The sequence below is a fragment of the Hymenobacter montanus genome, assembly GCF_014699115.1.
Taxonomy (GTDB): domain Bacteria; phylum Bacteroidota; class Bacteroidia; order Cytophagales; family Hymenobacteraceae; genus Hymenobacter; species Hymenobacter montanus.
Genome location: NZ_JACXAD010000029.1, coordinates 1 through 57671, shown reverse-complemented (window position 1 = coordinate 57671; position 57671 = coordinate 1). Strand labels below are relative to the sequence as shown.

Annotated in this window: 42 protein-coding genes (1 of these 42 running past the window's edge); 18 read left to right on the top strand and 24 right to left on the bottom strand. The window is 60.6% G+C overall.

The window, feature by feature from the left end; all coding sequences use genetic code 11:
- Positions 1-2126: the 5' portion of a PKD domain-containing protein gene (locus tag IC235_RS19900; protein ID WP_191006963.1), read on the bottom strand. It extends 433 nt beyond the left edge of the window; only the first 2126 of its 2559 coding nucleotides appear in the window; the start codon lies at positions 2124-2126; the stop codon falls past the left edge of the window.
- A gap of 379 nt (positions 2127-2505) precedes the next feature.
- On the opposite strand from IC235_RS19900, the gene IC235_RS19895 reads away from it, so the two are divergent.
- Together IC235_RS19895 and IC235_RS19890 are read left to right on the top strand one after the other, a co-directional pair.
- Entirely contained in the window at positions 2506-2769 is a 264-nt protein-coding gene (locus IC235_RS19895; protein ID WP_191006962.1) for a hypothetical protein, read from the top strand.
- 114 nt (positions 2770-2883) lie between these two features.
- Positions 2884-3489, top strand: a complete 606-nt coding sequence (locus IC235_RS19890; protein ID WP_191006961.1) for a pentapeptide repeat-containing protein — start codon at positions 2884-2886, stop codon at positions 3487-3489.
- A gap of 266 nt (positions 3490-3755) precedes the next feature.
- On the opposite strand, the gene IC235_RS19885 is transcribed toward IC235_RS19890, so the two are convergent.
- The 6 genes from IC235_RS19885 to IC235_RS19860 all read right to left on the bottom strand — a co-directional run bounded on the left by IC235_RS19885 (position 3756) and on the right by IC235_RS19860 (position 10431).
- Positions 3756-4673 carry a hypothetical protein gene (locus IC235_RS19885; protein ID WP_191006960.1) on the bottom strand — a complete coding sequence of 306 codons (918 nt, stop codon included), beginning with the start codon at positions 4671-4673 and terminating at the stop codon, positions 3756-3758.
- Between the two features lie 43 nt (positions 4674-4716).
- Complete coding sequence (locus IC235_RS19880; protein ID WP_191006959.1) at positions 4717-6000, bottom strand: patatin-like phospholipase family protein; 1284 nt, start codon at positions 5998-6000, stop codon at positions 4717-4719.
- A 278-nt stretch (positions 6001-6278) separates the two neighbouring features.
- Positions 6279-6839 carry a GNAT family N-acetyltransferase gene (locus IC235_RS19875; RefSeq protein ID WP_191006958.1) on the bottom strand — a complete coding sequence of 187 codons (561 nt, stop codon included), beginning with the start codon at positions 6837-6839 and terminating at the stop codon, positions 6279-6281.
- Between the two features lie 175 nt (positions 6840-7014).
- On the bottom strand, positions 7015-7461 hold the full coding sequence (locus IC235_RS19870) for a hypothetical protein (protein WP_223847438.1): 447 nt from the start codon (positions 7459-7461) through the stop codon (positions 7015-7017).
- Positions 7462-8268: 807 nt separating this feature from the next.
- Positions 8269-9573: a TPM domain-containing protein gene (locus tag IC235_RS19865; protein ID WP_191006956.1), complete on the bottom strand. Its 1305-nt coding sequence runs from the start codon at positions 9571-9573 to the stop codon at positions 8269-8271.
- 309 nt (positions 9574-9882) lie between these two features.
- On the bottom strand, positions 9883-10431 hold the full coding sequence (locus tag IC235_RS19860) for a GNAT family N-acetyltransferase (RefSeq protein WP_191006955.1): 549 nt from the start codon (positions 10429-10431) through the stop codon (positions 9883-9885).
- A 610-nt stretch (positions 10432-11041) separates the two neighbouring features.
- On the opposite strand from IC235_RS19860, the gene IC235_RS19855 reads away from it, so the two are divergent.
- Complete coding sequence (locus IC235_RS19855; protein ID WP_191006954.1) at positions 11042-12499, top strand: phytoene desaturase family protein; 1458 nt, start codon at positions 11042-11044, stop codon at positions 12497-12499.
- A 344-nt stretch (positions 12500-12843) separates the two neighbouring features.
- Here IC235_RS19855 and IC235_RS19850 read toward each other — a convergent pair whose 3' ends face one another.
- Together IC235_RS19850 and IC235_RS19845 are read right to left on the bottom strand one after the other, a co-directional pair.
- On the bottom strand, positions 12844-15927 hold the full coding sequence (locus IC235_RS19850; RefSeq protein ID WP_191006953.1) for a T9SS type A sorting domain-containing protein: 3084 nt from the start codon (positions 15925-15927) through the stop codon (positions 12844-12846).
- A gap of 485 nt (positions 15928-16412) precedes the next feature.
- Positions 16413-18962, bottom strand: coding sequence for an excinuclease ABC subunit UvrA (locus tag IC235_RS19845; RefSeq protein ID WP_223847437.1), 2550 nt, complete (start codon positions 18960-18962; stop codon positions 16413-16415).
- Positions 18963-19327: 365 nt separating this feature from the next.
- On the opposite strand from IC235_RS19845, the gene IC235_RS19840 reads away from it, so the two are divergent.
- Complete coding sequence (locus IC235_RS19840) at positions 19328-20737, top strand: hypothetical protein (protein ID WP_191006952.1); 1410 nt, start codon at positions 19328-19330, stop codon at positions 20735-20737.
- A 284-nt stretch (positions 20738-21021) separates the two neighbouring features.
- On the opposite strand, the gene msrB is transcribed toward IC235_RS19840, so the two are convergent.
- The 6 genes from msrB to IC235_RS19810 form a co-directional block, all read right to left on the bottom strand.
- On the bottom strand, positions 21022-21486 hold the full coding sequence (msrB, locus tag IC235_RS19835; RefSeq protein ID WP_191006951.1) for a peptide-methionine (R)-S-oxide reductase MsrB: 465 nt from the start codon (positions 21484-21486) through the stop codon (positions 21022-21024).
- Positions 21487-21515: 29 nt separating this feature from the next.
- Positions 21516-21875: a hypothetical protein gene (locus IC235_RS19830; protein WP_191006950.1), complete on the bottom strand. Its 360-nt coding sequence runs from the start codon at positions 21873-21875 to the stop codon at positions 21516-21518.
- A gap of 8 nt (positions 21876-21883) precedes the next feature.
- On the bottom strand, positions 21884-23422 hold the full coding sequence (locus IC235_RS19825; RefSeq protein ID WP_191006949.1) for an NCS1 family nucleobase:cation symporter-1: 1539 nt from the start codon (positions 23420-23422) through the stop codon (positions 21884-21886).
- Positions 23423-23692: 270 nt separating this feature from the next.
- The gene (locus IC235_RS19820) at positions 23693-24226 is read right to left on the bottom strand and encodes a GNAT family N-acetyltransferase (protein ID WP_191006948.1); all 534 of its coding nucleotides are present in this window, start codon (positions 24224-24226) and stop codon (positions 23693-23695) included.
- A gap of 101 nt (positions 24227-24327) precedes the next feature.
- On the bottom strand, positions 24328-25899 hold the full coding sequence (locus IC235_RS19815; RefSeq protein WP_223847436.1) for an ABC transporter permease/substrate-binding protein: 1572 nt from the start codon (positions 25897-25899) through the stop codon (positions 24328-24330).
- Positions 25887-26891 carry an ABC transporter ATP-binding protein gene (locus IC235_RS19810; protein WP_191006946.1) on the bottom strand — a complete coding sequence of 335 codons (1005 nt, stop codon included), beginning with the start codon at positions 26889-26891 and terminating at the stop codon, positions 25887-25889. Before IC235_RS19810 ends, IC235_RS19815 begins: the two co-directional genes overlap by 13 nt.
- A 506-nt stretch (positions 26892-27397) precedes the next feature.
- On the opposite strand from IC235_RS19810, the gene IC235_RS19805 reads away from it, so the two are divergent.
- Both IC235_RS19805 and IC235_RS19800 read left to right on the top strand, forming a co-directional pair.
- Positions 27398-27820 (top strand): BrxA/BrxB family bacilliredoxin, encoded by a 423-nt coding sequence (locus IC235_RS19805; protein ID WP_191006945.1) that lies wholly within the window; start codon positions 27398-27400, stop codon positions 27818-27820.
- Between the two features lie 280 nt (positions 27821-28100).
- Complete coding sequence (locus IC235_RS19800) at positions 28101-28529, top strand: PepSY-associated TM helix domain-containing protein (RefSeq protein ID WP_191006944.1); 429 nt, start codon at positions 28101-28103, stop codon at positions 28527-28529.
- Between the two features lie 85 nt (positions 28530-28614).
- Here IC235_RS19800 and recQ read toward each other — a convergent pair whose 3' ends face one another.
- Positions 28615-30819, bottom strand: a complete 2205-nt coding sequence (recQ, locus tag IC235_RS19795; protein ID WP_191006943.1) for a DNA helicase RecQ — start codon at positions 30817-30819, stop codon at positions 28615-28617.
- Positions 30820-31122: 303 nt separating this feature from the next.
- Here recQ and IC235_RS19790 point away from each other — a divergent pair, with 303 nt between their 5' ends.
- Both IC235_RS19790 and IC235_RS19785 read left to right on the top strand, forming a co-directional pair.
- Positions 31123-32136: a KpsF/GutQ family sugar-phosphate isomerase gene (locus IC235_RS19790; RefSeq protein WP_191006942.1), complete on the top strand. Its 1014-nt coding sequence runs from the start codon at positions 31123-31125 to the stop codon at positions 32134-32136.
- 177 nt (positions 32137-32313) lie between these two features.
- The gene (locus IC235_RS19785) at positions 32314-33396 is read left to right on the top strand and encodes a mannose-1-phosphate guanylyltransferase (protein ID WP_223847435.1); all 1083 of its coding nucleotides are present in this window, start codon (positions 32314-32316) and stop codon (positions 33394-33396) included.
- Positions 33397-33579: 183 nt separating this feature from the next.
- Here the strand turns inward: IC235_RS19785 and rlmB are convergent, their stop codons facing one another.
- Both rlmB and IC235_RS19775 read right to left on the bottom strand, forming a co-directional pair.
- Positions 33580-34653 carry a 23S rRNA (guanosine(2251)-2'-O)-methyltransferase RlmB gene (rlmB, locus tag IC235_RS19780; RefSeq protein ID WP_317173615.1) on the bottom strand — a complete coding sequence of 358 codons (1074 nt, stop codon included), beginning with the start codon at positions 34651-34653 and terminating at the stop codon, positions 33580-33582.
- Positions 34590-35882, bottom strand: a complete 1293-nt coding sequence (locus IC235_RS19775) for a GWxTD domain-containing protein (protein ID WP_191006941.1) — start codon at positions 35880-35882, stop codon at positions 34590-34592. Before IC235_RS19775 ends, rlmB begins: the two co-directional genes overlap by 64 nt.
- Before the next feature lie 182 nt (positions 35883-36064).
- On the opposite strand from IC235_RS19775, the gene IC235_RS19770 reads away from it, so the two are divergent.
- Positions 36065-36280: a hypothetical protein gene (locus tag IC235_RS19770; RefSeq protein WP_191006940.1), complete on the top strand. Its 216-nt coding sequence runs from the start codon at positions 36065-36067 to the stop codon at positions 36278-36280.
- Between the two features lie 278 nt (positions 36281-36558).
- Entirely contained in the window at positions 36559-36735 is a 177-nt protein-coding gene (locus IC235_RS22290; RefSeq protein ID WP_223847434.1) for a hypothetical protein, read from the top strand.
- Positions 36736-36793: 58 nt separating this feature from the next.
- Here IC235_RS22290 and IC235_RS19760 read toward each other — a convergent pair whose 3' ends face one another.
- The 3 genes from IC235_RS19760 to IC235_RS19750 form a co-directional block, all read right to left on the bottom strand.
- Positions 36794-39802 (bottom strand): glycosyltransferase family 117 protein, encoded by a 3009-nt coding sequence (locus tag IC235_RS19760; RefSeq protein WP_191006939.1) that lies wholly within the window; start codon positions 39800-39802, stop codon positions 36794-36796.
- Positions 39803-40079: 277 nt separating this feature from the next.
- On the bottom strand, positions 40080-40367 hold the full coding sequence (locus IC235_RS19755) for a T9SS type A sorting domain-containing protein (RefSeq protein WP_191006938.1): 288 nt from the start codon (positions 40365-40367) through the stop codon (positions 40080-40082).
- A 621-nt stretch (positions 40368-40988) separates the two neighbouring features.
- Positions 40989-41792: a biotin--[acetyl-CoA-carboxylase] ligase gene (locus tag IC235_RS19750; RefSeq protein ID WP_223847432.1), complete on the bottom strand. Its 804-nt coding sequence runs from the start codon at positions 41790-41792 to the stop codon at positions 40989-40991.
- Between the two features lie 22 nt (positions 41793-41814).
- Here IC235_RS19750 and rsfS point away from each other — a divergent pair, with 22 nt between their 5' ends.
- From rsfS to IC235_RS19720, 6 genes are all read left to right on the top strand, one after another.
- Positions 41815-42195 carry a ribosome silencing factor gene (gene rsfS, locus IC235_RS19745; RefSeq protein WP_191006937.1) on the top strand — a complete coding sequence of 127 codons (381 nt, stop codon included), beginning with the start codon at positions 41815-41817 and terminating at the stop codon, positions 42193-42195.
- Between the two features lie 107 nt (positions 42196-42302).
- Positions 42303-44435 (top strand): ATP-dependent zinc metalloprotease FtsH, encoded by a 2133-nt coding sequence (ftsH, locus tag IC235_RS19740; protein WP_191006936.1) that lies wholly within the window; start codon positions 42303-42305, stop codon positions 44433-44435.
- A 423-nt stretch (positions 44436-44858) separates the two neighbouring features.
- Positions 44859-45503 (top strand): LutC/YkgG family protein, encoded by a 645-nt coding sequence (locus IC235_RS19735; protein ID WP_191006935.1) that lies wholly within the window; start codon positions 44859-44861, stop codon positions 45501-45503.
- A 232-nt stretch (positions 45504-45735) separates the two neighbouring features.
- Positions 45736-46518, top strand: coding sequence for a UDP-2,3-diacylglucosamine diphosphatase (locus tag IC235_RS19730; protein WP_191006934.1), 783 nt, complete (start codon positions 45736-45738; stop codon positions 46516-46518).
- Positions 46519-46594: 76 nt separating this feature from the next.
- Positions 46595-47452, top strand: coding sequence for a hypothetical protein (locus tag IC235_RS19725; protein WP_191006933.1), 858 nt, complete (start codon positions 46595-46597; stop codon positions 47450-47452).
- A gap of 105 nt (positions 47453-47557) precedes the next feature.
- On the top strand, positions 47558-48718 hold the full coding sequence (locus IC235_RS19720) for a zinc-dependent alcohol dehydrogenase (RefSeq protein ID WP_191006932.1): 1161 nt from the start codon (positions 47558-47560) through the stop codon (positions 48716-48718).
- A 204-nt stretch (positions 48719-48922) separates the two neighbouring features.
- Here IC235_RS19720 and IC235_RS19715 read toward each other — a convergent pair whose 3' ends face one another.
- A complete protein-coding gene (locus IC235_RS19715) occupies positions 48923-50140 on the bottom strand; it encodes an extracellular catalytic domain type 1 short-chain-length polyhydroxyalkanoate depolymerase (RefSeq protein ID WP_191006931.1) in 1218 nt (405 codons plus the stop codon).
- Between the two features lie 573 nt (positions 50141-50713).
- Between IC235_RS19715 and IC235_RS19710 the strand changes: the two genes are divergently transcribed.
- The gene (locus tag IC235_RS19710) at positions 50714-53389 is read left to right on the top strand and encodes a S8 family serine peptidase (protein WP_191006930.1); all 2676 of its coding nucleotides are present in this window, start codon (positions 50714-50716) and stop codon (positions 53387-53389) included.
- A gap of 357 nt (positions 53390-53746) precedes the next feature.
- On the opposite strand, the gene IC235_RS19705 is transcribed toward IC235_RS19710, so the two are convergent.
- Both IC235_RS19705 and IC235_RS19700 read right to left on the bottom strand, forming a co-directional pair.
- Complete coding sequence (locus IC235_RS19705; protein ID WP_191006929.1) at positions 53747-54565, bottom strand: M57 family metalloprotease; 819 nt, start codon at positions 54563-54565, stop codon at positions 53747-53749.
- Positions 54566-54870: 305 nt separating this feature from the next.
- A complete protein-coding gene (locus tag IC235_RS19700) occupies positions 54871-55689 on the bottom strand; it encodes a M57 family metalloprotease (RefSeq protein WP_191006928.1) in 819 nt (272 codons plus the stop codon).
- A gap of 368 nt (positions 55690-56057) precedes the next feature.
- On the opposite strand from IC235_RS19700, the gene ricT reads away from it, so the two are divergent.
- On the top strand, positions 56058-57671 hold a 1614-nt coding region (ricT, locus tag IC235_RS19695; protein WP_191006927.1), incomplete at its 3' end, for a PSP1 domain-containing protein.

Here is a 57671-nt window from a genome sequence, read left to right as displayed (position 1 = left end):
CTGTAGGTGTAGGTATAACTCTGTCCTGAACTTACCAGGCTGCCATTCACATACCAGTTGTAGGTCGGATTCGGGAAGCATCTAGGGTCTTGTTCCGGGCCGTACAGGAAAAGGTCACAACGACGGCCAGAGGAGTAATCGAAGTTGGCATTCAGCGCATCGCAGTTACAGCCCCCCTGCCCCTCACATTCTCTAACGACCACCTCCCGGCAGATCTGTTTCCGGCAGCTCTGTCCGTTGGCCGTAAACGATACTACCAGGCAAACAGTATACGTTCCGTTGGCGCCGAAGGTGTGAACGTAGTTCTGGCCGGAGCCGACCAGGCTCCCGTTCACATACCAATCGTAGGTCAGGTTCTGGTTAGGGCATGCACGGGTTTCTTCGAACCCGTACAGGGAAAGTCGGCACCGCTCCAGGGATTGTTCGAAGTTAATTTGGAGGGCGTCGCAGTTACAACCTCCCTGACACTCCCGAACGACCACCTCCCGGCAGATATCTTTCTGGCAGACCCTTCCGTTGGGCATGACCGCGGATATTTTCAGGCAAACGGTATACGTCCCGTTAGAGCTGAAGGTATACACGTAATTCAGGCCCGTGCCGACCAGGTTTCCGTTCACATACCACTCGTATCTCGGATCGGGGAAGCAGTTAGGGTTTTGCTCCGGGGCAGCCAGTGTAAGGGTACAACGGTTGAGCGAGTAATCGAAGCTGACTTTGAGGTCGTCGCAGTTGCAACCATCACATTCTCTTACGACTACCTCCCGGCAAATCTCTTTCCGGCAGACCGTCCCATCGGTCGCGACAGCCGACACTCGCAGGCAAACGGTATACGTCCCGTTAGCGCCGAAGGAATGCACGTAGTTCGCGCCCGAGCCTACCAGGGTTCCATTCACGTACCACTCGTAAGTCAGGTTCTGGAAGCAGGCCGGGCCTTGCGCGAAACCGGCCAGGGTAAGCCGGCACCGGTCAAGAGATTGCTCGAAGTTGATGTTCAGGGCCTCGCAGTTACAGCCCTGGCAATTTGTAACGGCAACCTCCTTACAAACCTCCTTCTGGCAGACTGTTCCGTCGGGCATGATTGAGACAACTTTCAGGCAGACAGTATATGTCCCGTTAGCGCTGAAGGTGTGGACGTAATTCTGGCCCGATCCTACCGGAACGCCGTTCACATACCAGTTGTAGGTCAGATTCCCGAGACAACCCGGGCCCTGTGCCGAGCCAGCCAGGGTAAGCCGGCACCGGTCAAGGGAGTATTCGAAGTTGGTTCTAAGGGCGTCGCAATTACAGCCCTCACAGTCGGTAATGGTGACTTCCCGACAGATTTCTTTCCGACAGATTGTGCCGTCGGCCATGACCGCGGATACTCGCAGGCAGACAGTATACGTTCCGTTAGCGCTGAAAGTGTAGTTGTAGTTTTGGCCCGAGCCTACCAGGGTTCCATTCACGTACCAGTCGTAGGTCAGGTTCTGGAAGCAGGCAGCGCCTTGTACCGATCCAAACAGGGCTACTTTACATTTTTTTACGCAGTAATCGAAGTTAGCGGTCAGATCGCGGCAGGATGCTCCGTTGTGGTTGATGTATCCGGAAAGGATAAAGGCCCCAAGCTCGTCAGCAAGGAGGTTGACGGCCCTTATTTTCCACACGCCCGGGGTGGGCGAGGGGACGGTCACGACCACGGGGGCGCTGAGCTGGTAGTTCGGCGCCGGCGGGATACCAAGCGAAATAGGGCTTCCCACCGGCGGAACGAGCTCGAGTGAGGTCAGCGCATCGTCATAAGCAACCGAAAAGTTGGTTACAAAGCTGCAGGTCCCGGGGGCAACCACGAAGGAACGTTCCAGGGTGTACAGGCCGGGTGGGGTGAAAAATTGCCCGTTGCGGTTAATCCAGCCGGCATTAGTACCCGGAACCGGCGTTGGGTTCCAGGAAGCACCAGAAATACTATAAGATCCGACGCGGGAACTAGTCCCCGTACTGGGGCCGGCAGTAATTACCCAGTTAGGATCGACGTTCCCGATGCCGACGGAGTTGCCCGAATTGTCGATTCCGGTACTCACATTCTGCGCGAGCAGCCTATTTCCGGAAAGTAAAGCAACCAGCAAGAAAAGAATTTTGAATAAGTGTTTCATAGACTGATTTTTAGGAAAAGTGTGGTGGTTTGCTAAGGGGGCGACATCCTTTAAGATGTATCGCAGACAGGTGCTGGCATGGCAATCATTTTTAATTAACCCAAGCTGTAGAGCACGGGGGCCTAAAAAGTCTGCTCGGCAGCGCCGCCGCGGGGGTAAAGCCACTAACCTTCTCAAGCCTGCTGCGCTGCTAAAGCTATGGCAATATAATACTTTTTGAATTATTATGTATACTACTTATGGATTATTTACTACTGCCCGCTGCAGAATGGCCGGCTGACCCGCGATCATGCTTATCGCGTGCTGAAGTATTGACGACAGGCCTGGGTGACGGCCCGCTAGTTGGGCAGCCGGGTCCTGGGCTACCATTACCATTAGTATGGAGCGGTATTGGGGCACCAAACGACGGGAAAAGAGCGGATTGACGCGCTACCAGTACCGCTGGTCTGGTCCCCGGCCGGGCCGGTTTGCTCCCTTCAGCCAGGCCCTCAACGCCCGGCACACCGAGGCCCGGGATGTCATCGTTTCCTTCCCGTGGCCGTTTACCGCAACCTCCGTTGCCGCTTCCGCTGGCTGGGTCCCAGCACCCACCCCGGCCCGGGCGTCAGCAAGCCCACCTGGTTTCACGGCGGCCGGGGGCTAGTCGTGGCGGGGCCTGATCCTCAGTCGGTAATTGAAATCAACTTTCCCAAACGAGTGATGCCACCCTCCGTGAGCCCGGCTTCGATCTTATTGATGGCCGTTGTTACTTGCCAACATGAAGCCACGCCGTAAGCCCCTCGCCCCCCGCCAGCCTACCCGATTTCCGGCCGCCAACGTGGTCGAACACTGGGATGCCCGGCACCTGGCGGGCCACACTGAGTTCGATGAGTACCATTTCATCAACTGCGATTTTAGTGAGGCCCACTTGAGCGGCCTGCGCTTCGCCGACTGCCGGTTTGAGCGCTGCAATTTGTCGTCGGCCCGCTTGGTGGGCACGGCCCTGCAGAACGTGGCTTTTGCCGAGTGTAAGCTGCTGGGCCTGCAATTCACCGCCTGCCGCGACATGCTGTTCGGCGTGCACTTCGACCAGTGCCAGTTGCGTTACGCCTCCTTCGCGGCTCGCAAGATGCCGGGAACTCACTTCCTGCGCTGCGCGCTCGACGAAGCCGACTTTGCCGATGCCGACCTGTCCGACGCCGTCTTTCAGGAGTGCTCGCTGGCCGGGGCGGTATTTCAGCACACCAAGCTTATCCGAGCCGATTTCACCACGGCGACCGGCTTTGCCATCGACCCCGAAACCAACCCGCTGCTTGGCGCCCGCTTCACGCTGCCCGGCTTGCTGGGGGTAGTAGCCAAGTACGGGCTGGTAGTGGAAGACTAGCCTGCGGGAAGTCTGAGCAGCCAGCCCGTAGGCGCAGCCACCAAGCAGTGGGTGCGCCAACTCAGAGCGGAACCACCCTCCCAGCCCAACCAGCAGGCGCGGGCCCGTATCGCTACCGCAGCCGCTAAATAGGGTTCCAATGGTGGCTCAATCGAACGGGGACGGGCGGCAAGCGCAAGAATCAACCAACTGATGCATTCGCAGGGAGCGGGCGTTTGGGTAGCGCTGGCCCACCCTGAGCAGCGTGGGCCACTACTGGGCCACTACTACGCGTGAATCCAGAAGCCAAAACGACGGAACTGAGCCCCCGTCCACCACCCGCGCCCACCGTAGCGGAAGTTGATTGCCCCGGCCTGGCTTTGCAGCGGCACGGACACCTGCCCGCCTTGGCGGCTGGCTTTATGCGATTCCGTTTCCGGCACCACCGCCACAATATGACCGGGCGCATTCAGATTGGTGCGCTGCGCACAAATAATGCCCACCTGGCCCAGGTTAGCCGCTTGCTGTAGCTCGGTGAGGCTGGTGGTACGCCGCCACCCAAAATCGGTACCGAACTCTTCCAGCCAGTTATAGAGGGAGTTGACGTTATATTCCTCGACGGTTGTACCATAGCTGGCCGGGAGCCGCTGCCCCTGCACCAATTGCGTCAGGGCTTTGGCCCGCCACCACACGCGGGGCAGATACACGTCCGCCAGATGACAGTAGTCATGGGCGTAGATATTACAGAATGTTGCGGATGCGGTTCGCTGATAGCGGGCGGCGGCCTCGACCCGCAGGTAGGCGATAATGGCGGCCAGCTCCCGCACGCGTGCCTCTACGCTGGTACCCACCCGACGGGGCTGCGCGGGGTCGTTAAGCGAAAAGGCCCGCAAATCCGGGTTGGTGATGCGCACGGCGGCCTTGGTACTCAGGTGAGCTTCCGGCAAGGAGGGCAGCGCCACCGGCGGGTCTGGTACGGGCGGGGCCGCGGATTTGGCCAGCAGAAAGGCTTTCAGGTAGCCCTCCACGGCTGCTCCCTGCACGCTGGCCCGTACCCGCCGCCAGCCGGCTGGCTGGTTGGGCAGCGCTGGCAATTCCTCTACCAGCTGCCCCTGCTTGAGCTGGGCAATAATGTTGCGGGGGGCTAGCTTCGGCTGGGCCCGTACGTTGGCTTCCAGCGGCAGAACCTGGTACAAGGTTGGCATAAGAGAGCAGGGAGAAAAGAGTGATATAAAGCTGCCTCTAAGCCTAGCTGATACTGGTGCTAGGCTTGATAGCATTCGTTACCTGGTAGGCCTTAAGCAGCTGCCGGCGTACCTGCTTGTAACCTTCCCAGTCGAACTGAGCCACGAAGTTGGCCGCCGCCCTGGCTCCTTCGGCAAAGAGCTCAACCTTGGTTTGCTCGCTAAGCGAAAAGTCCAGCCAGTTGAATCGGCTGGTTTCGACGTAGCTAACCAGCAGCCGGTAGTCGGGATGGTGGGTGATGAAATCGTAATCGTGCACGTGCCGGGCCGAATTGAACACCGCCCCCAGTAAGCTGGTTAGCTTGCCCACCGAATTGGGCCGATTGCGGCTCTGCCCCAGCTTCACTCCGAAGGTGGGGCACTTTGGAACCGCATAGTGGCAATGGAACACATCAATCGGAAAGTTGGACATGATGCCGCCATCAACGAAAAATACGGTTTCGGGAATGAGCCCCTGGTAGCCGGTGGCCTGCTCCCAGGCCACCCCGCCCGGCTGTCCGGAGCGCGGCAGGGAAGACACCTGGTAAGGATGAAAAAACAGCGGCACCGACATCGAGGCCCGCACGAAATCGGCTGGGTTGACCTCATTGGGCTCCTGGTAGTACAGAGGGGCCATTTCCGGAAAAATGACTTTTGACTCGGTTGTCACATCGGCCGTTACCAGGGCCACCCGAATGGGCGCCGCCGGGGCGTAGACTTCTCCCGTGCGCAGGTGCAGGCCATCCGCTGCCGTCAGGGTGCGGAGGGTGGTCAGGTCCCGTACCGACGCGATGCCCCGCTCGGCCAAGAGGCGTCGTAGCCAGGCGTGGAAGGCATGGCCTGGGTTAAGCCCAAAGTCCTGGGTGAGGTTGTCAATAATCTGGCTGCCCTTCCACAGGTACTTCAGCAGTCGTCCATTCTCCAGTAAAACCTTCACGAAATCCCGGGCATCATCGTCGCCATCCACGAACTCATATAGGTTCTGGGTGGTGAGCTGGGTGAGCAGCCACTCGGTTTTCTTTTCCTGAACCGGACCCGCCGCGGCCATGAGCAGGGCGTTAATGGAGCCGGCCGAGGTGCCCCCTACTTGCAGAAACCGCACGCCCAGCTCTTCCAGCACGTACACGTAGCCGATCAGGGCAATGCCTAATACCCCACCGCCCTCCATCACTAAGTCTACGTATTGATGGTCAGCATCAATGACGTCGCTGATCTGCCAGCTCCCGGTGCGGGCCCCGCGAGCGGCCACGGAGGTACGGGCCGCTTGTAAAGAAGCTTCGGCAGCATCGTAATAAGCATGAATGGCCATACAGCGTGAGTACCGGATGTGATAGCGGAGAGCGCGTGAATGCCGAAGCGCTGGCGCTAGCGGTCCATGAGCAACATTCCTAATCTGGTAATAGGTATAAAGTATCGCAAGATATAAAAATAATTAATTTAACCAAGCGGTAGCCTTCCTTCTCACCACTAGCCGTAATTCACGCCTACGGCACCGGCAGCGCCACTGAGGTGGCCTTGGGGTTAGCTAAGTCAGAGGGCGGGCCAAAGCTCTAACTGCTCGACGTGCGGATCTGCTACGGACCCGGGTTAAACCACTGCGGTTAGCTGAGGCCGTTCCAGCATCACGATAGGGTCGCCATTATAGGTGGTGCGGGCGTATTCGCGGTAACCAAATTTGGTGGCTACCCGCAGGGAAGGCTCATTGTCGGGATGAATGATGCACACCGTACGGACGGGACCAAAATGCTCCATGCCCCAGGCAATGGCGGCGTGCACGGCCTCGGAGGCGTAGCCCCGGCCGTGCACGTTGGGGGCCAGCACCCAGCCTATTTCCGGTGCGTCGCCAATGGGCGGCTCAATGTTTCGCTTCAGGTCGGCAAACCCCACGGTGCCGATGAACTGGCCAGTGGCTTTTTCTTCGACAGCCCAGAAGCCGTAGCCCATCAAGGCCCAGTGCCCTGCCGAGCGCAACAGCATTTTCCACACCTCTTCGGCGGGCAGCGGCTTGGGGCTGAGGTAGCGGTAGTAATCCGGGTGCTGCCACATGGCTAAGTAGGCGGCGTAGTCGTCGGGCCGGTACCCACGCATAAGCAAGCGGCGGGTTTCAATGATGGGGACCGATTGTGAAGGAAGGGTGCTCGAAGACATAACGGTGAAAAATAGCCCGGCGGTTTCAAGAAAGCCCGTGGTTCATCCGTAGCTCAGATGGGCTATGGGCTGAGCCGGTAGTGAGAATGGTGAATATTAAACGACACTTAGCAAGTTACTTCTTTGCCCTAACCACACCGACGTAGGCGTATTATTATAGTAAGCCGCACCTTTTCTATTGGTATCTTTTGAGGTCAATAGTAATTTTATCCTGCAGCCATTTATTCTTGTTAGCCGGATAGGTGTAGTGCAATATGAGAACACCATGTTTGAGTATGGGCTCATCAAAACGAAGCTCGGGAGAGTGGAGAGTAGATTTCCTGAAATTCCTGAATCGCTTACCCGGAAACAAGATGGAATGTTTCTTGTTTGTTTCGATATTCAATAATGAAATTTTACTGTATGTTTCATCTTCAAATCTTATTACGTATGGATAACGAGCCTGACTACTATAATAAATGATAGGCCCCAAGTTCTTTAGCTCCTTTCCGGTCTGCTTATCGAATACAACAATCTCCAGCGGCTCACAGCAGCCTGATATTACTCTATTGGTTAGAAGAAAATGTCTTCCATATTCAACTGCAAAGTCGAGGCCTATCCTACCTGGAAGAAAATATTCCATGTCGAAGATGCGCTTTTTTTTATGTGCGCTATTCTCGAAGACTAGCCAGGCGGTTGTACAATCAAATTGCCAATACAGCTTGGCTCGGTTCTTAAAAACAATCTTATCGCAGGATATGGATTCATTTCTTTTGGGGTCGGCTGCACAATTGCATTGTTGTGCACTACAGAGATACGGTACAAGCAGTAGCGGTGCCAGGTGCAGTTTCTTCATAAACAAGCTACGCAACATGCAAATTGAGGGCAGTGCAGTGGGTTGAAAACACGATACTTCTAAAGTAAATTCTAATCTTAAATCCGACTCACATAATAATAGTGAATAGGGGAAATATGACTACTACTGAACGCTGTAAGGGTGATTTCTTTTTTAAAAGGAAAACTAACCTTCGTTTGTAATGGGTGCGCAATAGTCTTCCATGAGCTAAGTGCAAAATGCCTTGTTTGGTCTAATTATGCGCGCTAAAAAACACGAATCTACCTTGTAAGTATAGACTGGCTACCAGTCGCAAAATAAAGCCCGTTTCCCGGATGAGCTGCTCAGCCTAATGCCTACCTATCTCCTCTGTGATTGCCGACGGTAAATATAAGATGTAGCACGATGTACTGAAGCGATATAGTATCGGCTTGATATACTACATGTTTTTCCAGCTAAAAAGGTTAGAGTCAAGCTGTATTTCTTGCCCCTTTTTACACAGCTTTGCCGTACTGCGGCTCGCTGGTAAATTACTAAAAAGCTAAGCGCAACCAAAAATTACGGGCCCCGGCGCGATGCGCACCGAGGCCCGTAAATACATCCCCCTGGTTTGATCTACCAGGAGCCGCTGTTGTCGTCGCCACTATCGAAGCCGCCCCCGCCGGTGTCGTCGCCCGACAGGTCGTCGTAGGAAGAATTGTCGTCCGAGGAGAAATAATCGGTTGAGGAGTTATCGGCCGAGTCATCGTTTGAGAAATAGTCCGGGGCGGTATTGTCGGCGTCGCTGCGGGAAGCGAAGTAGTCCTCAGCGGCGCCGGTGCCCATGGCGTCAGCACCGGCCGCTCCAGCGGTGGTAGCGGGGTCAAAGTGCGACGAGCCGGTGCCGTCCCCGGCAAAACTATTGCCCGAAGTTTCGTGGCCCGAGGCCAGGCGGTTGCCCAGGTAAGCCCCGGCTGCGGCGGCCGCTCCGGTAGCCAGTATGCTACCCATGCCCATGCCGCCCGAGTTGTTGGTGCCACCGTAGTTATCCGGCCCTTGGCTGGAGCCGTAGCCCCCACCGGAGCTGTAGCCGCCCGGACCAGTACGGTTCGGCAGGAAGTTGGGCGGGCCGGCGGAGCTGGGTGCTCCCGCGTAGGGGGCGCTGCTTGGGGGGCTACGGCGCCGAAACATTCGCACCAGCAGCCACAGCAGGCCGCCCACTAGCAAAGCGCCCACGAGCACGGTGCCCATGCCCGGGCCCGACGATACGGGCTCAGTGGGCGGCGAGGCCAGGAGCGGATCGGTGCTGGGTACCTGGGCCGGCTCGTTTTGCGGCCGGCTGGTTTCGGCAGCTCCGCTAGCCGCTAGCCCGTTGGCTGCTCCCACGGAGGCGGGGGTGGGGCTGGTAGCCTCTGCGGACGGGTTGTTCTTGGGCGCTGAGCCGGGGTTGGCCGTGGCCATCAGCGTGTTCAGGCCCGTGCGCAGCCCGGCAAAGTAGTTGCCCTGCTTGAACTTAGCAGTCATCTCCCCGATCACGCGGCTGGTTACGGCCGGCGTGATCGTGCTGGCCAGCCCGCTGCCAGGTTGAATGGTAACCTTGCGCTCCTGAGCGCTGAGCAGCACCACGAGGCCGTTGTTTTTGTTGCGCTGGCCCACGCCCCAGGCCGTGCCCAGGGCTCGGCCGTAGTTGGCTACTTCGCGGCCGCCCAAGTTGGGTACTGTCACTACCACCACTTGGGTGCCGGTGTTGTCGGCGTAGCGGCGCAGGCCGTTTTCGAGCTTTTTAGCATCGGCTGGCGCGAGCAACTGAGCTTGGTCGTTCACGAACCGGAAGGGGGTGGGCCGGGGCGGCAGCTCGTCGGCGGCGCCGGCTTGCGCGGCCACGGATGCGGGCAACCCTATCGCAAACATCAGCAGAAAGAGCAGGAATAAGCGATGCATAAGGCAGGAGGGTAAAATGGAAGAAGAAACTTGTTTCGCTAGCCTTCTACGGTTTCCCAATGTGGGAGGCTGTTGTTTGAGAGGGAAGTGAGCACTGATGCCCGAAGCAACCCCATAGCTGACCAGAAAGATTGTCTGCCACATAGCGCGAAGCTGCGTGTCCGGCTCTCGGTGCTCTCTCGAAAGCTGGTATAGCAGTAGTTGTACTGAGTTAGTACGGACCTGCGCATCCTGCTAATTGACGTGAATAACGAGTGTTTCTAGCGCGGAATAAGAGCTTCGGTACTCCTCTTGAGGCTGGCGTATGCGCTACGCGGCCGGAGTGGGCTCCACGGGTCGCTCGAAGCGCAGGCGGCCGTCGGAGACTGGCACGCCCCGCGCGAAGCCATTGCGGAGCAGCACCTGCTGCGAAGCCAGGTTGTCGGCGTCGGTGTGGGCGATGAGGTGCCGCACCATGCCGGTATCGGCCGCCTGCTGCACCAGCCCGGCCACCAGCTCCTGAGCCAGCCCTTGACCCCGCCAGTCGGCCGCAATGGAATACCCGATTTCGACGACGCCTGCCGCATCGGGTGGTCCCATAAAGCCGCCCGCCCCGATGAGCGTGCGGGGGGCCTCCGCGGTGGCTTTGTGGAGGGCATACCAGCCAAACCACCCGGCCGCGGTGCGCCCCCCGTCGGTGAGCTGCTCCAGGAAATAGTGCATTGCCTCGCGGTCGTACTGACCTGGGGGCCAGTCGGCTGGCAGGGCAGCGCCCAACAACACAGGGAAATACTGGGGCTTGTGCAGCTCAGCCGTAAGCAAGGCCCGGCTGGCAGCGAGCAGCATCAGGCGTGGGGTGTGGGTGACTAACGGAATCATAGGGCAAGATATACGGGCATTTGGCCGTGCGGGCGGCTTAACGTAGCTGGTAGAGCTGGCTGGGGGCGACCCAAGCAGGGCCACCGCTAGGATACGAAGCTAGTCTGCAAGGCTATTTGGGCTCGCGAACCGTCTGCCCGCTAACCGTCCCCGATGGCGAGGCCCCTGGCTTCAGTGCTGGCGGCCGGCCGCCACCGCTGGCTCGCTCCCCTCGACCGGGCCTCGCCTCAACACCCTCGGCGTCTCGGAGTGCGCCATACCCCGACTGATCGAGAGCGAACTCGACCGCTACACTACCCGCCTGGCATCGCGTATCTACTTACTGAAATTGAGCGGCAGCGACCTGCCAGGGATTCGGGCAAACCCAGCCCGTAGTGAAGAGATAGCGCCAGCTGGGGTGATAACAGCCTGGGATCAATGCCCGGCCAGGTTGCCGAACCACTTGAGAATCCCATGATTTCCGGCGTTGCGAGTGTGGCATGATTCCATACTTGTGCAGAGGCAAGAATTGCGATTGGCGGAGCCCAGGAGTACAGCTCGGCACGGCTTCCCGTTCACAAACCCGCCCATTTACTCTACCTTAGCCAGAATCGTTCTCTTTCAGAGTTGCATGAGTAATCCCACCTATGATGCCGTCGTTGTCGGTTCGGGGCCGAATGGGCTGGCGGCCGCCATCGTGTTGCAGCAGGCCGGCTTATCGGTCCTGCTGCTCGAAGGCAAGCAGGAGCTCGGTGGCGGGCTGCGCACGGCCGAGTTAACCCTGCCGGGCTTTCGTCACGACATCTGCTCGGCCATTCACCCGCTGGCCGCTGCCTCGCCGTTTTTTCAAACCTTGCCGCTGGCCCAGTACGGGCTGGAGTACATCACGCCATCCGTTGCCGCGGCGCACCCGTTCGACGACGGTACCGCGGCGGCCCTGGTAACTTCCCTGACCGATACGGCCCGCAGTCTTGGTCCCGACGCCGATGCGTACCAGCGCCTGCTCGCGCCCCTCGTGGCGCAGTGGCCCAGTATCGCCCGCGATGTCCTAGCTCCGCTGCACTTCCCCCGGCACCCTTTGAATATGGCCCGGTTTGGCCTGCCCGCCTTGCTGCCGGCTACCCTGCTCGCCCGGCGCTTTGCCGGTGACAAAGCCCAGGGCTTGTTCGCGGGCATGGCCGCCCACGCCATTCAGCCGCTAAGCAATCTGACCACCTCGGCCATTGGTCTGGTGCTGCTGATTGCGGCCCACCGCGGGGGCTGGCCCTTACCCCGGGGGGGCTCGCAGAGTATTGCCGATGCGCTCGCGGCCCACTTCGTGGCCTTGGGTGGCCGGGTCGAAACGGGCACCTACGTGCGTTCGCTGGCGCAGCTGCCGGCGGCGCGGGCCGTGCTCTTCGACGTGACCCCGGCGCAGCTCCTGCAGATTGGCGGCCACGGCCTGTCGAGCATCTACCAATGGCAGCTCCGGCGCTACCGCTACGGCATGGGCGCGTTTAAAGTCGACTGGGCGCTGGCCGCCCCTATTCCCTTCACGGCCCCGGAGTGTACGCAGGCCGGTACCGCGCACCTGGGCGGTACACTGGCCGAGATTGCCGCCAGTGAGGGGGCCTCGGCGCGGGGGCAGCACCCGGCCCGGCCCTTCGTGCTATTGGCGCAGCAAAGCGTCTTCGACCCGACCCGGGCCCCCGCGGGCCGCCATACCGCGTGGGCTTACTGCCACGTACCCAACGGCTCGCGCGTGGACATGACTGAGGCCATCGAGCGCCAAGTCGAGCGCTTCGCACCCGGCTTCCGCGAGCGTATTCTCGCCCGCCACACCTTTGATACGGCCCAGATGGAAAGCTACAACCCCAACTACGTGGGCGGTGATATCAACGGTGGCGCCCTGGATATTGGCCAATTGTTTACGCGGCCGGCCTTGCGCGCTTCGCCCTACCGCACCTCGCGGCGCGGGCTGTACCTGTGCTCCTCGGCAACCCCGCCCGGCGGGGGCGTGCACGGGATGTGCGGCTACTATGCCGCCCGCCGCGCCCTGCGCGATGTATTCCGCCTACCCGTGCCCCCGCTTTATGGAGCGGAAAAATAGACCCCGGGAACGAATGGTGAGGTTTTAGCCCAGGACCAACCGGAGTTAATTTTAAACAACTGTAAGGGAAGTTGTCCCAACCTGGGCCAGGAGTCGTCGATGAGCTGCGACTGGTAGTCAAGCCGCCCGGCTGCCAGGCAGACAACGAGCGGCCGGCGCTGAAAGAGGATGAAGGGTGCAGGGTGAGGTAGGGAGAAAAGGGGGTAACAGTAACTATCCGAGATACCCGCCTTACAAGCGGGTGCCGGCCGCTACGCGCGGCACCCGGGAATCTGTTTCCCAGGCATCGTTCGCGGCGGCCGGTGTCCAGCAGTTGAGACCTGGCCATGCCGGTTCAGCTTGGCCTAGGGCCGGAGCAGCACGACTTTGTGCTTACTCGTTTGCGTGCCCGTGGTCAGGTGCAGGAAGTACAGGCCCGGGGCCTGGCCCCCGAAGTCCAGCGCCTGGGTGTGCGCGCCGGCCGGCTGGTGCCGGTCGGCGCCGGTCTGCACGGCCCGGCCCAGGCCGTCGTACAAGGTCCAGCCGACGGGCTGTGCCTGGGCTAGCGTGTAACGGAGCGTGGCCTGCCCTTGGCTCACCGGGTTGGGAAACACGTCCACCGCCGGGGCCTTTTCCGCGCCCCCCGGGCCGGTGGCCAAGGCGATGGGCTGGCCTTGCGCCCCGAAGCAGACCGAAAATTCGGACAGATCCAATTGGTAACCCTCGCCGTGGGGCGGCGAGAGCAAGCGCACGTAACGGTAAGGCGTAGCGACCGTAAGGGCAAGGTAATTCATGCCGGCCGTGGCCTGATCGATGGTATACAAGTCCACGTAGCCGGAAGTGGCACTCTGGTTAGAGCCTTGGATTTTAGCGCCCAGGATGCCGGAGGCACTGTACCGATCTCGTAGGCGCGGGGCAAAGCCAATGAGGCCTAGTTGCCGAGCGCTACCCAAGTCCAAGCCGACCGCCTCCACGTTGAGTTGCTGAACGTAAGTCGACAGGTCGCCATCGAAGACCGCGGCGGGGCCGAAGGTGGTGCCCGGTAAAGGACACGTCGGCGGCCCCACGTAAAACTGCACGGTTTGCGCTTTACTCGTGCCGCCCGTGTCGCGGGCGCGCACTTCAACCGTGTGGTAGCCGACGGGAATGTTGGTCAACTCCAAGGCATAGTTGACTCCCGTGCCCTGACCGATCTTGCGGTTGTTTTCGTAGTACTCGACCGCGGCGACCGGCTGGGGGAAGTTGGCCGCGAGGGCCATAAACTTCAGGGCTTCGGCGGGGCTGTAGACGGCCCCCTGCCGGGGCGAGAGCACGGTCAGGGCGGGGCCGGTGGCGGGCGGCTCGGTGCAGTTGGGCACGCGCATGGCGTTCCAGTCGTTGTTGGGCCACATTTCCTGGGCCCAATCGGCGAGGCCGTTAATCAGCTGGCATGAGGCCCCGAGCTTGGCGAAATAGGGCAAGCCCTCGGAGAGCTGATCCGGTGCCCGTAGCCGTGCCGATCCGTCCAGCCGGTAGTCGCCCAGGCGGTAGGTCGACGGCGGCCAACTATCCTCTCTGTTTCTAGCGTCGCGCACGTACTCGGCGGGCGTCCACCGGCGGCAGTGCTGCAGGACGGCACCCAAGTAAGCGTCGATAAGCTGTTTACGCAGGGGCGGGGGCGTAGTTTTCCAAAACTCGTTGTAATGGCCATAATTATGAAAGGCCCCAACCCCCCATATCCGGGGCGACCAGGCGAATTCGAAGGGCTCATCGGTGCTGCCCGGGGCGTGTTCGCCTGGTTTTAGCCCGTTATTGGACGCTTGCACGCCGGCAATGATGTGCACCAAGAAGCGCATCATTTCTGATTCGTGGTCTAAGCTAGTGTTGCCTCTAAATTGCCCATAGGCGTACGCCCAGTCATAGGGCTGGATACCTGTCACACCGGGCCGTCGCCCCCCCAGGGTAAGCAGCAGTTGCAGATGATACCATGTCTGCCCGATGCTCTCGCCGTTTTGCTCCGAGCGCCCCACGCGGTCTGGGCCCGGGCCATTATCGATCTTCTGCATAAAGGGCGAGACATTGAAAACGCTGTAATGGGTGCCCGTGAGCCACATGCGGGGCTCGCCGCCCTCCGTGCCGTGCTTGAGTTGGCCCAGGCCTTCCAGGGCAAACTCCTGGTGCAGCTCCCACAGCTTCACGACCTTCCAGAGCTGAGTAGAGTATACATATTCAATCTCTTGCTTGGTGTTCGCACCACGAGGAATCCGATCCGTGAAGATATCCACGGCTCGCTCAAACTGACTTGAATTTGTTTCGAAGCCGTACAGGCCAATTTTGTATTCGAGCCCCCGCGTGGCCAAGTTGTTGCGCAGGGCCTGGTAGATACTGTCCGACTCGGAGAAGTTCCCGCCGGCTTGGTCGAGCGGGTGCACGGTCGGCAGCCAGTGCTTCCAGTCCGGCAGCATCAAGCCCACCGGGATTTCGCGCGGACTGAACTTGCCCGTAAAGTCAAAGCCGGCGGCCGTGATCCCATTCGGAAACAGGTAAGGTAAGCCCGCTTCCTCGGTGTCGAGCACGGCATCAACGCCGGCCCCGGCAGCCCATTCGTCCACGGGCTTCGAATCCAGCCCCGGGCCGGGCTGGTAAGGCGGGTTCCAGGGCCGGCCGGGCTGTTTCAGGTTGAGGGAACGCACGTAGCTGGCAATTTTCTCGCCTTGGTCTTGGCTCAGGCCGTGAAACTTGACCCGCTCAATGATGCTCTTGTTGGAGTAGGCGAAGTACTTCAGGTCGCGCGCGTTCTTGGCGTGGCAGTCCTCGCATTTGGCCCGGAGCACGTGGTTGTTGGCCAGGTAACTGCTGCGTAAGCTGGCCGTTTCCCACAGGGTTTTGCCGGCGGCAATGGCGGCGGCATTGTTTTGCGGGGCCACCCAGGTAGCGGGATTATCCTCTACGAAGGTGGTGGCTGGCACGAGCTTGCCGCCACCCGCATCCACGAAGTTGAGCTTGAGGACGCGGTAGCCGATGGAAACGCCATCGGAGGTATTGAAGCGGAAGGCCACCGTGTTGGGGCCGTTGCGCACGGCGCCCGGGGCCAGGGGCAGGGTGAACTTAACCGTGCCGAAAAAGGCGCGGGCCCCGCCGATACCGCCGAGGTTGCGCTCGCGCTCGGTAAAGCGCACGGTGCTGTTATTCAGGGGGACCCACGGGCCGTCGTTGAGCCGGACGCTGCCCTTATTGGCGTAGGACAAGTTGTTGACTTGCAGCCACAGGCCGCTGGCGGTGCTGCCGTTGGGCACATTGACCGTCACGGTTTCCACGGTGCCTTCCGCGCCGAGCACCTCAATCGGGAGCGTGACGGTTTGCGCCGTTGCCAGGTGGCCCAGCAGCCAGAGCAAGGCGGTGGTGAAGGCCCGCCGCGCCCGGGGCGTGCCAGATGGCCATTTTTCAAGTGGGGGATATTTGCTTCTCATAGATAAGGGGATTGGCTAAGCGTGAATAATGAACGATGCTGATCCGGTGGAGTATAGGCATGATTCTTTGCTGAATACCAGGTAGTTATAAAAATAATAAGCAAAGCTGAGACAGCCCTCTAGTTTTGTCTTATTTCAACATTACCATTTTTTTCTCAATTTTAAAAGTATTTAATTTTTTAAAGGGGCCTAGCTGCTTTAAATTAGCTTATCATCTATCCTTTAGGGTTAATGTTGTGAGCGTCCTATTGGTTATATACCGCCTGATTATACTTATAGTGGATGTATTACATCTGGTTAGTTCTGATAATAACAGATGTTTATATAACAAAAGCAGATAGATAGCAGCTATAAGCAGCATTTTCCGAGCAACAGTCCAGCCAGCTCCGGTAATCAATGCGACAACTCAGCCCACAGCGCATCGGTCAGCCAACTGCGCGCTGCTGGCAGCAAGTAAGAATACCGCTTTATGTGGGGAGCCGCGCCTAGAGCTTCAGAAACTGCTTCAGGTAGGGGGCGGTCCGGCTGGCCGCGGCTTGCGCCACCACGGCGGGCGGACCGGTGGCTACCACGCGCCCGCCGTCTTCACCCGCCCCCGGGCCGATATCGATAACCCAATCGGAGCTGGCCACTACGCGTAAGTCGTGCTCGACGACGATGACCGTGTTGCCGGCAGCGACCAGGGCCTCGAGCTGCACCAGGAGCCTTTCTACGTCGGCCGGGTGCAGGCCGGTGGTGGGCTCATCGAGGATGTAGAGCGTGTTGCCGCGCCCGATTCGTTGCAGCTCCGTGGCCAGCTTGATGCGCTGGGCTTCGCCGCCTGATAGTTCGGTGGCCGGCTGGCCCAGGCGCAGATAGCCCAGCCCCACTTCGCGCAGCACGGTGAGGGCGCGGTGTACGGGGGGCTCATCGGCGAAGAACGCCCAGGCCTCATCCACGGTCAGCCCCAGTACCTCGGCAATGTTTTTACCGCGGTAGTTGACTTCCAGGGCTTGGGCGTTGTAGCGGGCCCCGTGGCACCCGGGGCAGGGGGCATACACGCTGGGCAGAAACAGGAGCTCCACCATCACGAAGCCTTCGCCCTGGCAGTTTTCGCAGCGACCCTTAGCCACGTTGAAGGAAAAGCGGCCGGCGTCGTAGCGGCGCTGGCGGGCCGCAGGGGTGGCCGCGAACAGCTTGCGCACGTGATCGAACAGGCCCGTGTAGGTGGCCATGTTGGAGCGCGGTGTGCGGCCGATGGGCTTCTGGTCGACCTGGACCAGCCGCTTGATGGATCCCAGGTCGGTGGTGAGCTGCCCGCCCAGGGTGATGGGGGCGGGCTGGTCCAGCGCGTCGGCCTCCTCTTCAGGCGTAATTTCCTGGCCCAGGTGTTCGGCTACCAGCTCCACCAGAACCTGGCTTATCAGGCTCGACTTGCCCGAGCCCGACACGCCCGTGATGGTGGTGAACACCCCCAGCGGAAAAGCCACGTCGAGCTGGTGGAGGTTGTTGCGGGTAACGCCGGCCAGCTTTAGCCAGCCGGTGGGCGTGCGCGGTAGCCGCGCGGCCCGCGCGGCGGCATCGAAAAGAAACGGACGCGTTTGCGACTCGGCCACTGCTTGCAGCCCCTCGGGAGGGCCGCTGTAGAGAATATGGCCGCCCCGCTCGCCGGCAGCCGGGCCTACATCCACCAGCCAATCGGCTTGCCGGATAACGTCCAAATCATGCTCAACCACGAACAAGGAATTGCCCGCGCTTTTCAGGCCGGCCAGCGCCGCCAGCAGGGCCTCCGTATCAGCGGGGTGGAGGCCGGCGGAGGGCTCGTCCAGCACGTATACTACGCCGAACAAATTGGAATACAGCTGAGTAGCCAGCCGCAGCCGCTGTAGCTCGCCGGGTGAAAGCGTGGGCGTGCTGCGTTCCAGCGAGAGGTAGCCCAGGCCCAGGTCGATCAGCCCGGCGAGGCGGGCCGTCAGGTCGGCGGCAATGCGCTGCTTCACAACGACCTGCTCAGGGTGCTCGGCCTCGTGGGGCGACTGGCCGGCTTCGCCCCGGGCATAGGGCTGCAAAAGGCTCGCCAGGCGCTGCAGCGGCAAGCGCGACAGCTCGGCGATGTCGAGGCCCGCGAATGTGACCGCCAGCGACTCGGGCCGCAGGCGTTTGCCGTGGCAGGCGGGACAGTCGCTGCTGAGCAGGTACTGCGCCACCCGCTTCTTCATGAGGGGGCTGTGGGTGGTAGCGAAGGTGTGCAGCACGTGCCGTCGCACACCCGTGAAGGTGCCCATGTAGCTGGGCTCGAGCTTGCGCTTGAGGGCTTGGCGGGTTTGCTCGGGCGTGAAACCGGCGTAGACCGGCACGACGGGCTGCTCGTCGGTAAACAGAATCCAGTCGCGGTCCTTTTGCGGCAGGTCGCGCCAGGGCGTGTCGACGTCGTAACCCAGGGTTACGAGGATGTCGCGCTGGTTTTGCCCGCCCCAGGCCGGGGGCCACGCTGCAATGGCCCGCTCCCGAATGGTGAGCGAGGGGTCGGGCACCATGCTTTGCTCGGTAACTTCATACACCCGACCCAGCCCGTGGCAAGTGGGGCAGGCGCCTTCCGGGGTGTTGGGCGAGAAGGCTTCGGCGTAGATAATGCCCTGGCCCGCCGGGTAGTCGCCGGCCCGGGAGTACAGCATGCGCAGCAGATTGGAAAGCGTGGTGACCGAGCCCACCGACGAGCGGGTACTCGGTGCGCCACGCTGCTGCTGCAAGGCGACTGCGGGCGGTAGGCCGTCGATGGAGTCGACGGCGGGCACGGCCATTTGGTGAAACAGCCGGCGGGCGTAGGGCGACACCGACTCGAGGTAGCGGCGCTGGGCTTCGGCGTAGAGCGTGCCGAACGCCAGCGACGACTTGCCCGAACCCGACACGCCCGTGAACACCACCAGTGCGTCGCGCGGCAGGTCCACGTCGACGTTCTGGAGGTTGTGCTCGCGGGCTCCGCGTACGCGGACGAAGCCGGTGAGCTCCGCGGATGGAGGAGTGGCAGGCAGAGACGTGCGCGAAAGCTTAGGCAAGGAAACGTGCAAAACAGGGTGGCCTCGCTATACGCAGGAGGTGTCGCAACAGGTTCGGTGGAGCTGCGCAGTTTGGGGCCCTTGCGCCTTAGTGCATAAATGCAGAGCAAGTGGCGCTGGCGCGTTGGTGACGCGTTGTCCTTCAGCTTAGCATCTGCGACGCTTCGCTTACGTCGTAATCTCTTGTACTGGTGCGCACCTGCTGCGCAAAACCCGTCGGCCGCGCGTCGCAGACGTGTCCCAGTGACACCCTGCATAATCGACGTTGCCAACGCATCCTAGAGGTTGCCGCCGACATAAATTGGTTGTTGGCTACTTGAATAATGCTCATCTTTGACGATAAAATTAAAATAACTGGGGTTAAGATGAAAGCATTTCTACTCGTCGGGTTATTAATATGGGCCAGTTTGTCGGCGCGGGCCCAAACGTATTATCTCGATCTAAGTGGACAGGTGGTAGCTGTTCCTAACCGCCAGGTAGCCGTGGAGCAGGTGGTGGATGGGCGCCCCGGGCACCCAGCCATTGGGATTGCCTACCGCGGCTTAGCCCGTAAGGCCGCCTCGATTACGTTTCGGCAAGGTCTCGAGCCTGAGCTGACCGCTTTTTTGCGGTCTCAGCTGCCGGCCCGGCCCGCCGACCATTCCGTGCTGCTGTGCCTGCGTAGCCTCCACATAAGCGAAACCATCGGCGGCGCGAAAGAGCAGGCCACCGCCGAGCTAAGCGCTGATGTATACGAGGCCCTGAATGGCGGCTATCGTTTTGTGCGACAGGTAGGAGCCCTGGCCAGCAGCCAAGGCCGTGAAGTTACCGGCCACCACGCGGGCCACTTAGCCGCGCTGCTGAGCCGTAGCCTTGGTCAGCTAACCGCCGTTGACTGGTCCGTGGTAGGCGCGCGGCCAGCCCATACGATGGCCGAAATCCGCGCCAACGCGCCATCCGTTCTTGCCGCTGGGGGCCGGCGCGGACCCGTGCCGCCCATTCTAACTGGAACGCCGCGGCGGGGCATCTACTACCACTTCGAGCAGTTCTTAGCTAATCAGCCCGATACGAGTGTAGCCTTTCGCATTGATACCATCCGGCGGCGCTATAAAAGCCCGCTGGCTACGCTGCGCTGGCACGGGGTGGCGCGGGTACGGCCAGTGATACCCAACGGCACGGGGCGCACCACGGTGCCAACCGACATTTGGGGGTTCTCGGACGGACAGCAGTTGTTTGTGCAGTACAACAAGCAGTTTTTCCCACTGATGCGCCAGGGTGGGTCTTTCACCTTCGTAGGCGAGGCCCCCCTCGACTTGGAATATGAGCAGGCTGCTACTGCCGCTCAGTTGCGGACTGGTTTGATAGGCGTGGCAATGCTGAGGGCAGTCAACCACACTGGTGAGCCCTTGGCTTATGGGCTCGACCTCCTCACTGGGGCGATGGGACCTTACCCGGGCCTGCCCACCTCGGTTCGCCTCGATACAGCTTATTTGTACCTGTACCGTCCAGCCCAGGCAACCAATGCTGAACCCATCAAGGTGTATGTAGACGGGCAGGAAAGGGGCTCATTGCGCCCCGGCACATACCTGGAATTATCCTGGGCCCGGTACGGCAAGCCGATGCAGCTATGCCTGGGTGGCCTGCCGGCACTCAACTCCTGCCAGTATCTGGTGCCGAATGTAGCGCAGCTCAGTTATTTGAAAATCAACTCAGCCAACGCGTCCCACCCCTGGCAATGGATGACTGCCCGCCAAGGCTCCGCCGACTTGGACGAGTTAGATAAGCGGGCCCGCTAGCCGCGTAGCGGCGACCGGTTGGTAGAAAGCCGAGCAAGAACCACATTAAAGCTGCGTAGCGGTGACAGTACTTCTGCCGCATCTGTCGCCGCTACGCGGCTTTTTCCTGGTGGCTCATACTACTTCTACCAACCGGTCGCCGCTACGCGGCTTAGCCATCCGTCGATTCACCTCTTGTTGCCCTATTGGGTAGAAACTCGCTATGGTAGGTCGAGACCTGGTTGGGTTTAGTAAAAATGCTTAAAAAAGGTACGGTCGCCGTGCTGTGCTCTACTCCAGACTGCTCATCCAGCGTCACCGGTTTCCTCGTTTATTCGTTGCAGGCTTGCCGAGTTGATGCAGTAGCGCAGGCCGCCGGGCTCCGGACCGTCGGGGAACACGTGGCCGAGGTGGCCGTCGCACACGTTGCAGCGGGCTTCCAGGCGCTGCATGCCGAAGCTGTCGTCGAAGGCGTAGCGAATGGCGTTGTGGGCGAAGGGCTGCCGAAAGCTCGGCCAACCGGAAATAGCGTGGTATTTCTCGGCGGCGGCAAACAGCCGGCTGCCGCACCCGGCGCAGGCGTAGGTGCCGGGCTCGTAGGAGCGACAATAGGCGTTGCGGTAAGGCGGTTCGGTGGCCTGCTGGCGCAGCACCTGGTACCGGTCGGGCGAAAGCCGCCGGGCCCACTCCGCCGCGGAGTGCTGCACGCGCCGGGCCGGCTCGGGGTTGCCATATTTGGCAAACGTGATGATGTCCTTCCAGCGGAGCATGGGAGCGGCGGGGGTAGGCAACGTGGGGGCTACCCGGAAGTAGCCAGCAGCGCCACTACAGCCACGGGATCGTCTACCTCAATAATGAGTTGGTGGTAATCTTCGTCGCGCAGCTTAATTACGACAAGGTTATCGGGGTTAGCCAGGTCGGTAAACGACGGCTTGTGGCTGCCCTGGTAGTCGAGATAAAATGTGCCCGCCGTGACCACGCCGGGCCAGTGGGTGCCACCAGCGCGCAGGCCTTCGAGGCGCTGAGCTGCTTCGGGGTCGTGCCGGACTTCCGCGATATGGGCGCGCGGAATGGTGAGCTCGCTTTTGAAGGCCAGGACTCTATGCAAGCCGCGTACGGTAAACACAGCGGTATCCTGATGAATAGTTACTTCAACCATGATGAAAATTACTGGGCCAGCGAGGAGGAAGGAGCCGCGCGGGCTGCCGGGTTGGTTGCGGGCTGACCCGGTCCGTCGGCCGCTCGCCCGCGCATCAGCACCAGGTACAACCCACCCGACACCAGAAAGCCGACGAACCACGCGTAGTTGTATACGGCCACTAGGCCGGGCCAGACGACTCCTTTTTCCAGTACGCCAACGGCGGTGAGAAAACCCGGCACGTTAGGCAGAATGCCGCTGACCAGCGCGGCCAGGGCCGCCAGGTTGAAGCCGTTGCGGTAGGCGTAGCGGCCCTGGTATTGGTAAAGGTCGGGCACGTCGAGCCGCTGCCGACGAATGAGGTAGTAGTCGGCAATCATGATGCCGCCAATGGGGCCCAGCAGGCCCGAATAGCCCACTAGCCAGGTGAAAATGTAACCCGAAGGGTCGGCGATGAGCTTCCAGGGGAAGATGAGCACGCCGAGCACGCCGGTGAGGTAGCCCCCGGTTTTGAAGCTGATGCGGGTGGGCGAGAAGTTGGCGAAGTCATTGGCCGGGCTCACGATGTTAGCCGCGATGTTGGTGGCCAGGGTGGACAGAGCCACCGCCAGCATAGCCCCGCTCACCAGCAGCTTGCTATCGAAGCGGCCCGCCAGTACTACCGGGTCCCAGATGGTGTGGCCGTAAATAACCAGCGTAGCCGAAGTCACCACCACGCCCACGAACGAGAACAAGGTCATCGAGGTCGGCAGCCCCAGCGCCTGGCCCACCTGCTGGGCCCGCTGGCTGGTGGCGTAGCGCGTAAAGTCCGGGATGTTGAGCGACAGCGTGGCCCAGAAGCCGACCATGCCCGTGAGGGAGGGAAAGAAGAAGGCCCAGAACGCGGCGCGGGAAGGGAACTTGCTCGGCTGCGCCAGAATGGGCCCCAGCCCGTGCCCGGCGGCAATGGCCCACCACAGCAGCGCCAGCGCCGCCACGGGCAGAAAAAACGCCTTAAAAACCAGCAGCTTGCGGATGCTCTCGACGCCGAGGTACACCACGTACATGTTTAGCGCCCAAAACAGCAAAAACACCAGCGCCGGCCCCGTCGGCAGCGCCCAGCTGGCCGGAAATACCGGCGGCAGTGTGCCCAGGGCCGGCACCCACAGCACGGCCATCTGGTAGAGAGCGTAGCCCCCAATCCAGGTTTGAATGCCGAACCAGCCGCAGGCAATAATGGCCCGTAGCAAGGCCGGCACGTTGGCTCCCCGCACGCCAAAGCTGGCCCGCGCAAACACCGGGAAGGGAATGCCGTACTCGGCGCCGGCCCGCCCATTAAGCAGCATCGGCACCAGCACGATGGTGTTGCCCAGAAAAATAGTGAGCAGGGCCTGCCACCAGTTCATGCCGCCCTCAATCAGCGAGCTGGCCAGCATGTAGGTGGGGATGCACAGGCTCATGCTAATCCAGAGGGCGGCGTAATTGCCGGTGCCCCAGGTACGCCCGGCCGGAGAAATCGGGGCCAGGTCGGCGCTGGTAAGGCCGGGGGCGGGGGCGAGTTCGGGCGCGTGTTGCGGCGAGGGATTCATGGCAGTTCGCTAAAATCAGAGGAAGTAAAGCCGATCATGCTGAGTGGAGCCGAGGTACCACTGCCTCAATACTAATCGAAAGCAGGTTTATAATCAGGACCCACGCAACGAGGCAGGTTGGCTGCGCTTCACAACATCATCCCGAAGATGCGGAAGTCAATTTAGCTGACGTCCGGATATCCCCGCAGGCTTCTCCTAGTCGAGCGCCACCCGGAGTAGGGGTAGCCCCACGATGGCTATTCACCGTGCCTGACCCCGGGCCACACAGGTTTAGGAAACCTCCTTCAGCGGCTTCTCCAGCACCAGCAGCGTCAGTGGCTGCTTCGGAATGCCGTAGCGCGGGTCGGTGGGGAAGGGCTCGGTTTTGCCGCTCCGCTGGTAGCCTTGCCGTTCGTAGTAGGCAATCAGCTCGGGACGCACGGAAATGACCGTCATCCTGCTCACGGTGCAGCCGTGCTGCCAGCCGTAGTCCTCAGCTGCCCGGAGCAGGAACTTGCCCACGCCCTGGTTCTGCGCGGCGGGTGCCACCGCCAGCATCGACAAGTACAGCACCGTGCCCTGGGCCTGCACGTGGAAGCTGCCCAACAGGTGGTTTTCCTCACCTGAACAGAGTAGGATAGCGGCATTGGGCAAGGCCAGCAGGTCGGCCAGGCCCGCCTCGTCGATGCGCTGGCCGTCGAACAGGTGGGCCTCAGTGGTCCAGCCCTGGCGGGAAGAGTCGCCCCGGTAGGCGCGGTTCACGAACTGGGCCAGACGGGGGATGTCGGTGGGCGTAGCTGTGCTAAGGCGGAAAGTGGCGGGCATGGGGTAAAAATAACTGCGAGCGTTTTGTGGGTACAGAGTTTACGAAGTTTTCTCCAATGAAAAAATAGATAACTTTTTGATAAATAACGATTAAACAAAGCTTACTGCCGGAGGTGCCGTCCTAGTTCCGATACCGAAGTAATGCCGAGCCGTTGGGCTTGCTGCTGGCGCATCAGCAGGGCGTAGGTGTTGTTGAAGCCCAGCGGAGCCAGCCACTCCAGTCCGTAGCGGCGCCGGAACTCGGTGCGCACGTAGTTCAACACCGCTGCCGGCTGCCCACCCAGTGAATCGACCACGGCGGGCGGGGGCTGCAGCAGTACCAGCAGGCCGGTGCCGGTGTATTCGGGGTATAAGTCGATGGCCCCGTCGCGCAGGGCCTCGAAGCAGATGGTGGTGCCTCCCAGGCCGGTTTTGGTTTGCACGGCCAGGTCGGTATTGCCTCGGATGAGCGCCGCGTACATTTCAGCGAGGATGTACTGCTCAGCAAAAATTTTAGAGCCCAGGCGCACGACGGGCGCATCTGCCGGGGCCGGGCGCGGGGCCCGCCACAGCCCGCGCCGCCGCAAAAAACTTTCGGCAATGGCTTGGGGTGGCTGGTGCAGGTAGTCGGCGCGGTAGTTCAGGTTGGTCATCACCGAATCGGAAATCTGACCATCCAGCTGGGCCAGTACGGCGACTAACTCAGGGTGCTCCCGCAGCAGCGCGGGGCGGACCACCGGCACCGCGTAGTAAGGCGGAAATACCCGGCGGTCGTCGTGCAGCACCCGCAGGTTGTAGGCCCGAATGCGGCCGTCGGTGGAGTAGCCGTCGATGACGTCCACGTCGGCGTGGCGGGCGGCTTCGTACACCAGCGCGGGCGCCAGCACCACGTTGGGCAGGTGCGTCAGGCCGTAGGTTTTGGTCAGGCTGGGCAGGCCATCGGCCCGCCCCACAAACTCGGGGCTGAACCCGGCCAGCAGCTTGCCCCTGGCGCGGGGCAGCAGGTAAAGCGCCCCCAGCAGCGGTAGCGCTACCAGCAGGGCCCCGCCCACCTGGCCCAGGCGCCGGGTGCTCAGCTTTTGCACGCCGCCGAGGGCGGCGTCAAACGCCAGGGCCAGCCCGGCGGCTGGCAGGGCCCCGGCCAGAATCATCGCGGGATTATTCAGGGCAATGCCGCCGAAGATGAACTCGCCCAGCCCGCCGGCCGCCACGTAGGCGGCCAGCGTGGCCACGCCCACATTGATAACCGTGGCCGTGCGAATGCCCGCCATGAGCACCGGCAGGGCCAGCGGCAGCTCCACCCGCCGTAGCACCTGGCCATCCGTCAGGCCCAGCCCCCGGGCGGCATCCACCACGGCCGGCGGCACTCCCTGAATGCCCGCCAGCGTGTTGCGGATAATCGGTAGCAGCGAGTACAGAAACAGCGCGAAAATGGCCGGCTTCGGCCCAATGCCCAGCAGTGGAATCAGGAAGCCGAGCAGGGCGATGCTGGGCACGGTTTGCAGCCCGCCCGCCAGGCCGAGCACCGCCGGCGCCCAGCGGGGCTGCCGCGACAGCCCCAGGCCCAATGGCACGCCCAGCAGCACCGCCAGCAACAGCGACGCCGCCGTCAGGCCAAGGTGCTGCAAGGTTTGCTCTCCCAGCTTACCAGCCTGATCGTGCCAGAAAGTAAACAGCGCGGTTATCGTTTCCAAGCGTCCTCCTCTCGTTGTAGTGCCTCGCCGAAAGCCCCCATGAGCTGAGGTACCGTGAAGGGGGCTGTAGCGGGTGTCGGGCCAGTCAACCATTCCAGCGCTTCATGCACCGTAGTTTTAGCGGTCAAGGCTGATGAGGTGAGGCCGTTGGGAGAATAAGCCGGGAGGTAACCTTGGTCTCCAGTGCTCACCTCATCACCCAAGTCTAAAAACACGTCGCCCAGCGTCAGGGTGCGGAGCTGCAAGGCCAGGCGCTCGGCGGCGAAGAAGCGGCGCACAAACTCATTGGCCGGCCGGAATAGCAGCTCGCGCGGAGTGCCCAGTTGTTGAATCTGCCCCGCATCGAGCAGCATAATCCGGTCGGCCAACTCGAAGGCTTCGGTTACATCGTGGGTCACGAGCACCACGGTTTTGCGACGCAGTTCTTCCAGCTCCCGGAACTCGCGCCGAATGCTGGCGCGAGTCAGCGGGTCGAGGGCGCCGAAGGGCTCGTCGAGCAGCACGATGGGCGGGTCGGCGGCCAGGGCCCGGGCCAGGCCCACGCGCTGCTGCTGTCCGCCCGAAAGCTGGTGCGGGTACTGCCCGGCATAGCGTTCCGGCGGCAGGTGCAGGCGGGTGAGCAGCGCCGTAGTGCGGGCCGCAATGGCCGTGGGCGGGTGTCCGAGTAGGCGGGGGACCACGGCGATGTTTTCGGCTACGGTGTAGTGCGGCAGCAATCCCACCTGTTGAATCACGTAGCCGATGCCGCGCCGTAGCGTTTCGGGCCGCTGGGCCCGAACATCCTGCCCATTGATCTCGACCGTGCCGCCATCGGATTCAATCAGGCGGTTGAGCATTTTGAGCAGGGTGGTTTTGCCGCAGCCACTGGGCCCGAGCAGCACCAGCGTTTCGCCAGCGGCTAACTCGAACGACACCTCCCGGACGACGGCGTGCGCCCCGAAGCGCTTGCTGAGCTGAGAGGCGCGGATGATGGGCGGTTGGTGGTCGGGCATGGCGGTAGGGCTGGGCAAGATAACCCGACCAGCGTATTTAAGCGAGTGCGCCAGCCTGATTAGCGCTTGGGCTGGCTTTATTTACGGGGCACCTGGGCTCTCGCCAACTGAAAGCTGGCTGGAGTATACAAAGGCGACTTCTTCGGGCAACGCTACGGCCGCCGGTAATCCTCATGCCCCGTGGGGTCCCGTGAGGTTGGAGTTGCTGGATGAGCCGCCCTGGCACGGATCTGGTTACTGGGAGGCCGTTACCAACAGCTTTTCATTCAATTACCGTTAGTAGCCTGAAAAATTCTGCGAGAAGAAGAGCATGGATGCAAAGGAGGACTGCTGGTGCCAGCCCGCGAGTGGTGGCCGTTTCAGGCATCTGCCCCAAATTGGTATCTGGTCGTCGCGGGTTAGCCAGCTAGCGGAAGTTAAAGCTCGCCCTATGCCCTGATGCTTTAGGTGTTCGTACTTTTGTGTCGTACGCGGCCCCGCCGCTTTTACTTTTTAGCTTTACGACAATGGCAGTTTATCCCGAATATATGGTGGCGCCCATCCGGCAAGACCTCACCGAAGTTGGTTTCGAGCAGCTGATGACCCCCGAGGATGTAGAATCGGCCCTCGCCTCGAACGAAGGCACCGTGTTAGTTGCCGTGAACTCGGTGTGCGGCTGCGCCGCCGCCAAGGCGCGTCCGGCCCTGAAAATGGCTTTGGCCAGCGCCGAAAAAAAGCCCGGCAAGCTCGTGACTGTATTCGCCGGCATGGAAACCGATGCCGTCGCCAAGATGCGCGAACACCTGCTCCCGTACCCGCCCTCGTCGCCCTGCATCGCCCTGTTCAAAGATGGCGAGCTGGTGCACATGATTGAGCGCTACCACATCGAAGGCTCCGATGCCATGCGCATCGTCAACAACCTGCAAGGCGCGTTCGAGGAGTACTGCTAATCAGCAAGTCTTCGCGGTTCAACCTGGAATACGCTGGTTTTTATTTCGCTGCTGACATAAAACGCCCTGCCTTAGTTAAGGCGGGGCGTTTTATGTGAGTGGGGTGAGTCAGGGGCTTGGTGATTCCTTCGCGAGAAAACAGCCCAGCGTAAGGACTAGCCCCAGGCCTAGCACCGTCCAGCGGCGGTTACGGTCAGGCAATGTAAGCTGGCCAGCTGCTACTTCACTATCATCAAGTCAGGTAGCAGGGCATGGCCAAGGTTAGGTGCTGCCGAGCATAATGTTGGCTTACGTAGGTGAGCAGGTTGTTGGTAATCAGGCGCCCATCGTAAGTGGCAACGAAGGCCTGGGCGCTGTCGAGGAAGAAGACGGTGCGGCGCCTGAGGCCGTGGTATTCGGGGCGCTGTCCGCCGGCAACCCGCTGTTCAGTGATTCTAGCCACAACGTCACGCTCAACATCCGCACCGGGGAGGTGACGCAGCAAACCGACCTGCACAAGGCGGAACCGAGTGCGCAGGCGGACGCCCTGCTCAGCACTTTACACTTCGGGCAGTTTGGCGGGCTGATCAGCAAAATCGGGTGGTCCATCGGTGGGCTGTCGCCGGCCCTGCTCAGCCTTACGGGCTTTGCTTTGTGGTGGCGCCGTTCCCGCTCGTTACACCCGCGCCGGCCCGCAACTGGACGATGGGCCGGCGCGGGCGCCGCGTAGCGGTTAGTATTCCGCCCTTGCAAGGTGTTGGCAGCGCGTGGTTCCGGTGGCAGCCATAACGAATGCCTACCGTCAGAAACTTCCCTTAGTTGGCTACCTCGCTGATGAACTTGATGCGAACCAGTCGCAGCTCTTCCTCCGTAAATTCGCCGCCCAACTCTTTCATGGCTACGGCAATATTATCCGTGCTGGCCGACATGAAGTAGTCGTAAATCTCTTCCTGCCGCTCGTCTTCCACCATCTCTTTGAGGTAGTAGTCGAGGTTCAGCCGGGTGCCGGAGTAGCAGATGTGCTCGATCTCCTCCATCAGCTCGCCCATGCTAATGCCCTTCGACGAGGCAATGTCTTCCAGCATCATCTTCTTGTCGATTTGCTGGATGATGTAAATCTTGATCTTGGAGCGGTTCACCGCCGACTTTACCACCACGTCCTCGGCGGTTTCGATGTCGTTGTCCTCCACGTACTTCTTAATGGCCGCCACGAAGGGCGCCCCAAACTTCTGGGCCTTGCCCTGGCCCACGCCCGACACGTGCGTCAGGTCGTGCAGCGTGGTGGGGTAGGTAGTGGCCATCTCCTTCAGGCTCGGGTCCTGGAACAGCACGTAGGGCGGCAGGTTCTTCTGCTTGGCTACCTGCTTGCGCAGCTCCTTGAGCTGGGCGAACAGGGCCTCGTCGTGGCCGGCGGCGTGCTGCACTTCCTCCTTCTCCTCGTCGGCCTTTTGTTCGGCGTCGAAGTTATGGTCTTTGGTTAGCGTAATGGCATGAGGATTTTCGATAAAGTCCATGCCTTTGTCGGTGATGCGCACCAGGCCGAGGCTGTCGATGTCCTTCTCTAAAAAGCCATTCAGCAGGCACTGGCGCAGCACCGAGTGCCAGAACTGCGCGTCGCCGAGCTCCTTGCCCTGGCCGTACACCGGCAGCGCGTTATGGCCATAGCTCTCAATGTGCGGGTTGCTGAGCCCCAGCAGTACCTGGCCGATATGCGTCAGGTTGAAGCGGGCTTCCGTTTGCACGACGGCCCGCAGGGCCAGGCCCACGGCCGCTTCGCCTTCAAACCGCTCCTTGGGGTGGCGACAGTTGTCGCAGAAGCCACAGTCCGTCTCCAGCGTTTCGCCAAAGTAGTGCAATAGCTGCCGCCGGCGGCATACCGCGCTTTCGGCGTAGTTCGTCATTTCGGCCAGCAGCTGGTGGGCGTTGTCGCGCTCGGTTACCGGCTTGTCCTTGCTGAATTTCTCCAGCTTCAGAATGTCGTCATAGCTGTAGAACATCAGGCAGTTGCCTTCCAGGCCGTCGCGGCCGCCGCGGCCGGTTTCCTGGTAGTAGCCCTCGATGCTTTTGGGCGCGTCGTAGTGAATAACGAAGCGCACGTCGGGCTTGTCGATGCCCATGCCGAAGGCAATGGTGGCCACGATAACATCGCACTCCTCGTTCAGAAAGGCGTCCTGGTTGTCGATGCGCACTTGCTGGTCGAGGCCGGCGTGGTAGGGGCGGGCGCGCACATCGTTGACGCACAGCAGCTCGGCAATCTCCTCTACCTTCTTGCGGCTCAGGCAATAAATGATGCCGGCTTTGCCTTTGTGCTGCTTCACGTACTGGATCAGCTGCTTTTTGGTGTTGTGCTTGGCCCGCACCTCGTAATACAGGTTGGTGCGGTTAAAGCTGGTTTTAAACACCGACGCGTCGTCCATCTGCAGGTTCTTCTGGATGTCGAGTTGCACTTTGGGCGTGGCCGTGGCCGTGAGGGCAATAATGGGTACGTTGCCCCCCAGGTTGTCGATGATGCCGCGAATCTTGCGGTACTCGGGCCGGAAGTCGTGGCCCCACTCCGAAATGCAGTGGGCCTCGTCGATGGCCACGAAGCTGATGGTTGACTTCAGCAGAAATTCAATGGTGTCGTCCTTGGTGAGGCTTTCCGGGGCCACGTACAGCAGCCGCACGAGGCCGCTCATGACGTCCTTTTTCACCCGGTTCATCTCGGTTTTCGTCAGCGTGGAATTGTACACCTGGGCATTAATGCCGAAAGCGCCCAGCTGGTCAACCTGATTTTTCATCAGGGCGATAAGCGGTGAGATGACGATAGCCGTGCCCGGTACCACCAGGGCTGGTAACTGGTAGCACAAACTCTTGCCGGCCCCCGTGGGCATGATGACAAACGTATTGTGCCCCGCTAGTACATTTTGAATAACAGCTTCCTGCGTGCCCCGAAACTGCCCGTAGCCGAATACTTCTTTGAGGGTGTGTTTCAAATTGGCCAGGGTGGCCGGGGCTTCTTGAATGGCAACTGATGACATAAGGCGAGAACTCAAAAAGAACGCTGATAGAAGCGCGGTACTTAACGAAGATAAGCAATCGTATAGTTTTTTTGCATAAAAAATGGCGCTTACCGTGAATTGTGGAAAACAATTTGGCAACATCCGCTGCCAGGTAGGCCAGGGCGCAAAAACAAGTTCATGACAAACAGCTTGTTTGGGTAACAAGCCCGGGCTATTGCTTCTGGCAAAGTGTTGGCCCGGCTGGCTTTGCCCCGGTGGCCGCGCGGCGGCTGGCTTAGCTTCTTTCCCCCAATTTTGCGGAGACGTTCCCCTGTTTCGCCCATGGCCACTCCCCCCGACTCCGCTGCTGCCCACTACCTTGAAGCGGCTCCTGCCGACGTGCTGGCGGTTGCCCGGCAAGTGCTGGAGGAAGAAGCGGCGGCGCTGCTCGACGTGGCCGCGGCCCTCTCCGCCACGCCCGACTTCGTCAGTTGCGTGCAGGCTATTTTACGGCTGAAAGGCCGGGTCGTCGTCACGGGCATCGGCAAAAGTGCCCATATCGCCGGCAAAATCGTGGCCACGCTCAACAGCACTGGCACGCCGGCGTTGTTCATGCACGCCGCCGATGCCATCCACGGCGACCTGGGCATGATTCAGCCCGAAGACTTCGTGCTGGCCATCAGCAAGAGCGGCGACACGCCCGAGATCAAGGTGCTGGTGCCGCTGCTGCGCCGCAAGGGCGTGCCCCTCGCCGCGTTGGTGAGCAACCCGGACTCCTACCTGGGGCAGCAGGCCAACTTCATTCTCCACGCCCCCGTGCGCAAGGAGGCCTGCCCCAATAACCTGGCCCCTACCACCAGCACCACCGCCGCCCTGGCCCTCGGCGACGCCCTGGCCGTGTGCCTGCTCGAAAGCCGCCAGTTCAGTGCCGCCGATTTTGCTCGTCTGCATCCCGGCGGCACCCTGGGCAAGCGCCTTTATTTAAAGGTGGGCGACCTGAGCCGCCAGAACCAGCGCCCCCACGTGGCCGAAGACGCGCCGCTGAAAGAGGTCCTCCTGGAAATATCCGGCAAGCGCCTCGGCGCCACCGCCGTGCTCGATGCTGCCGGCCAGCTCGCCGGCATCATCACCGATGGTGATTTGCGCCGCATGCTGGGCAGCTTTTCCGACCTCGAAAAGCTAAAGGCCCGCGACATTCTAACGCCCCGCCCCGCCACCATCGACGTCGAAGACTTTGCTGCCGAAGCCCTGGCGCGCATGCAGCAGCGCAACATCACGCAACTGGTGGTAACCGAAGGCGGGCAATTCACCGGCTTTATTCACCTGCACGATTTATTGCGCGAAGGTCTTGTCTAACGAGTAATACCCGATTAAGTAAATAATAAATTATCGAATAATGAAGTTTAGCGCAGAGTGCATATAAGGGCACGTTTCAAACTTTCTCGTGCAATTTTGTTATGATTTCAACGTAGTGAAGGGCGCCAGTACGGGCCTTTAAGTGGCCTTCCCCTTCGCTCTTCACCCGCTCATCCCTTGACCAGCACCTATCTGATTGTTATGGCTGGCGGCATTGGCAGCCGCTTCTGGCCGTTCAGCCGCACCCACCACCCCAAGCAGTTTCATGACGTTCTGGGGCTGGGCCGTTCCATGCTGCAACTGACCGTAGAACGCTTTGCGGCCATTTGTCCGCTCGAAAACGTTTTCGTGGTAACCAACCGCGATTACGTGGGGCTGGTACAGGAGCATCTGCAGGCCTTGCCCGCCGACCAGATTTTGGGCGAACCCATCGGCCGGAATACAGCTCCGTGCATTGCCTACGCCAGCTATCGCATCGCTCAGCGCGACCCCCGGGCCACCATCATCGTAACCCCGGCCGACCACGCCGTACTGCGCGACGACGAGTTCCGTCGTCTCGTTGATGTCGCCGTTGCCGGAGCGCGCGCCAACGACGTGCTCATTACCCTCGGCATTCAGCCCTCCCGGCCCGACACCGGCTATGGCTACATTCAGTACATGGATGAGCAGTCGTTGCCGGGCGGCAAGCTGCACAAGGTCAAAACCTTTACCGAGAAGCCTAACCTGGAGCTGGCGCGCATGTTTGTCGACAGCGGGGACTTTCTGTGGAACTCCGGCCTCTTTGTGTGGCGCGTCGACGTCATCATTGCCGCCTTTCACCAGTACTTGGGCGACATTGCCGAGGTGTTCGACGAAGGCATCGAGATGCTCGATACGGCGCAGGAGGAGGAGTTTATCAGCCAGGCCTACTCGCGCTGCCGCAATATCAGCATCGACTACGGCGTGATGGAAAAAGCCGACAACGTCTACGTGTTGCCCGCCGATTTCGGGTGGAGCGACGTCGGCACCTGGGATTCGCTGCACCGCATTGGCCAGCACGATGAAAACAACAACGTGGTAAGCGGCGATGTGCTGCTGTACGACACTACCGGCTGCGTCATCAAAACCCCCGCCGAGCGTTTGGTAGTGGTGCAGGGCCTGGAAGACTACATCGTGGCCGAATACGACAACGTGCTACTCATCTGCAAGCGCAGCGAAGAGCAGCGCGTGAAGGAATTCGTAGCCGATGTGAAGGCGAAGAAGGGCGTCGGCTATAACTAAGACCCTGGGGAACCTCACGAGACTCCCGCGGGGCCTAACCCCTCTCCGCAAGAGAGGGAGCACCGGACTCGCAACAGGAACTCATTAATAATGAAAGAAGCCCACTCGAAGTGGGCTTCTTTGTTTTCCAGAATCAAAATTCATCCGAGCGGGACCGGTTACCCCTCTCCCGCAAACCGGGGGTCATGCTCCGTGGGGGCTCGTGAGGTGCCGTTGCCGGGCCACTTCGAACAGCATAATTCCCGCGGCCACGCTCACGTTCAACGACTGAATCTGCCCGGCCATGGGCACCTTGAGCTTCACATCCGCCAGGCGCAGCAGCTCGGGCGAGATGCCGTCTTCCTCCGAGCCCATGAGCACCGCTACGGGACCGGTGAAATCGTTGTTGACAACTCCAATTTCTTGTTCTGCTTTCTCGGTACACGCGACCACCGTAACCCCCGACTGCTGCAGGAAGCGCACGGTTTCGTGCAGGTTGCTTTCGCGGCATACGGGCAGCAGGTTCAGGGCGCCAGCCGAGGTTTTCAAGGCATCCCCGTTGATCTGAGCCGCGCCGCGCCCCGGCACCACAATGGCTTGTACCCCCAGGCACTCGGCCGTGCGGGCAATGGCCCCGAAGTTGCGCACATCCGTAATACGGTCCAGGAGCAACAGGAAAGGCACTTTGCCCTCCTCAAACAGGCTGGACACAATTTCGTCGAGTGGCGCGTAGTCAATCGGCGACACGAAGGCCACGGCCCCCTGGTGGTTTTTGCGGGTAAGGCTATCAAGCTTTTCGCCGGGTACCATCTGCACGGGAATGCCAGCCGCGCGCGCCGCGGTCGAAATGTCCGTAACCAGGCTGTTCTTGGTGCCGCGCAACAGAAAAATCTTTTCCAGGGTGCGGCCGGCGCTCAAGGCTTCCAGAATGGGCCGCAAGCCGAAGAGCATGTCGATGCTGCGGTCGGCGGCGGGCCGGCTCTCGTAGCGCGGCCGGCTATTCGACGGGTCGATATTACGCTCGCGGTAAGGCGGGCGGGCTTCGCCCCGGTCGGAGCGACCGGTCCGATTGCCGGCGGCCTCGTCGCGGTTGTCGCTGCCCCCGCGCCCCCGGGGGCGCGCGGGGCGGTCGTCGAACTCGCTGCCGCCGCGGTCCGGGCGAAACTGTTTGGGGATGACGGGCCGGTTGGCCCCGTCGTAAAAGCGGCGGCCAGCTACCGGTCGCGCGGGGCGGTTGGGACGTTCGGGCCGGTCAGGGCGGTCGGTGGGTTTCTCCATTTTTCAACGGCGGCATACCAGAGCAGTTCGTACTCGGGCCGGCGCACCAATTCGTAGTAATCAGGGGCAAAGGTACTCGGCCGGGGGCGGAAGGTGTAGGAGACGGGGCCGCCGTCCAGGTTGCCGTCGGGGTAAAACCACCGCTCCTCGCCATTGAACAGGCGCCGCACGCTGGGCGGCGGCCCCAGTACCACGTACAGCAGCCCCTTGTCGGTAAGCCACCCAGCCTTATGAGCGGCGAAAAGCTGGTTGGCTGCGGTGACGCGGCCGTAGTAGCGCCGAATCAGGTCTTTGCCCAGGCGTTGGTTGCCCTGGGCAATGTCGAGCCAGAACTTATCCACCGCCCGTTTGGGGTCGGCCGCGTCAGTAAGCCGCTGGCGCTCCTGGCTGGTGGTGAGGTAGCGCAGGGGCTCGATAAGTTCAGCCGCAGTGGTGAGAGCCGGGTACTGGTTGGCGGCCACCATCACGGCCAGCGGAGGGGACGCCGCGCCACCAGTACCGCCCACCCGCAGCGCGTAGAGGCCCGGCTCGGCAAACCGCAGCTGGGCGCCGGGTGGGGCAGTGGCGGAGTCGAGTACCGGCAGCACGCGGGGGCCAGCGGGCAGGGCCGCCGGGTTGGTCATGGGCGGTAGGGCGGGGGTAGGGTTAACCGCGTAGCGCTTCCAGCGGATGGGCTGGTAGAGGCCGTAGCTATCCACGCCAAAAGCCTCGTTGGCTTGCACGTAGCGGCGCAGCAAAGGCTGGCCCGCGGAATCGGTAAGCACAAACGAGCGCCCCAATTGCGCTTCGGTAAAGCGCAACCAAGCGGTAGTGGTGGCCTCCTGGTAATCATCTTTAGGATCAGCCGGAGCGGTGGTCAGCTGCATAATGGACCCCACTGGTACGTGGGCCGCTGCCACGCAAAAGCTCAGCCGGACTCCCCCGGCCTCGGGGCGCGGGTGCTGCTGCCGGCGCGGCACGCTGTCTGCCCACAGGGGCTGTTTGGCTTCGTAGCTGGGCCACACTGCCACCTGCAGCACATGGCCCGGGCCTAAGCGAGCCGGAGCCGGCAGCCGTAGGTATAGCCGCAGGCTGTCGCCCTCACGGCGGCTGTCCACTTCCAGGCGCGGGCCTTCGCGGTAGAGTCCGGCGTAGTCGGGGCGCACGGCTTGCGGCGCCCGGGGCGCCTTCGCGGCAGTTGCTACCAGCACGAAGCTGCCGATGATGCTTAATTTAATAATACCTTTCATAGGTGTAAATCTCCTTATCACAGCTTAATCAGAACCTACGCAGAAATAGACTGATCAATGCAGAATACCTGACATTGTTGCCTGGTTCTCCTGAATCGATTCCTAGTTAACGTTGGTCTCCCGGCTGTTCGTCTTTGTAGAATTTGCATTCTTGTACAGTTTTTGCCCCTTACTACTAGCTTATGCCTTTCCGCCTCGACCGCACTGCTTTTCACGCGGGTACTCACGAAGAAGCCGAAGCCTATCATCGCGACCACCAGCCCGATACACCGACCGAGCGGTTGCGCGCGGCTATGTACTTAAATAGCGTAGCCTATAACTACGACATCAATAATCCGCCCCGCCTGGACCGGACGATGTTCTCGTGTCGGTCCCACACCCACCGCACCAATGGGTAATATTTTCAATACCGACTTTCGGGATTTCCTCGAAGCCTTACGGCAAAATAATGTGCGCTACCTGCTGGTAGGCGGCTATTCTGTCATCCTCCACGGCTATAGTCGGACCACCGGCGACCTCGACATCCGGGTCGAGAAAACATCCGCCAACTATGCGCAGCTAGTGCCAGCGTTTCGGACCTTTGGAATGCGAATGTTCGATATGACAGCCGACAACTTTCTGCATCGGTCCGAATACGACGTATTTACCTTTGGCCGCCCCAGTTGCCATCGACATCATGACTACGGTCAAGGGACTGGATTTTACCGAGTCTTATGCGCAGGCCAGCGATAGAGAGGTTGAGGGCCTGACTATCCGCTTGATTCACTACCACCATCTGTTAGCAGCCAAGCGGGCTGCTGGTCGGCCACGCGACCAAAACGACTTAGTTAACTTATTGAATATTAAAAAATAGAGGCCGGTTCGCAGCTGCGAACCGGCCTCTATCATCAAAGCGGTCTACACCACCTTACCTACCGCGGGTAGTATTGGTTCATCAGCCCCAGGGCCTTTTCGCTGCGGGCTTTGTCGCCACTCAGCTCGGCTGCGCGGTACACGTACTGCAGGCTGATTAAGTAGCCTCGCTGGTCGTCTTCAAAAAGGCTGCCGTCCGGTCGGTTGGCGTAGTAGGCGAGCATTTGCTCCGAGCGGCGGGTCATGGTATCGAGGATGTCGTCGGCCTTCTTTTTCTCACCGCCCGCTATCAGCGCGGGCACCAGCTGAGGCGAGTACACGTCGTAGGGAATGGCCTTGTCAGGCATCAGCTCAAGGCACTTGTCGGCTACCTCCTTGGCTTTGGGGAGGTTGCCGTCCGCTAAGTAGGCCGTCGCCAGACGCGCAAACTTGTCGCGGTAGTTAGCCGGGAAGCGCAGGTGGTTTTCGTCGTAGAAAATATGGGGGTTCTGCAGGCCGCGATAGCTGAAGTCCTTCAGCAGGTGCTGGTAGGTGACGTCCTTTTCTACGTAGCCCTCGTCGCCGCTGCGCGGGTCATACTTCGGGTCCTTCAGCGGGAGCAGGCGGTAGGCCATGCCTTCGAGCTGGAAGTAGGGCTGCAGGTTCATGTAGTCCTGCGGGGCCACGGTGCTACTGAAGTAGATGGGGCGCTGCCAGTTGTTCGTGGCAATCATATCCAGAATCACCAGGTTTTTCTTCTCAATCGCGCGCTTGCCCATGCTCCACTCCATGCGCGGCACCAGCTGCTTCTCCCGCTCTTTGGGGATGATGCCGAGCTTCTTCACCGCCGCCGTATCCACGGGCAGGTAGAAGTTCGGCGTCGGGAACGACATCATGCCCGGGCCACCCTCCTGGTACTGCACTTGCAGCAGCGGGTTGTTGTCCTTCACCAGCTGAATGAACTCCTTGAGATTCACGCTTTGTACGGCCGGATTTGCGGCGTAAGGCAGCATGTCGTTGGTGCCCTGCGCATAGTTCTGGTCATCCAGGCTGATGGGAAACGGAGCTGATTTATACGAGCGGCGCTTCATCTGCTGGATGTACCAGTCGGTGTTCAGGTAGCTGAGCACGGCCACGCGCACGTCGGTACGGACGCCTTCCACTTCCTGGGCGTACCAGAGTGGGAAGGTGTCGTTGTCGCCATTGGTGAACAGGATGGCGTTGGGGGCACAGCTATTGAGCAGGTTCTTGGCCGAGTCCACCGAGTTGTAGCGGTCCGAGCGGTCGTGGTCGTCCCACCCCTGGGCCGCCATGATACCCGGTACCAGCAGGCCCACCACCAGGGCCAAACCGGCCCGGAGCCCGTCGGCTTTCACCACCTTGCCAAAGATCTCGGCCAGGCCCAGCACCCCCAGCCCGATCCAAATAGCGAAGGCAAACGTCGCTCCGGTGAAGGTATAGTCGCGCTCGCGGGGCTCGCGGGGTGGCTGGTTGAGGTAGAGCACGATGGCCAGGCCCGTCATGAGAAACAGCAGGCCCGTCACCCAGGCATCTTTGCTGTCGCGCCGGCTTTGGAAGAACAAGCCAATCAGCCCCAGGATGAGCGGCAGGGCCAAAAAGTTATTGTGCGCCGGGCTCTCGCCCACGCGGGGCGGCAGGCTCTTGGCGCTGGGGCTCAAGGGTGTAACCACCCCGGCCTGCTGAATATCAGACTCCCGCCCCACGTAGTTCCACATAAAGTAGCGCCAGAACATATGGCCCATCTGGTAGCGGAACAGGAAACTCAGGTTCTGGCCCATGGTGGGCTTCACGCCGTCCTGGATGTCAACCCACTTCTTGTAGTTAGCAATCTGGTCGGGCTCATAGCTGTAGAGGCGGGGCAGCAGCATCTTGTCTTCGGCCGCGTACGTGTATTCGGGCTGCGGCGGCAGCTCTTTGTACCGGCCGGCTTTCACGTCGCGGGCATAGCGCGGGGCGCCTTCCTCCTGGCCGTTGGGCTGGGCATTGAACTGCGGCCCATACAGCAGGGGCCGCGAGCCGTACTGTTCACGCTTGAGGTAGCTCACAAACGAGAGCACATCCTCGGGGTCGTTTTCGTTGATGGTGGGCTTAAATGAGCTGCGAATCGGTACGATGAGGTAGCTCGAGTACCCAATCAGGATAAACACCAGGCACAGCATCGACGTGTTTAGCAGTCGGCTGCGAAGCTGAAAGGACTGCCGAAAACCCAAATAAATCAGGCCAATGAACAGCGCCAGGAAAATAAGCAGTCCTGAGTTGAAGGGTAGCCCAACCGTGTTCACGAAGAATACTTCGAAGCTGCCGGCCAGGGTGGGCAGGCCGGGAATGATGCCGACCATAATGAAGCCGACGATAATCATGCTTACTACCAGCACGATAATACCCCCCTTCGTGGTGGGGTAGGCCGTGCGGCGGTAGTAATAAATGAAGCCCAGCGCGGGCAGCGTCAGCAGGTTGAGCAAGTGCACCCCGATGCTGAGGCCGATGACGTAAGCAATGAGCACCAGCCATTTGTCGGAGTCGGGCTCATTGGCGTGGGCTTCCCATTTCAGCATAATCCACACCACGGCCGCCGTGCACATCGCCGACATGGCGTACACCTCACCCTCCACGGCATTAAACCAGAAGGAATCGGAAAAGGTAAACGCTAGCGCGCCTACCACCCCGGCACTCAAAATCAGGAAAGTCTGAGCGCCGGTGGGCTCGATAGCTTCGGCGGCAATGGCTTGGTCGCTGGCCTGGCCCCGCAGCACCAGCTTGCGGGCCATACGGGTGATGATCCAGAATAAAAACAAGACTGTGAAGGCACTGCTCAAGCCCGAAAGGGCATTGATTAGTACTGCCACCTTGGTTACGTCGCCAAACGAGAACAGCGAAAACAGGCGCCCAAGCAGCAAGAACGTGGGGGCGCCGGGGGGGTGGGGGACCAGCAGCTTATACGAGCAGGCGATAAACTCACCGCAGTCCCAGAACGAAGCCGTAGGCTCCAGGGTAAGCAAGTACGTGGCGGCGGCAATGGCAAATACCAGCCAGCCAACGAGGTTATTCAGACTTTTGAAGGAACGCATAGAATCGTGTAAAGCGTAAGTCCCCTATGGGCAACGCAGCAGGCAGAGGATCGAAAAACGAAAGCTAAGAGCAGTTAGAGGGCAAAAGTAGGCATTGCAGCGTTGCAGTCGCACGAAGCTCGGCCGGCAGAGGCTGGCATGCTGGTCGGCAAATGCTTGCCCGAGTACTCACCGGCCGCTTGGGCTGCTTATTTGGCCAGCGGGCCGGTGCTGCGTTTATAAACACGAAAAGCAGCCAAGGGCTGCTTTTCGGTAGTCAAACCAGAAAAATTTTCGGTCAGTTCTGCAAGATAAGACGTCTGGTAGTCGTCACCTTACCGTCAACTAACAGGCTGTAGAAGTACACGCCCGCGCGTAGATCACTCAAGTCCAGGGGTAGGCCGCTGCTGGTCAGCTCAGGCTTTAGCGCTATGCTGCGAATTTCCTGGCCAATGATGTTGCTCAGGCGGAGCTTGTAGTCGGCGCCGGCCTTTTGGTTCAGCAGCACCGTTACCTGGCCCCGGCTGGGGTTGGGATAGAGGTTGAGCGTGGCCGTCGGGCGGCCATCTACTGTCGCGCTAGCCACTGCCACCCTAATGACCCCCACCATACCTACGTACTGGCCGTTCGACAGAAAGGAATGCGGGAGACAACGATATGGATATATTCCCGGAGTTAAATCGGGAATACGTTTAGTGGGCTCACTCGCGCTAAGAGTAAAGGTGGCCCACACAGGGGACGAACTCTCGGACTTGGTGGGATGAGTGCCCGAAACCCAGGTGAATACCACTGCATCTCCGGGGGCAATCGTCACATCGGCAGGCGAAAAGCTGTTTGTTCCATTAGCACCCACTAATACAACTACATCAGCTGCGAAAACAGCAGTATTTAATCCCAAAAATAGTGTGAGTAATGGGACAAGTCGCGTAAAGAAAATCATAAGTGTATACTTAAAATAAAGAGAAGAAAAGAAAGAGATGGTCAAAGCTAACTAAAAAACAAGCACCATGCCAAGTTATCTTTAGTTTAATTTACTTGCTCAAGCCTTTGCAGCCAGTTTGATAGACCATCGAAATGGTCAAAAGTTATACGGGCCTGGTAAAATATAACTCGGTTGTAGCGCCCATATGGTTGCCTGGAGGCTTAATTTATTTTATTTAACAACCCATATGCGCCGTTACAGCTGCCTGAAAAGCCCTAGTGGTTGTTACAGATACCGGATTTCCTGGAGGCCAAACCGCCGTAGCTCGTTGCCCACGGCCACGGCTAGTCGGCCGTCGTCTTCCACCCCGACAATCTGGCCGCTTACCCGCTGCCCGGCCACTTCAAACCAATGCGTTTCCTGGTAGCGGTACAGGGCCTGCAGATACGCCTGTCGCAGCCAACTGCCCTGCCCGGCTCGCAGTTGCAGGTAGCGCCGCTCCAGGCACTCGAGCAGGCGCGCCGCCAGGGCTTCCCGGGCGTAGGCGCGCCCCGTGAGCTGACTGATGGACGTCGCCGTCGCCGTGGTAAATCGTTGTTGGTTGATATTTAAGCCGATACCTATGACGCTATATTGAATCTTTGGACCGCTCAGGGTGTTTTCAATCAGAATGCCCCCAAATTTCTGGTCTCCGTAGTACAGGTCGTTGGGCCATTTCAGCTTCAGCTGGGGGTCCGGGCCGAGCAGGGTGCTGGCCCAGTCGTACACCCCCAGGGCCACGGCCTGGCTCAGTTGAAACTGCTGGGCGGCGGCCAGGAACGTGGGATACCACACCACTGAAAGCATCAGGTTTTCGGCGGGGGCTGCTTCCCACCGGTTGCCGCGCTGGCCCCGGCCGGCGGTCTGAAAGTCCGTAATAATGGTGCAGCCTTCGCTGGCCCGGTTTTGGACAATCAGGGCGTGGGCTTCCGAGTTGGTGGAGGCACAGGTCGGCAACCAAAGGAGCTGCTGGCCCGTGAACAAGGTTTGAGGGGTAACAACCACGGCCTTCTTTCGCGTTTCGTTAACTTCGTAGACTTTTGGCTGCAAAGCTCAAACCTAATAACACAATATGAAAAGCACGTTGGTCCGGCAGGATTCAGACACATTGGCAGATTTGGTGGTACGCGGGATGCAGGACAAGAAAGCGTCCGATATCGTGGTGCTGAATTTGAAGGAACTCAAAAACGCCGTGGCAGATTTTTTCATCATCTGCTCGGCTAACTCCGATACCCAACTCGAAGCCGTGGCCCGCTCGGTGGAGGAAGAAATCGAAAAAGTAACCGGCGAAAGCCCTTGGCAGACCGAAGGCCGCACCAACCGCGAGTGGGTGCTGCTCGACTACGTTGATGTGGTCGTGCACGTGTTCCTGCGCGATCGCCGGGCGTTCTATGCGCTTGAGGAGCTGTGGGGCGACGCCGACATCAGCTACATCGAAGCGGAAGAAGCGTAGGTCTGGTAAAGTAAGTACGCCGGTAACGCGTCTTACCCGTGCCGAACATTTGCTTTCGGCGCGGTGTTGCGTCCGTAGGTTCTACCTGCATTTAACTAGCTATTTTCATGTCGGATAAAAATTCCAATAACCATAAAAAGAAGAAGCCCCTGATGCCGACCCCTACCCCGCGGCCGGGCGTGCAGCTGTGGGTCCTGGCTGGCTTGCTGGTGTTCTTGTTCGGGGTAATGTGGGTGAGTAACCTGAAACCCGTCCGGATTAACCAGCAGCGCTTCGAGCAGATGCTGACGGCGAACGAGGTGAAGGAAATCACCATCATCAGCAACCAGAAGGTGGTGGAGGTGAAACTCAAGCCCGAAGCCCTGGCCAAGCCCGAGTACCGGCAGGAACTGACTCACCGGACGCCGTTTGGCGCTACGAGCAGCGGCGGAGCCGAGTTCTACTTCCCCGTGGTCGACGCCAAGCTGTTTCAGGAAGACCTGGACCGGTTGAAGAAGACTACGCCCGTCGCCCAGCAGGTGCCGCTCAATATCGAGGAGCGCCAGAGCCCGATGGATTACCTCGGCAGCTACGGCTTCATCCTGCTGATGATTGTCGGCTTCTGGTTCCTGATGCGCCGCATGGGCAGCGCCGGCGGACCCGGCGGCCAGATTTTCAGCATTGGCAAGAGCCGGGCCGCCTTGTTTGAAGGCGGCGACAAGGTGAAAATTACTTTTAAAGACGTAGCCGGCCTGGAAGAGGCCAAAGAGGAAGTACAGGAAATTGTTGAGTTCCTGAAAAACCCGAGCAAGTTCACTATCCTCGGCGGCAAGATTCCCAAGGGGGCGCTGCTCGTGGGGCCTCCCGGTACTGGCAAAACGCTGCTGGCCAAAGCTGTAGCTGGCGAGGCCGACGTGCCATTCTTCTCGCTGTCGGGCTCCGACTTCGTGGAGATGTTCGTGGGCGTGGGCGCGGCCCGGGTCCGCGACTTGTTCAAGCAGGCCAAGGCTAAAGCCCCTTGCATCATCTTCATTGATGAGATTGACGCCGTCGGCCGCAGCCGCTCGCGGGGTTCCGTGCCCGGCGGCAACGACGAGCGGGAGAACACCCTGAACTCCCTGCTGGTGGAGATGGACGGCTTCGGCACCGATTCGGGCGTTATTATTCTCGCCGCCACCAACCGCCCCGATACCCTCGACTCGGCCCTGTTGCGGCCGGGCCGCTTCGACCGGCAAATCAGCATCGACAAGCCGGACATCAATGGTCGCACCGAGATTTTTCAGGTGCATCTCAAGCCCCTCACGTTGGGGCCCGACGTGGATGCCCGCCGGCTGTCGGCGCAAACCCCCGGCTTTGCGGGGGCCGAAATTGCCAACGTCTGCAACGAAGCCGCGCTGATTGCCGCTCGCCGCGACAAGAAGATGGTGACCGACCAGGACTTCACCGACGCCATTGACCGCGTGATTGGTGGCTTGGAGAAAAAGAACAAAATCATTTCGCCCGGCGAAAAACGCATCGTGGCCTATCACGAAGCCGGCCACGCCATCGCGGGCTGGTTCCTGGAGCACGTCGACCCCCTGGTGAAGGTTAGCATCGTGCCCCGGGGTGTGGCCGCCCTCGGCTACGCGCAGTACCTGCCCAAAGAGCAGTTCCTGTACAATACCGAGCAGCTGACCGACGAAATGTGCATGGCCCTGGGCGGCCGGGCGGCTGAAGAGCTGGTGTTTGGCAAAATCTCCACCGGCGCCCTGAGCGACTTGGAGCGCATCACCAAGATGGCCTATTCCATCGTGACCATGTACGGCATGAACGCCAAGCTCGGCAACGTGTCGTTCTATGACTCGAAAGGCCAGAACGAATACGGTTTCTCCAAGCCGTACTCAGAGGCTACTTCGCAGATGATCGACGAGGAAGTGCGCACCATCATCGAAAACGCCTATACCCGCACTAAGGAGCTGCTCACCGAGCGGCGCCACGAGCTGGAGGTAGTCGCCAAAGAGCTACTGGAAAAAGAAGTGCTGCAACAGGAGGACCTGACCCGCCTCGTCGGCCCGCGGCCCTTCGATACGCAAACCAACTACCAGGCTCACATGGCCGGCACCGACCGTAGCGAAACCGCTAGTGAGGTGAAGGGCGAGCAAGCCGCGGCCGGCAAGCTCGGTAACGACCTGCCCGACCTGCACCTGCCCGGCCTGGATGACGAGCGTATGTCGCGCCCCGGCAACGACGTGGGAGCTGGTAGTGCCGCCGCGCCGGTTTAATGGATGCCAATAAGTTAAACGAAAAGCCGGCCTTAAAAAGCCGGCTTTTTTGTTTCTAATTGGTCTATTCATCATCCCGGCGTTCTAGCATCCACAAGCTCAATAAGGCGGTTATGTTGAGCACAACTGAGGCATTTTGTATAAGATGGTACTTCTTTTCCTGCGATTGAATTACTCCCCAACAGAGAGGTTTGCCTACATAAACCTTGAACTCGGCGGACGCCGGATGAGGTAGGAAAGACTATTTCAAGCAGGTGCAGGACATCAGGCGCAGTGAACAGCACGTCCCTGCTGCCTGATGTGCTGCGGTATATTCGGCCATGAGTGCCCACCACTCAGAGAATGGGCCGGTTTGATAGGGCACCAGGGTACTATTCGCCCACCCGTTACCTTTGAAACCCGTTAGCTGCACTGACTTTACTCATGGCCGAAAATTCTCGCGACGCCATTCTCGCCCGTATTCGCCGCGGCTTGGCTCAGCCCGCCCCGCAGCCGCCCCGGCCCGATTTTGAGCTGGCCGTACACCCACCATTAAGCAGTAGTGACTTGGTGGTGGCCTTCGCCGAGAGCTTTCAGCGCATAGGTGGCGAGTTTTACTATTGCGAATCATTGCCGCAACTGGCGGAACAAATTGCCGGCTTTCAGCAGCGCCAGCAAGTTGGCGCGCCCTATGTCTGGGAGCCGGCTCTGCAACAGTTGTTACGAAGTGCGGGCGTGGCCTTTCAGGCCAATGAGACCGATTTCATTGAGCAGGCTGCTGTAAGCCTGACCTCGTGCGAGGCCTTGGTGGCCCGCACAGGTAGCGTGCTGGTAACAGCAGCTTCAGCCAGTGGGCGACGGCTAAGCATTTATCCCGACCAACACCTCGTATTAGCCCGGCCCAGCCAAGTGGTAGCCGAAATAGGGGATGCTTTGCGGGTAGTGCAGCAAAAATACGGGGCGCACCTGCCGTCCATGCTCTCGCTCACCACGGGCCCCAGCCGCACCGCCGACATCGAGAAAACCCTCGTGCTCGGGGCGCACGGGCCACGGCGGCTCGCGCTGTTTTTGCTGGAAGAAGCGTCGTAATTTATTCGGCCTGCTGAGCACTCGGCCCGGCCAGCGGCGGGGTCGCAACCGAAGCTCAGCAGAGGCTGATTCCGCCGGTGCGGCAGCCCGGGCCTGAGGCGTGAAAAGCGCGGCGGCCCGTAATTGCCACAACTTTCGCTTTATTACCTGTTAAGGGCTTTTAAGAACCAGAGGATACTGGCACCGCTTAGTGTGCGGCCGGCCGTTACTCCCCGTAAGAATAATTCTTTCTATGAGGCCCCTGCTTACCCTACCGGACTTAGAGTTGCCACCCGGCCGCCGGGTGTATTTTGCTTCTGACTTTCACCTGGGAGCGCCCGACGCGGCTTCGTCGTTGGTTCGGGAACGGCGTATTGTGCGCTGGCTCGAGGAAGCTGCTCAGGATGCGGCCGCCATTTATTTGCTGGGCGACCTGTTTGATTTCTGGTTTGAGTACAAGCACGCCATTCCGCGCGGGTTTATTCGCCTGCAAGGCAAGCTGGCCGAGCTAACCGACGCCGGTTTGCCGGTCACCATCTTCACGGGTAACCACGACATGTGGATGTTCGGCTATTTCACCCAGGAGATGGGCATTCCGGTGCGGCGGCAAGAGGTGTCGCAGCGCATTGGCAACCAGAATTTTCACATTGGGCACGGCGATGGGCTAGGGCCTAAAGACTACAGCTACAAGGTGCTGAAGCAGGTCTTTAACTCCTCGCTCGCGCAGTGGTTGTTTGCCCGGCTGCATCCCAACTTTGGCATCGGCCTGGCTAACAAGTGGAGCCGACACAGCCGGCTGCAGAATGGCAAGGACGACGCCACCTTTTTCGGCGACGAGGAATGGCTGCTTCAGTACTGCCGTGAGTTAGAGACGCGCGTGCATCACGACTACTACGTTTTCGGTCACCGGCACCTGCCGCTTGATGTGGAAGTGGCTCCGGGCAGCCGCTATGTAAACCTTGGCGAATGGGTCAATTATTGCTCTTATGGCGTGTATGATGGCAATGAACTGGCGCTGCGACATTTCGAGCAGTAATTCTTATTTAGAGCCAAGAAGTGAGAGCTCAGAACTTAGAGCTCTCGGATCGTTCTTACGGTGGTTGGTATCGCTCTTGGTTCTTGGCTCTTGGTTCTTCGTTCTAAGTCAGGCCCAGGCGCAGGTTACGGTGCCGGTCGCCCCCGTGCCCACACCGGCTGCTAGTGCTCCGTCGGCGGCGCCCTGGACGTTCGTACGCCTCATCAAGCTGCCTAATCCCGGGGCGGCTTCCCTCGACCGGCGCGGGGCGCTCTACGTGGCCGATGCCGATAACAACCTTCGCCAATACGGGGCCGAGGGGCTGGCTTTAAACACCTACGCGCCGACTCAGCCCGGTCATATTGCTCAGGTAGAAGCCTGGAATATCACCAGGACGCTGGTTTTCAACGACGACCGCCAACAGCTGGTGCTGCTCGACCGGTTTCTGGCGCCCATCGGCGAGGTGCGGTTGGCTGACTACGGGGATGGGACCGTGCGAACGGCCACGCTGGCCCCCGACAACCACATCTGGCTGCTCGACGAGAGCAGCCTGGTATTGCGCGAATTCGACCCCAACACCCAGCGCATGGCTCAGAATACCCCGCTGGATTTAATCATTGGTCGCTCCCGGCCGGATTTCCGTTTTCTGCGCCATTACCAGAACAACATCTACCTGGTCGACCGTACCACGGGCGTGTACGTGTTTGACAACCTGGGTAATTACAAGAAGAAAATGCCCTTCACGGGATTGAGCATGGTCGGTTTTCGGGGCGATGAGCTGTACTACTTCGACGCGGGTGCTGTACATTTTTTCCACCTCTATAACCTTTCGGAACGCCGGGTGGCCCTGCCGGTGGAGGTCGACCCCGCAACCGTGCGCCAGGTGCTGGTGGGGGAGTCCTATGCCTACATTTTCACGCCGTTGGGGATTGCCGTCTACCAGCTCAAACAATAAGCTTAATAATCAGCTCATTGATTAATACTCGTGAGTTATAGTAACCCGAGGAAAAGGGGGCCGTTAAGCTGAGGAGTTATTCCTTTCCATACCAACCCCTTTTCTATGAAAGCCCTTCGAATTCACGGCATGAAAGACGTCCGCGTAGATAACGTGGACGACCCCGAGATCCAGGATTCCCGCGACGCGATTATTCGCGTTACCAGTACGGCCATCTGCGGGTCCGACTTGCACATCTACAACGGCAGCATTCCGCAACCCCGCCCCATGACCCTGGGCCACGAGTTCATGGGCATCGTGGAGGAAGTGGGCAAAGGCGTCAGCAACCTCAAGCGCGGCGACCGCGTGGTGGTGCCCTTCCCGATTGCCTGCGGGCACTGCCTGTTCTGTAACCACGACCTGCCGGGCCACTGCGAAAACTCCAACCCCGAGCATTACGGCCCCGAAGGCGGCCTGATGACCGAAAAAGGCGGGGCCTTGTTCGGCTACACCGACTTGTACGGCGGCTACGACGGCGGCCAAGCCGAGTACGCCCGCGTACCCTACGCCGACTACGGCCCCCGCAAAGTGCCCGACAACCTCACCGACGAGCAAGTTCTTTTCCTGACCGACATCTTCCCCACCGGCTACAGCGGCATCGATTGGGCCGGGGTGAAGGGCGGCGAAGTCATCGCCATCTTCGGGGCCGGGCCCGTGGGCATTATGGCGGCGAAGTCGGCCTGGCTGCGCGGGGCCAGCCGCGTCATCATTGTCGACACCCAACAGTACCGCCTCGACAAAGCCCGGCAAACGGCTAATGCCGAAACCATTCTGTGGGAAAGCAACAAGCAGGTAGTAGAAGAAATCCGCGGCCTGAGCAAGGGCTACGGGGCCGACGTCTGCGTGGAAGCGGTAGGCTTTGAGCCGGACCGCAGCCTGCTCGACCGCGCCAAGTCGGTGATAAACGTGGAGAAGGGCTCCGATAAGGTGCTGCTGGCTTGCATGAGCGCCGTGCGCCGCGGCGGCTTCGTGTCGGTGCTGGGCGTGTACTCCTCGCCGTTCGACAACTTCCCCATCCACCAGTTCTTCGACAAGGGCATCATCATGCAGGGCGGCCAGGCCCCGGCCCACAAGCACATCGACAAGCTCCTGCAGCACGTCGCCAATGGCGACGTGCGCCTCGACGACATTATTTCGCACCGCCTGCCGCTGAGCGAAGCCGTGCACGGCTACGACATCTTCCGTAATAAAAAAGACAACTGCACGAAAGTAGTGCTCAAGCCGTAGGGCGCGGCCCTTTTCGCGGATACCATACGAAGGAGCCTGCTCAAAGCAGGCTCCTTTAGTTATGGGGCTTCTGGTGAGCTAAGCCCGTGCCACCCATTTATAGAGTGTTATTGAACTTTATCCGCCCTGGACACTTGGTGGCTCATGCGGCGAAAAAGCACGGGCACCGGGAGTAGAAGCCTGGTACCGTGCTGCCTGCGTGGGTCAGCGCACAACCTTGTAGCGGTGGTAACGGCCGGCCAGCTCCACCTGCACCAGGTACAAGCCGCTGGGTACGGCGCTTAAGTCGAGCTGCACGGTACCGTTGGGGCCCGCGGCAGCGGGAGCGGGCAGGGTGCGGCCCAGGGCGTCGAGCAGGCCCACCTGGGCCGGGCGCAGGGGCCGGCTGGCCTGCACCAGCACCTGGGCGTCGTCCCCCACGGGGTTGGGCGAAATGGTGAAGTCCGGGCCCGCATCCGCCGCCGGCGTAGTAGGTAAGACTTGTAGTCGGTTCAGGCGGAAGCGGCGCAGGAAGCGCCATACTTCCACGCTGGCACTGATGTCCTGATTGGTGGGGTTGGTAGCGCTCTGCTGCGGAAAACCGGGGGCCAAGCTGGCACCGGGCCAGGTGTGGCCGCCGCCAATAATGCGCAGGTGCTGCACTTCGCTGCCCTGCCGGCCCCCACTCCACACGCTACGCTCGACGGTGCTGAAATCGGTGGTGCTGGAATTGGGCAGCATGGTCACGGCCGGGGCCGGGTTGCAGCCGTTGAGCTGCACCCAGTAGCTGAGCACGTCCGGGATGGGTGTGAACGTGATACCCAGGGCCGAAGTGCCGTTGTAGGGCACGGTGGTATCGGCGGTACCATGAACCTCGAGTATGGGCATGGGGTGCTGGGGCCGGCAGGCCGCCAGCCGCGCCGTGGTGATGCTGCCCGTAACGGAGGCTACCGCCGCGATGCGCCCGCTGAGCTGGCAGGCCAGCTCGTAGCTCATGAAGCCGCCGTTGCTCATGCCGGTGCTGTAAACGCGGTTGACATCGATGCTGTAGCGGGACTGAAGATCAGTCAGCAGCGCCGATAGAAACGCCACGTCATCCACCCCGCCCGAACCGGGGGCCAGGAACGTGTTCCAGTCGCGCGAACCGAGTGGGTTCACCGCGCCGTTGGGGTGGACAATCAGGAAGTTAGCCGTGTCGGCAATGGGCCGAAAGTTGCCGTAGGCTTCCTGCTCCAGGTTGTTAGAGCCGTAGCCATGTAGGTTAAAGAGCAGCGGCACGGGCGTACCCGGGCGGTAGGCGGCCGGCACGTAGAGGCGGTACTCGCGGTTCAGTCCCCCGCTTTGGATGGTGCCCGTCACAGTGGTCTGCGCTCGGGCAACCAGGGGGAATAACTGAATCAGAGCCAACAGGAAAAAGGGGTAAAGATTTGGAATAAGCTTCATGCGGTTAGTAGGTAGAAAGAAGTGGAGATTAAGGAAATAGAGATTATGTGAAAGTGAAACGAAGCTGGCGAAAGTCGGCCGCCTGACTCCCGTGGGCCGGGTTAGCGCAATACCGTCCGGGGCTGGTAGGGCAGTGCCGTAAACACCGCCTCGTCGCCCTGCACCGGGGAGCGCACAGGAGTGGGCGGCAAAGGGCTGCCGTTGGCACCTTGCGTGGTGCCGACGGATTCGAGCTAGTGGAAGTAGGACGGGGCGGGGTGAAGAGCAGAGCAGCGTGCTGGGCAAGCCCAGGATTTTAGGGTAGCGCTTGATATACGGCCTGAACCGCGAGCGTGTTCTGCACCTGCCCCCGGCGGGCGGGCCGCTAACCATCATCGCGGACGTGCTGAAGTATGGCAAGTACCTATCCCTGAAAAACTAGCTGGCCCAAGTACTGCGGCGGCCGGCCCGAAATGTTTCTGCGTACCGGCTGGGCCGGCCGTTTCGCGTAGCTGTTTAACAACCCCTTCGGGGAAGCAGCGTTATCTTTGGGGAGAGACAAGTCAAGCTGAATTCTACCATAAGTTTGCATATATGAGGCTCAAACGACGCCAGACGGCGGGCTTTGCCAAGCTGCCCGTCCTGGGGATGCCGTTCTGGAAATACATCCCCTTTTTAGTGCTGGCCCCTGCTGGTGGCCTTCAGGCACAAGGCTCCTTGCGTCCTGCCCCTTCGGCTAAGCTGGCGCCTGCGCTACAGGCTACGGCCGCCCGAAAGTCGTCCTACACGGTGCGGGTGAGCGTGCCCAAGCCGGCTGCCTTTCAGCAGTGGGCCCGGCAGCACCTGCCGGCCGCCCGGGTGTCGCAGCCCAGTGCCTCGCCCCGCACCTTGGCCGTAAGCGGGCTGAACGCGGAATCCCTGGCCCAGCTTGCCGCCTGTCCCTTGGTCGACTTTGTGGATGTATCCGACCGGTGGGCGCGCGAAGAGCGGCAGCTGAATAACTCCGACTTGTCGGTCAATGCCATTACCGCCGTTCACGCCCGGTTCCCGGAGCTCGCGGGCCAGGGGCTGACTGTCTCGGTAAAAGAGCGGCCGTTCGACCCGAATGATACCGACTTTAAGGGCCGGGTGCTGAATCAAGGGGACGTTACCGATGCGCCTTCCAGCCATGCCACGGCCATGGCCACGCTTATCGGCGGGGCCGGTAATTCGCACCCCCTGGGCCGGGGAGTGGCCCGGCAAGTGCGCCTGGCTACGTCCGATTTTGCCCGCCTGTTGCCCGACGATGACCAGCAGCTGGCACAGGCGGGCGTGACGGTGCAAAACCATTCATACGGGGTCGACATCGAGAATTATTACGGGGTGGAAGCCCAGGAGTACGACCGCCAAACGCAGCAGTTTCCCGAGCTGGTGCACGTCTTCTCCTCGGGCAACTCGGGCACGCAGGCCAGCTCGGCGGGCCCTTACGCGGGGCTGGCGGCGGTGGCTAACCTGACGGGCCAGTTCAAAATGTCGAAAAACACCTTGACGGTAGGCGCCACCGACCCCTCGGGGCAAGTGGCGGCGCTCAGCTCGCGCGGGCCGGCCCACGACGGCCGCGTGAAACCCGAGCTGGTGGCGTACGGGGAAGGCGGCTCGTCGGAATCAGCGGCGCTGGTGTCGGGCCTCAGCCTGCTGTTGCAGCAGGTGTACCGCGACCAGCACAACGGCCACCTGCCGCCCGCCGCTCTGGTAAAAGCCGCCCTGCTAAACAGTGCCGACGACCTGGGCCGGCCGGAAGTGGATTTTGTGAGCGGCTTCGGCCAGGCCGATGCCCTGGGGGCCATTACTACCCTACGCAGCGGGCGATTCTTCGCCGGGGCGGTGGCTCAGGGAGCCGAACAGGTGTTTCAGGTGTCGGTTCCGACGGGGCAGCAGCAGCTAAAGGCCACCCTGGTATGGAGCGACGCCGAAGCACCGGCCAATGCGCCGCGGGCCCTGGTTAACGACCTCGACCTGGAGCTGGTGTCCGTTAGTACCGGCCAGCGCTGGCAACCCTGGGTGCTGAGTACCTACCCGCGAGCCGACTCCCTGGCCCTGCCCGCCCGCCGCCGTCCCGACCACCTCAACAACGTGGAGCAAATCACGCTGGCCGTGCCGGCCCCCGGCCCCTACGAGCTGCACGTGCGCGGCTACAGCGTGCCGCAGGGCCCGCAACCCTTTAGCGTAGCCTATGAGTTTAGCCCCCAGGGCCTGGAGTGGTTGTTTCCATCAGGCTCCGATAATCTAAAGCCCGGGGCCGCTAACCTGGTGCGCTGGCAGTGGAACGGCCCCGCCGCCACCGCCCGGCTCGAATACCGCCCCGTCGGCCGCGCGGAGTGGCGGGTGATAAGCCCCGCCGTGGACCTGACGCAAAACCGTTTCTCCTGGTCAGTGCCCGACACCACGACGCTAGCTCAACTGCGTTTCGTAGCTGCCGGCCAGCTTTTTCCAACCGATGCATTCCTTATAGCCCAGATGTCGGCCGTGCGGGTGGGCTACACCTGCGCCGACGAAACCTTGCTGCAGTGGCCGCGCGTACCCGGCGCCACCGACTACCAGGTGTACCAGCTCGGCGCCACCGCGCTCGAACCCCTCGTGCGCACCACCGACTCTGCTCTGGTGCTTACGCGCCCTCAGATGGCCAACCGCTACTACGCCGTGGCACCGGTGATTCAGGGCAAGGAGGCCGAACCCGGTGGAACCATCGACTACACTACTCAGGGTACGGCCTGCTACTTCCGCTCGTTTCGGCCGCGGCAACTGGTAACCGACGCCGTGACCTTCGACCTGGAAATTGGCAGCACCTACCGCCTTCGGTCCGTTACCCTGGAGCGGTTAGGATCCGGGGGGTATGAGCCCGTGCGCACGATTGCTCCCGTTCGCCAATTAGAGCTGGTCCTTCCCGACCAGCTTCCCGGTTCCGGCCGGTACGAGTACCGGGTGCGGCTCGAAACCACTGCGGGCCAAACCTACTTCAGCCAGGTTGAAGAAGTGTACTACGTGCCTGCCGACGACTTACTCGTGTTCCCCAACCCGGTGGTGGCCGGAACCAGCCTCCGCCTGATTGCGGGCGAGCAGGGGGAGGTGCGCACCTCCCTCTACGATGCGCTAGGTCGGTTGCAACGGGCCGGTAGTGCCGATGGGGCCATTAATAACATTGATACCACGGGCCTGCTGCCCGGCGTGTATCTGCTGCGGATCCAAACTCAAAACGGCCGCCTGACAACCCGGCGCATTGTCGTGCTGTAGTCGAGTAGGAGTGCGATGCTACTCAATGAGGCCCTATGTTGAAGCATCCAGTGTGGATATTAGGAGTTCGTTGAAGTAAAGTTCCAACTTCCTGAAGTCGGCATCGCTACTTACGAGGCAGTGGTGCTCCGGCGAACTCGGCAGGGTAACTTTTTGCGTATTGGAAAAGCCGGGTTGGCGCGCGTCGGCAATGCGGGCAGTGCCTGAGATCAGGCGGGGCGGCACAGACGCCCGGCCAAGGGGCAGCGCGTCGCCGACGCTCCCCCGCACCGCTCTGGTTCCGGTAGGGTCAGACAAACAACAAGGCCCCAGCTCCGACGAGCTGGGGCCTTGTTGCGGTTGCGGTTTGGCGTCGGCTTAGTACAGGTATTGTAAGGCCGTTACATCGTTAGCATTGAAGGGCCGGTTTTGACCCGAGCCGATGCAGGCCAGCATCCACGAGTTCGGGTCGGGCCCGGCCGGGGTGCCCGGGATGAGGATGGCCCCAACGGTGCTGGCTCCTTCGTTGGTGAGCGTCCCGCCGCAGCTGTAGCTTCGGTCGGCGTAGTCGGTGTGGCGGAAGCCGATGCAATGGCCGACTTCATGGGCCAGAATAGCGGCGATGTAGGTACTGGCATTGGCCGTGCCGATGGCACCCGAATTCACCTTGACGCTGTTGTAAGGATTGCCACCAGTTGGGAAGCCGCCCGAAGCCAGGTAGCGGGCTCCACTGGGGGCCTTAGTCAGCACAATGTCGCCGCCCGAGGTGACGCGGGTGAAGCGGACGCGTAGGTTCTGGGCATTGTAGCGGCGGATGAGCTCATCGGTAGCGGTTACATAAGCGGCCGGAAGGGTAGAAGACACGCGGATGCTAATGGTGCGGGAGGTGCCCGATATGGTTACCAGGTCGGTAGTATGGTACTGTTCCGCGGTCCCGACGCGCAGGAGCTGGTAGTGGGGCGTGGCGGTCAGGTTCTCGTCGGTAACGACGATGTCGCCTTCGACCAGGTAGCCATCTTCCACTTTCTTGACATCCTGGGTGGAGAGGCCCATGGCCCGAATCTGGGTGAGCACAGCGGCCGAAACGCTGGCCTCAGCGGCCGGGGCAACGGCTTCTTGTTCTTTTGAGCAGGAAGAAGCGGCAAATACTGAAGCAGCGCACACGGCGGCGGCAGCAAGTACATTTTTAACTTTCATAAGCTTTCTCGAATGTGTTGAGGGATAGATGGGAAAATGTTTGAAGGATGGCCGCAATTAGAGAACAAGAATTGTAAAAGTCAACGATAATTTAATGAAACATTAAAAATAATTTAAAGTATGCGCGTATATGTTGACAAAATTATTGGTTAAGACAAAAAGCTTTAATGAACCAGTACTTGTGCTCAGCTCTAATGAACTCTGAGTATCACCTCATCCGAAGCCCGGGGCTAAGGCTGGCACATAAACAAAAGGGCCCCGGCTCGTAAGAACCGGGGCCTTTCTAATGGCGCAGGGGCTACCCGCTAGTACACGTATTGCAGGGCTCTCACGTCGTTGGCATTAAAGGGCCGGTTCTGGCCCGAGCCAATGCAGGCCAGCATCCACGAGTTCGGGTCGGGGCCCGCCGGGGTGCCCGGAATGCGGATGGCCCCGATGGAACCGGCACCCTCGTTGACAGCAGCCCCCCCGCAGCTGTAGCTCCGGTTAGCATAGTCGGTGTGGCGGAAGCCGATGCAGTGGCCGATTTCATGGGCCAAAATGGTAGCGATGTGCGTAGTGGGGTTAGCGGTGCCGATGGCGCTCGAGTTCACCTTAACGCTGTTATAAGGATTACCGCGCGACGGGAAACCAGCGGAAGCCAGGTAGTCGGCGTCAGAGGGAGCCTTGCTGAGCACGATGTTGCCACCCGAGGTAACCCGGGTGAAGCGGATGCGCAGATTCTGGGCGTTGTAGCGCCGGACAACCTCGTTGGCAGCCGTTACATAAGCGGCCGGGAGGGTAGAGGATACCCGGATGCTAATGGTGCGGGAGGACCCTGAAACGGTCACCAGGTTAGTGGTGCGGTACTGCTCCTCGGCCCCAACGCGCAGGAACTGGTAGTCAGGCGTGGTAGCCAAGTTCTCATCGGTAATAGCGATGTCGCCTTCAACCAGGTAGCCATCTTCTACTTTCTTAACATCCTGGGTAGAGAAGCCCATAGCCCGGATCTGGGTGAGCACGGAAGGAGAGATGCCATCTTTAGCGGCTGGGGCAACGGCCTCCTGTTCTTTCGAGCAGGAAGAAACGGCGAATACTGAAGCAGCGCACACGGCGGCAGCAGCGAGTACATTTTTGACTTTCATGGGTTTTAGGGGGTGGTAGGTGGAAAAATGTGTGAAGGATAGACGCAATAAGGGAATAAGAATTCCAGTTGTCAAGAGCTGACTAGCGAAATATTTAAAAATTTTCATTAAATATAAACATTTATAGCATAGTTTGTATGAGCTCGTCTCCTAGGTTAAAATTATTAATTGTATATTACAGACGAGCTTAGTATTGACGTTTCCACTGGCCGGAAATCAGCAAGGAATTCCGGCGCTCAAAGCGTAGTTACTGCCCGGCGACCCGGTGCCGGGCCGCCGGGCAGGGCCCCTGCTGAATTTCGTATCTTTGCTAGGAACTGAATTCTCGCGGAAAATCATTTTTCCCTCAACTATATAATTTCTTACTAGTGGCTTGTTCATCATGTTCTTCCGGCGGGGGCTGCGGCACCAAGCCGGGCGGCTGCAAATCCAACGGGGGCTGTAGCACCGGGGGCTGCAACCGCCTCAATGTTTTCGACTGGTTGCAAGACGTAGAGGTGCCGGACTCTTTTGCCGGCTTTGATATCGTAGAAGTGCGTTTTAAAGGAGGGCGTAAAGAGTTTATGCGCAACCCGCAGCGCCTGCCGCTGGTCACCGGCGATGCCGTGGTGGTGGATGCGGCCGGCAGTGGCTGGCACCTGGGCCACGTGAGCCTGAAGGGCGAGCTGGTGCGCCTGCAGATGCGCAAGAAGAAGGTGCCAACCGATTCCCGGGAAATCCGCGATATTCTGCGCCTGGCCACCCCGGAGGACGTGGAGCGCTGGGAAGCCGTGCGCGACCTCGAAAACGGCACCATGTTTCGGGCCCGCGCCATGGTGGGCGAGCTGCGCCTGCGCATGAAGCTCAGCGACGTGGAGTATCAGGCCGACCGGACCCGCGCCCTCTTCTATTACTCGGCCGAAGACCGGGTTGATTTCCGGGAGCTCATTCGGCGCCTGGCCGACGAGTTCCGGGTTCGGGTCGAGATGCGCCAGATTTCGCTGCGCCAGGAAGCCGGCCGCATTGGCGGCATCGGCGTGTGCGGGCGCGAGCTGTGCTGCTCCACTTGGCTGCAGGATTTCAAGACGGTAAGCACCACGGCCGCCCGCTACCAAAACCTGAGCCTTAATCCGCAGAAGCTGGCGGGCCAGTGCGGCCGACTCAAGTGCTGCCTCAACTACGAGCTCGACGCTTACCTCGATGCGCTAAAGGATATCCCGCAGGTGCAGCGCCCGTTGCAAACGACCAGGGGCGACGCTTTCTTGCAGAAAACCGACATCTTCCGCCGCCGCATGTGGTTCGCCTTCAAAGGAGATAACAACTGGGTGATGCTGGAGACGACCCGGGTGCGCGAGCTGCTCGACCAGAACAAGCGCGGCGAAAAAATCGAAAGCCTGCTTCCCCCCCGCGAGGAAGAGCCCGTGCCCGAAGTATCGGCCATCGTGGAAGGCTCGCTCGACCGCCTCGATGACAAAATCAAGTCGGTCAGCAAGCGTGCCAAGCGCAAAAAATCCCGGGGCGATTCGAAGGACGGCGCTTCGGCCAAAGCGGCCGAAGCCCGGGCTCCGCGCGAGTCCCGGACCGCCGGCGAACCCCAGGCGGCGGCTGAGCCCGGGGCCGAGCCCCGCGCGGGCCGCCCACCCCGCGAGCCGCGCGAAGGCCGGGCTCCCCGCGATGGCCGCCGTCCTGCCGGGGCCGCGCCGGGGGGACCCCGCCCGCCGGAGCAGATGACCAGCCCCGGCCCCGGCGACCCCGACAACCAGGTGCCGGCCCTGGGCGACGTACCCGAACAGCGGGGTCGCCGGGGCGCGGCGGCTCGCCCCCTCAACCGCCGGGGCGGCCGCGGCCGCGAGGCATCCCGCCCGGAACCGAAGGACGGGGCCAGCCCGGGCCCGGGCGAAGCCGCCGAGCCCCGGCCCGAGGGCAGCCGGAGCCGCCGGTCCGACAGCCCGCGCCGGCCCGATGCTACTGCCAGCGCCCCGCCTCGCCCCGCTGCCGAAGGC

Coding starts and splice junctions, on each gene's coding strand:
- IC235_RS19895 (WP_191006962.1), top strand. CDS start 2,506: ATGGAGCGGTATTGGGGCACCAAACGACGGGAAAAGAGCGGATTGACG.
- IC235_RS19890 (WP_191006961.1), top strand. CDS start 2,884: ATGAAGCCACGCCGTAAGCCCCTCGCCCCCCGCCAGCCTACCCGATTT.
- IC235_RS19885 (WP_191006960.1), bottom strand. CDS start 4,673: ATGCCAACCTTGTACCAGGTTCTGCCGCTGGAAGCCAACGTACGGGCC.
- IC235_RS19880 (WP_191006959.1), bottom strand. CDS start 6,000: ATGGCCATTCATGCTTATTACGATGCTGCCGAAGCTTCTTTACAAGCG.
- IC235_RS19875 (WP_191006958.1), bottom strand. CDS start 6,839: ATGTCTTCGAGCACCCTTCCTTCACAATCGGTCCCCATCATTGAAACC.
- IC235_RS19870 (WP_223847438.1), bottom strand. CDS start 7,461: ATGGAATATTTTCTTCCAGGTAGGATAGGCCTCGACTTTGCAGTTGAA.
- IC235_RS19865 (WP_191006956.1), bottom strand. CDS start 9,573: ATGCATCGCTTATTCCTGCTCTTTCTGCTGATGTTTGCGATAGGGTTG.
- IC235_RS19860 (WP_191006955.1), bottom strand. CDS start 10,431: ATGATTCCGTTAGTCACCCACACCCCACGCCTGATGCTGCTCGCTGCC.
- IC235_RS19855 (WP_191006954.1), top strand. CDS start 11,042: ATGAGTAATCCCACCTATGATGCCGTCGTTGTCGGTTCGGGGCCGAAT.
- IC235_RS19850 (WP_191006953.1), bottom strand. CDS start 15,927: ATGAGAAGCAAATATCCCCCACTTGAAAAATGGCCATCTGGCACGCCC.
- IC235_RS19840 (WP_191006952.1), top strand. CDS start 19,328: ATGAAAGCATTTCTACTCGTCGGGTTATTAATATGGGCCAGTTTGTCG.
- msrB (WP_191006951.1), bottom strand. CDS start 21,486: ATGCTCCGCTGGAAGGACATCATCACGTTTGCCAAATATGGCAACCCC.
- IC235_RS19830 (WP_191006950.1), bottom strand. CDS start 21,875: ATGGTTGAAGTAACTATTCATCAGGATACCGCTGTGTTTACCGTACGC.
- IC235_RS19825 (WP_191006949.1), bottom strand. CDS start 23,422: ATGAATCCCTCGCCGCAACACGCGCCCGAACTCGCCCCCGCCCCCGGC.
- IC235_RS19820 (WP_191006948.1), bottom strand. CDS start 24,226: ATGCCCGCCACTTTCCGCCTTAGCACAGCTACGCCCACCGACATCCCC.
- IC235_RS19810 (WP_191006946.1), bottom strand. CDS start 26,891: ATGCCCGACCACCAACCGCCCATCATCCGCGCCTCTCAGCTCAGCAAG.
- IC235_RS19805 (WP_191006945.1), top strand. CDS start 27,398: ATGGCAGTTTATCCCGAATATATGGTGGCGCCCATCCGGCAAGACCTC.
- IC235_RS19800 (WP_191006944.1), top strand. CDS start 28,101: ATGTTGGCTTACGTAGGTGAGCAGGTTGTTGGTAATCAGGCGCCCATC.
- recQ (WP_191006943.1), bottom strand. CDS start 30,819: ATGTCATCAGTTGCCATTCAAGAAGCCCCGGCCACCCTGGCCAATTTG.
- IC235_RS19790 (WP_191006942.1), top strand. CDS start 31,123: ATGGCCACTCCCCCCGACTCCGCTGCTGCCCACTACCTTGAAGCGGCT.
- rlmB (WP_317173615.1), bottom strand. CDS start 34,653: ATGGAGAAACCCACCGACCGCCCTGACCGGCCCGAACGTCCCAACCGC.
- IC235_RS19775 (WP_191006941.1), bottom strand. CDS start 35,882: ATGAAAGGTATTATTAAATTAAGCATCATCGGCAGCTTCGTGCTGGTA.
- IC235_RS19770 (WP_191006940.1), top strand. CDS start 36,065: ATGCCTTTCCGCCTCGACCGCACTGCTTTTCACGCGGGTACTCACGAA.
- IC235_RS22290 (WP_223847434.1), top strand. CDS start 36,559: ATGACTACGGTCAAGGGACTGGATTTTACCGAGTCTTATGCGCAGGCC.
- IC235_RS19760 (WP_191006939.1), bottom strand. CDS start 39,802: ATGCGTTCCTTCAAAAGTCTGAATAACCTCGTTGGCTGGCTGGTATTT.
- rsfS (WP_191006937.1), top strand. CDS start 41,815: ATGAAAAGCACGTTGGTCCGGCAGGATTCAGACACATTGGCAGATTTG.
- ftsH (WP_191006936.1), top strand. CDS start 42,303: ATGTCGGATAAAAATTCCAATAACCATAAAAAGAAGAAGCCCCTGATG.
- IC235_RS19735 (WP_191006935.1), top strand. CDS start 44,859: ATGGCCGAAAATTCTCGCGACGCCATTCTCGCCCGTATTCGCCGCGGC.
- IC235_RS19730 (WP_191006934.1), top strand. CDS start 45,736: ATGAGGCCCCTGCTTACCCTACCGGACTTAGAGTTGCCACCCGGCCGC.
- IC235_RS19720 (WP_191006932.1), top strand. CDS start 47,558: ATGAAAGCCCTTCGAATTCACGGCATGAAAGACGTCCGCGTAGATAAC.
- IC235_RS19715 (WP_191006931.1), bottom strand. CDS start 50,140: ATGAAGCTTATTCCAAATCTTTACCCCTTTTTCCTGTTGGCTCTGATT.
- IC235_RS19710 (WP_191006930.1), top strand. CDS start 50,714: ATGAGGCTCAAACGACGCCAGACGGCGGGCTTTGCCAAGCTGCCCGTC.
- IC235_RS19705 (WP_191006929.1), bottom strand. CDS start 54,565: ATGAAAGTTAAAAATGTACTTGCTGCCGCCGCCGTGTGCGCTGCTTCA.
- IC235_RS19700 (WP_191006928.1), bottom strand. CDS start 55,689: ATGAAAGTCAAAAATGTACTCGCTGCTGCCGCCGTGTGCGCTGCTTCA.